This is a genomic window from Acinetobacter sp. ANC 3813 (genome assembly GCF_002135435.1).
In the GTDB taxonomy this organism is placed as follows: domain Bacteria; phylum Pseudomonadota; class Gammaproteobacteria; order Pseudomonadales; family Moraxellaceae; genus Acinetobacter.
Genome location: NZ_NEGK01000004.1, coordinates 288358 through 346028, shown reverse-complemented (window position 1 = coordinate 346028; position 57671 = coordinate 288358). Strand labels below are relative to the sequence as shown.

Annotated in this window: 54 protein-coding genes and 3 pseudogenes (2 of these 57 only partly in view); 41 read left to right on the top strand and 16 right to left on the bottom strand. The window is 41.9% G+C overall.

The window, feature by feature from the left end; all coding sequences use genetic code 11:
* The 3 genes from B9T34_RS08560 to B9T34_RS08550 form a co-directional block, all read right to left on the bottom strand.
* Positions 1 to 47, bottom strand: the 5' end (the start) of a protein-coding gene (locus B9T34_RS08560; RefSeq protein ID WP_086212733.1) for a VOC family protein. The gene continues 397 nt to the left of window position 1, outside the view; 47 of the gene's 444 nt are visible here — the first part of the coding sequence; the start codon lies at positions 45 to 47; its stop codon lies off the left edge, out of view.
* Positions 48 to 239: 192 nt separating this feature from the next.
* Positions 240 to 1415 carry a thiolase family protein gene (locus B9T34_RS08555; RefSeq protein ID WP_086212732.1) on the bottom strand — a complete coding sequence of 392 codons (1176 nt, stop codon included), beginning with the start codon at positions 1413 to 1415 and terminating at the stop codon, positions 240 to 242.
* A gap of 110 nt (positions 1416 to 1525) precedes the next feature.
* Entirely contained in the window at positions 1526 to 2047 is a 522-nt protein-coding gene (locus B9T34_RS08550) for a GspH/FimT family pseudopilin (RefSeq protein WP_086212731.1), read from the bottom strand.
* 375 nt (positions 2048 to 2422) lie between these two features.
* Between B9T34_RS08550 and omp38 the strand changes: the two genes are divergently transcribed.
* Positions 2423 to 3481, top strand: coding sequence for an outer membrane protein Omp38 (omp38, locus tag B9T34_RS08545; RefSeq protein WP_086212730.1), 1059 nt, complete (start codon positions 2423 to 2425; stop codon positions 3479 to 3481).
* A gap of 471 nt (positions 3482 to 3952) precedes the next feature.
* Here omp38 and B9T34_RS08540 read toward each other — a convergent pair whose 3' ends face one another.
* The 3 genes from B9T34_RS08540 to B9T34_RS08530 all read right to left on the bottom strand — a co-directional run bounded on the left by B9T34_RS08540 (position 3953) and on the right by B9T34_RS08530 (position 7891).
* Positions 3953 to 5419 carry an amino acid permease gene (locus tag B9T34_RS08540; protein ID WP_086212729.1) on the bottom strand — a complete coding sequence of 489 codons (1467 nt, stop codon included), beginning with the start codon at positions 5417 to 5419 and terminating at the stop codon, positions 3953 to 3955.
* Positions 5420 to 5428: 9 nt separating this feature from the next.
* Positions 5429 to 6454: a methyltransferase gene (locus B9T34_RS08535; protein ID WP_086212728.1), complete on the bottom strand. Its 1026-nt coding sequence runs from the start codon at positions 6452 to 6454 to the stop codon at positions 5429 to 5431.
* A gap of 66 nt (positions 6455 to 6520) precedes the next feature.
* Complete coding sequence (locus tag B9T34_RS08530) at positions 6521 to 7891, bottom strand: uracil-xanthine permease family protein (RefSeq protein ID WP_086212727.1); 1371 nt, start codon at positions 7889 to 7891, stop codon at positions 6521 to 6523.
* Between the two features lie 817 nt (positions 7892 to 8708).
* Between B9T34_RS08530 and typA the strand changes: the two genes are divergently transcribed.
* The 3 genes and pseudogenes from typA to B9T34_RS19015 all read left to right on the top strand — a co-directional run bounded on the left by typA (position 8709) and on the right by B9T34_RS19015 (position 11610).
* Entirely contained in the window at positions 8709 to 10547 is a 1839-nt protein-coding gene (gene typA / locus B9T34_RS08525; RefSeq protein WP_086212726.1) for a translational GTPase TypA, read from the top strand.
* Between the two features lie 202 nt (positions 10548 to 10749).
* Positions 10750 to 11181 carry a large conductance mechanosensitive channel protein MscL gene (gene mscL, locus B9T34_RS08520; protein WP_086212725.1) on the top strand — a complete coding sequence of 144 codons (432 nt, stop codon included), beginning with the start codon at positions 10750 to 10752 and terminating at the stop codon, positions 11179 to 11181.
* A 145-nt stretch (positions 11182 to 11326) separates the two neighbouring features.
* Positions 11327 to 11610, top strand: a pseudogene (locus B9T34_RS19015) (gamma-glutamylcyclotransferase family protein).
* Between the two features lie 77 nt (positions 11611 to 11687).
* Here the strand turns inward: B9T34_RS19015 and B9T34_RS08510 are convergent.
* Both B9T34_RS08510 and mutM read right to left on the bottom strand, forming a co-directional pair.
* Entirely contained in the window at positions 11688 to 11969 is a 282-nt protein-coding gene (locus B9T34_RS08510) for a peptidylprolyl isomerase (protein ID WP_067764891.1), read from the bottom strand.
* Positions 11966 to 12820, bottom strand: a complete 855-nt coding sequence (gene mutM, locus B9T34_RS08505) for a bifunctional DNA-formamidopyrimidine glycosylase/DNA-(apurinic or apyrimidinic site) lyase (RefSeq protein ID WP_086212724.1) — start codon at positions 12818 to 12820, stop codon at positions 11966 to 11968. The genes B9T34_RS08510 and mutM overlap by 4 nt, the downstream gene beginning before the upstream one ends.
* A gap of 378 nt (positions 12821 to 13198) precedes the next feature.
* Here mutM and B9T34_RS08500 point away from each other — a divergent pair, with 378 nt between their 5' ends.
* The 3 genes from B9T34_RS08500 to B9T34_RS08490 all read left to right on the top strand — a co-directional run bounded on the left by B9T34_RS08500 (position 13199) and on the right by B9T34_RS08490 (position 17006).
* Positions 13199 to 14467, top strand: coding sequence for a carbohydrate porin (locus tag B9T34_RS08500; protein WP_086212723.1), 1269 nt, complete (start codon positions 13199 to 13201; stop codon positions 14465 to 14467).
* Positions 14468 to 14843: 376 nt separating this feature from the next.
* On the top strand, positions 14844 to 15959 hold the full coding sequence (locus B9T34_RS08495; protein WP_086212722.1) for an NADH:flavin oxidoreductase/NADH oxidase: 1116 nt from the start codon (positions 14844 to 14846) through the stop codon (positions 15957 to 15959).
* A 90-nt stretch (positions 15960 to 16049) separates the two neighbouring features.
* The gene (locus B9T34_RS08490; RefSeq protein WP_086212721.1) at positions 16050 to 17006 is read left to right on the top strand and encodes an AEC family transporter; all 957 of its coding nucleotides are present in this window, start codon (positions 16050 to 16052) and stop codon (positions 17004 to 17006) included.
* 101 nt (positions 17007 to 17107) lie between these two features.
* On the opposite strand, the gene B9T34_RS08485 is transcribed toward B9T34_RS08490, so the two are convergent.
* Positions 17108 to 17917, bottom strand: a complete 810-nt coding sequence (locus B9T34_RS08485; RefSeq protein ID WP_086212720.1) for a tetratricopeptide repeat protein — start codon at positions 17915 to 17917, stop codon at positions 17108 to 17110.
* Between the two features lie 372 nt (positions 17918 to 18289).
* Between B9T34_RS08485 and B9T34_RS08480 the strand changes: the two genes are divergently transcribed.
* Complete coding sequence (locus B9T34_RS08480; RefSeq protein ID WP_086212719.1) at positions 18290 to 18535, top strand: hypothetical protein; 246 nt, start codon at positions 18290 to 18292, stop codon at positions 18533 to 18535.
* A gap of 52 nt (positions 18536 to 18587) precedes the next feature.
* On the opposite strand, the gene B9T34_RS08475 is transcribed toward B9T34_RS08480, so the two are convergent.
* The 3 genes from B9T34_RS08475 to B9T34_RS08465 form a co-directional block, all read right to left on the bottom strand.
* A complete protein-coding gene (locus B9T34_RS08475) occupies positions 18588 to 19322 on the bottom strand; it encodes a DsbC family protein (protein ID WP_086212718.1) in 735 nt (244 codons plus the stop codon).
* 137 nt (positions 19323 to 19459) lie between these two features.
* Positions 19460 to 20185, bottom strand: coding sequence for a YgfZ/GcvT domain-containing protein (locus B9T34_RS08470; protein ID WP_086212717.1), 726 nt, complete (start codon positions 20183 to 20185; stop codon positions 19460 to 19462).
* 132 nt (positions 20186 to 20317) lie between these two features.
* The gene (locus tag B9T34_RS08465; RefSeq protein WP_228147424.1) at positions 20318 to 22441 is read right to left on the bottom strand and encodes a multicopper oxidase family protein; all 2124 of its coding nucleotides are present in this window, start codon (positions 22439 to 22441) and stop codon (positions 20318 to 20320) included.
* Positions 22442 to 23112: 671 nt separating this feature from the next.
* Between B9T34_RS08465 and acnD the strand changes: the two genes are divergently transcribed.
* The 26 genes and pseudogenes from acnD (at position 23113) to B9T34_RS08340 (ending at position 43060) form a co-directional block, all read left to right on the top strand.
* On the top strand, positions 23113 to 25731 hold the full coding sequence (acnD, locus tag B9T34_RS08460) for a Fe/S-dependent 2-methylisocitrate dehydratase AcnD (protein WP_086212716.1): 2619 nt from the start codon (positions 23113 to 23115) through the stop codon (positions 25729 to 25731).
* A gap of 77 nt (positions 25732 to 25808) precedes the next feature.
* Entirely contained in the window at positions 25809 to 26294 is a 486-nt protein-coding gene (locus B9T34_RS08455) for a hypothetical protein (protein WP_086212715.1), read from the top strand.
* A 41-nt stretch (positions 26295 to 26335) separates the two neighbouring features.
* Positions 26336 to 26469, top strand: a pseudogene (locus B9T34_RS19225) (hypothetical protein); the annotation flags it as partial.
* A 131-nt stretch (positions 26470 to 26600) separates the two neighbouring features.
* Positions 26601 to 26822 (top strand): hypothetical protein, encoded by a 222-nt coding sequence (locus B9T34_RS19220; protein WP_086212714.1) that lies wholly within the window; start codon positions 26601 to 26603, stop codon positions 26820 to 26822.
* 30 nt (positions 26823 to 26852) lie between these two features.
* Positions 26853 to 27392 carry a hypothetical protein gene (locus tag B9T34_RS08445; RefSeq protein ID WP_086212713.1) on the top strand — a complete coding sequence of 180 codons (540 nt, stop codon included), beginning with the start codon at positions 26853 to 26855 and terminating at the stop codon, positions 27390 to 27392.
* Positions 27393 to 27620: 228 nt separating this feature from the next.
* Positions 27621 to 27764, top strand: a complete 144-nt coding sequence (locus B9T34_RS08440; RefSeq protein WP_086179435.1) for a zinc ribbon-containing protein — start codon at positions 27621 to 27623, stop codon at positions 27762 to 27764.
* 147 nt (positions 27765 to 27911) lie between these two features.
* The gene (locus B9T34_RS08435) at positions 27912 to 28490 is read left to right on the top strand and encodes a DUF4126 domain-containing protein (RefSeq protein WP_086212779.1); all 579 of its coding nucleotides are present in this window, start codon (positions 27912 to 27914) and stop codon (positions 28488 to 28490) included.
* A 253-nt stretch (positions 28491 to 28743) separates the two neighbouring features.
* Positions 28744 to 28950: a hypothetical protein gene (locus B9T34_RS08430; RefSeq protein ID WP_086212778.1), complete on the top strand. Its 207-nt coding sequence runs from the start codon at positions 28744 to 28746 to the stop codon at positions 28948 to 28950.
* Between the two features lie 203 nt (positions 28951 to 29153).
* Positions 29154 to 29891: a hypothetical protein gene (locus B9T34_RS08425; protein ID WP_086212712.1), complete on the top strand. Its 738-nt coding sequence runs from the start codon at positions 29154 to 29156 to the stop codon at positions 29889 to 29891.
* 80 nt (positions 29892 to 29971) lie between these two features.
* On the top strand, positions 29972 to 30214 hold the full coding sequence (locus B9T34_RS08420) for a DUF6868 family protein (RefSeq protein WP_086212711.1): 243 nt from the start codon (positions 29972 to 29974) through the stop codon (positions 30212 to 30214).
* A gap of 96 nt (positions 30215 to 30310) precedes the next feature.
* Positions 30311 to 31015 carry a DUF1003 domain-containing protein gene (locus B9T34_RS08415; RefSeq protein ID WP_086212710.1) on the top strand — a complete coding sequence of 235 codons (705 nt, stop codon included), beginning with the start codon at positions 30311 to 30313 and terminating at the stop codon, positions 31013 to 31015.
* A 723-nt stretch (positions 31016 to 31738) separates the two neighbouring features.
* On the top strand, positions 31739 to 32185 hold the full coding sequence (locus B9T34_RS08410) for a hypothetical protein (RefSeq protein ID WP_086212709.1): 447 nt from the start codon (positions 31739 to 31741) through the stop codon (positions 32183 to 32185).
* Positions 32186 to 32806: 621 nt separating this feature from the next.
* Entirely contained in the window at positions 32807 to 33472 is a 666-nt protein-coding gene (locus tag B9T34_RS08405; RefSeq protein WP_086212708.1) for a pseudouridine synthase, read from the top strand.
* Positions 33473 to 33914: 442 nt separating this feature from the next.
* A complete protein-coding gene (locus B9T34_RS08400) occupies positions 33915 to 34820 on the top strand; it encodes a hypothetical protein (RefSeq protein ID WP_086212707.1) in 906 nt (301 codons plus the stop codon).
* Positions 34821 to 35003: 183 nt separating this feature from the next.
* Positions 35004 to 36659: a tyrosinase family protein gene (locus B9T34_RS08395; RefSeq protein ID WP_086212706.1), complete on the top strand. Its 1656-nt coding sequence runs from the start codon at positions 35004 to 35006 to the stop codon at positions 36657 to 36659.
* A 126-nt stretch (positions 36660 to 36785) separates the two neighbouring features.
* On the top strand, positions 36786 to 37172 hold the full coding sequence (locus B9T34_RS08390) for a ribonuclease E inhibitor RraB (protein ID WP_086212705.1): 387 nt from the start codon (positions 36786 to 36788) through the stop codon (positions 37170 to 37172).
* Positions 37173 to 37392: 220 nt separating this feature from the next.
* Positions 37393 to 37839 (top strand): SRPBCC family protein, encoded by a 447-nt coding sequence (locus B9T34_RS08385; protein ID WP_086212704.1) that lies wholly within the window; start codon positions 37393 to 37395, stop codon positions 37837 to 37839.
* Between the two features lie 19 nt (positions 37840 to 37858).
* A complete protein-coding gene (locus B9T34_RS08380) occupies positions 37859 to 38209 on the top strand; it encodes a DUF488 domain-containing protein (RefSeq protein ID WP_086212703.1) in 351 nt (116 codons plus the stop codon).
* A gap of 186 nt (positions 38210 to 38395) precedes the next feature.
* Entirely contained in the window at positions 38396 to 38740 is a 345-nt protein-coding gene (locus tag B9T34_RS08375; protein WP_086212702.1) for a zinc ribbon domain-containing protein YjdM, read from the top strand.
* Positions 38741 to 38859: 119 nt separating this feature from the next.
* On the top strand, positions 38860 to 39225 hold the full coding sequence (locus B9T34_RS08370) for a 5-carboxymethyl-2-hydroxymuconate Delta-isomerase (RefSeq protein ID WP_086212701.1): 366 nt from the start codon (positions 38860 to 38862) through the stop codon (positions 39223 to 39225).
* A 234-nt stretch (positions 39226 to 39459) separates the two neighbouring features.
* Positions 39460 to 39795, top strand: coding sequence for a YegP family protein (locus B9T34_RS08365; RefSeq protein ID WP_086212700.1), 336 nt, complete (start codon positions 39460 to 39462; stop codon positions 39793 to 39795).
* Between the two features lie 189 nt (positions 39796 to 39984).
* Positions 39985 to 40587, top strand: a complete 603-nt coding sequence (locus B9T34_RS08360) for a DUF2939 domain-containing protein (RefSeq protein WP_228147423.1) — start codon at positions 39985 to 39987, stop codon at positions 40585 to 40587.
* A gap of 136 nt (positions 40588 to 40723) precedes the next feature.
* Positions 40724 to 41158 (top strand): nuclear transport factor 2 family protein, encoded by a 435-nt coding sequence (locus tag B9T34_RS08355; RefSeq protein WP_086212699.1) that lies wholly within the window; start codon positions 40724 to 40726, stop codon positions 41156 to 41158.
* A 21-nt stretch (positions 41159 to 41179) separates the two neighbouring features.
* A complete protein-coding gene (locus B9T34_RS08350; RefSeq protein ID WP_086212698.1) occupies positions 41180 to 41362 on the top strand; it encodes a hypothetical protein in 183 nt (60 codons plus the stop codon).
* Between the two features lie 104 nt (positions 41363 to 41466).
* Positions 41467 to 41871, top strand: coding sequence for an NUDIX hydrolase (locus tag B9T34_RS08345; RefSeq protein WP_086212697.1), 405 nt, complete (start codon positions 41467 to 41469; stop codon positions 41869 to 41871).
* A 118-nt stretch (positions 41872 to 41989) separates the two neighbouring features.
* Positions 41990 to 43060, top strand: coding sequence for a DUF1176 domain-containing protein (locus B9T34_RS08340; RefSeq protein ID WP_086212696.1), 1071 nt, complete (start codon positions 41990 to 41992; stop codon positions 43058 to 43060).
* 81 nt (positions 43061 to 43141) lie between these two features.
* Here the strand turns inward: B9T34_RS08340 and B9T34_RS08335 are convergent, their stop codons facing one another.
* Positions 43142 to 43909 carry a hydroxymethylpyrimidine/phosphomethylpyrimidine kinase gene (locus B9T34_RS08335; RefSeq protein ID WP_086212695.1) on the bottom strand — a complete coding sequence of 256 codons (768 nt, stop codon included), beginning with the start codon at positions 43907 to 43909 and terminating at the stop codon, positions 43142 to 43144.
* Between the two features lie 95 nt (positions 43910 to 44004).
* On the opposite strand from B9T34_RS08335, the gene B9T34_RS08330 reads away from it, so the two are divergent.
* The 7 genes and pseudogenes from B9T34_RS08330 to B9T34_RS08300 all read left to right on the top strand — a co-directional run bounded on the left by B9T34_RS08330 (position 44005) and on the right by B9T34_RS08300 (position 54714).
* The gene (locus B9T34_RS08330; protein WP_086212776.1) at positions 44005 to 44673 is read left to right on the top strand and encodes an HAD-IA family hydrolase; all 669 of its coding nucleotides are present in this window, start codon (positions 44005 to 44007) and stop codon (positions 44671 to 44673) included.
* Positions 44674 to 44864: 191 nt separating this feature from the next.
* Entirely contained in the window at positions 44865 to 46025 is a 1161-nt protein-coding gene (locus B9T34_RS08325) for a low temperature requirement protein A (RefSeq protein WP_171265153.1), read from the top strand.
* Between the two features lie 235 nt (positions 46026 to 46260).
* A complete protein-coding gene (locus B9T34_RS08320; RefSeq protein ID WP_171265152.1) occupies positions 46261 to 47568 on the top strand; it encodes a glycosyltransferase family 2 protein in 1308 nt (435 codons plus the stop codon).
* 217 nt (positions 47569 to 47785) lie between these two features.
* Positions 47786 to 48009, top strand: a pseudogene (locus B9T34_RS08315) (carbohydrate porin); the annotation flags it as partial.
* Positions 48010 to 48525: 516 nt separating this feature from the next.
* On the top strand, positions 48526 to 49806 hold the full coding sequence (locus B9T34_RS08310) for a carbohydrate porin (protein ID WP_086212692.1): 1281 nt from the start codon (positions 48526 to 48528) through the stop codon (positions 49804 to 49806).
* Positions 49807 to 49971: 165 nt separating this feature from the next.
* A complete protein-coding gene (locus B9T34_RS08305; protein WP_086212691.1) occupies positions 49972 to 52374 on the top strand; it encodes a glucose/quinate/shikimate family membrane-bound PQQ-dependent dehydrogenase in 2403 nt (800 codons plus the stop codon).
* Between the two features lie 231 nt (positions 52375 to 52605).
* The gene (locus B9T34_RS08300) at positions 52606 to 54714 is read left to right on the top strand and encodes a TonB-dependent receptor family protein (RefSeq protein WP_086212690.1); all 2109 of its coding nucleotides are present in this window, start codon (positions 52606 to 52608) and stop codon (positions 54712 to 54714) included.
* Positions 54715 to 54761: 47 nt separating this feature from the next.
* Here B9T34_RS08300 and B9T34_RS08295 read toward each other — a convergent pair whose 3' ends face one another.
* From B9T34_RS08295 to B9T34_RS08285, 3 genes are all read right to left on the bottom strand, one after another.
* Positions 54762 to 55832: a hypothetical protein gene (locus tag B9T34_RS08295; protein WP_086212689.1), complete on the bottom strand. Its 1071-nt coding sequence runs from the start codon at positions 55830 to 55832 to the stop codon at positions 54762 to 54764.
* Positions 55833 to 56076: 244 nt separating this feature from the next.
* Entirely contained in the window at positions 56077 to 57150 is a 1074-nt protein-coding gene (locus B9T34_RS08290; protein WP_086212688.1) for an AIR synthase related protein, read from the bottom strand.
* A protein-coding gene (locus B9T34_RS08285; protein ID WP_086212687.1) for a phosphotransferase crosses the window boundary here: on the bottom strand, positions 57135 to 57671 show its 3' portion. Its footprint extends 732 nt past the window's final position; only the last 537 of its 1269 coding nucleotides appear in the window; the start codon falls outside the window, past its right edge; its stop codon occupies positions 57135 to 57137. Before B9T34_RS08285 ends, B9T34_RS08290 begins: the two co-directional genes overlap by 16 nt.

The following is a 57671-nucleotide window of genomic DNA, read 5'->3' as shown; positions in this document are numbered from 1 at the left end:
GCGGCTTCAGTATCGCCTTTAAAGTTCAGATAATGATTCAGCTGCATAGCGAACATCCACTTTTGTTAGGTATAACTTTAAATATTAGGACGCTTTTCTTAACTTTAAATGATCAATCTATAAAGAAATGTAAGCAAAAAAATCCTCCCGATGAGGAGGATTTTAATATGCTTTTTTTTGATAAGAAGGGGGTAAAAAATCCCCCTAAATCTGCCTTTACTCAGGAAGGCTATAAAGCATTAAAGCACTTCAATTGCTACAGCAGTAGCTTCACCGCCGCCAATACAGAGCGCTGCAATGCCGCGCTTGCCGCCAGTGCGTTTAAGCGCGTGAATCAGTGTCAAAATAATACGCGAACCTGTAGAACCTACTGGGTGACCTAATGCACATGCGCCGCCATTGATATTGACTTTTTCAGCATCCAATTTGAACTCATCCATTGGGCACATAGTCACCATGGCAAAAGCTTCATTGATTTCCCAAAGATCAACATCGGAAGCAGCCCAGCCAGTTTGATTTAACACTTTTTGAATCGCGCCCACTGGAGCAATGGTAAATTCTGACGGATGCTGAGAGTTTGATGCATAAGCCACAATTTTCGCTAAAGGCGCTAAACCTTTGGCTGCAGCATTTTCGGCAGAAGTTAAAACCAATGCAGATGCGCCATCAGAAATCGAGCTGGCGTTGGCTGCGGTAATCGTACCGTCTTTGGCAAATGCAGGGCGTAAAGTTGGAATTTTGTCGATGTTGGCATTAAACGGCTGTTCATCTTTATCAACAATCACATTGCCTTTACGGCTTGAAACAGTGACGGGCACAATTTCATCAGCAAAATAGCCTTCAGTAATTGCAGTTTGCGCGCGTTTTAAAGAGCGGATTGCAAAGTTGTCCATTTGTTCACGGGTATAGCCTTTAGCAATTGCCATATCTTGTGCAAAAGAACCCATCAGGCGGCCAGTTTCTGCGTCTTCAAGGCCATCCAAGAACATGTGGTCTTTGACGTCGCCATGGCCCATACGGTAGCCAGCACGCGCTTTAGTCAGTACATAAGGCGCATTGGTCATAGACTCCATGCCGCCCGCAACTGCGATCTGCGCAGAACCCGCTTTAATCATATCTGCTGCTTGCATCACGGCTTTCATGCCTGAACCGCAAAGCTTGTTAATAGTGACGGCGCCTGTCGAATCAGGAAGGCCAGCCTGACGCATTGCTTGGCGGGCTGGGCCTTGCTTTAAACCGGCTGGCAGCACGCAGCCCATAATCACTTCTTCGACATCGGCTGGCTGCAAGCCTGAGCGTGAAATCGCTTCTTTAATCGCTGCTGCGCCAAGCTCAGGCGCGGTTAAGCCTGCAAGACTGCCTTGGAATCCGCCCATTGCGGTACGTGCGCCATTTACAATTACGATGTCGGTCATTGTCCTTTCTCCACAATTTTTTTAATTAAAAAATATCCTCGCCCGAGCAGTATATTGAAAAAAGCTCGGGAATAAAGCGTTGCTGAGGAATTGTTGAAGACTCAGGAGTTCTAACAGCTGCTGATATTTTCTAGACGGGTATGCCCCATACGGCTGAGATTGAGCTTCTGATGCGGCAGTCCTGTAGTAGAACAATAGTAAAACCCGCCATTTGAACCGTTTGGCAGACCTGAGATCGCAAGAAAAGTAATACTGGGGATATTGAGTGTGCCTTTCCAATTGAGCGTGCCATATTGTAAATCTAATGCTTCGCTATGCAGGATCTTCTCATCTTCATCTAGCGTACGGTTCTTATTAAAATCCGTGAAGACAATAAATCCGCTGTTCCACTGTGCAGGTTCACATTGTGTAAGAAGTTTACTGGGGCAAATGACAATATTGGTATGGTGCAGCAGCGCTAAATTTTTAGAGGCCTGATTGGCATTGATGAGTTTTGCTATGGTTGTTTTAATTTCTTGCTGAGCCATTTGCTGCTGAAAATAGGGCATAGCGATTGCTGCGATAATTGCAAAGATGGCAATGCTGACCAAAAGTTCAAATAGTGTGAAGCCATTTTTAGTTGGAAAAAACATAGTCGAAACCTATTGTTATATATTTTTTTATAAAAATTATGGTATTAGTAAATAGTTTTTATGCTTTATGATGTGAAGCAGTTAATTTTATTACTCAAATTTTGAGAAAACTGCTAAAATAAAGGCAAGTGACAATAGGCCATTCACAAAAATAAATTGAGTAAAAAATTACCGAATTACAACGGAAATTGTAAGTAATTTTGTCAATAATTTACTTGATTAGATTAATCAAGCACTTGGAAAAATAAAAAAGTGTTTGTATGATTCAGCGTGAATAGCTTAAAAAAAAAACTGGGGTATTAGAAAGCCTATCTCAGGATAGCCAAATTTAGGCTTAAGCTTGAACAACAATTTTTATCTCTGGAGGATAAATCCATGAAAATGAGTCGTATTGCTTTAGCAATGCTGGTAGCTGCTCCTCTTGCAGCTGCAAACGCTGGCGTAACTGTTACTCCATTAATGGTTGGTTACACTTTCCAAGATTCTGAGCACAACAACAGCCGCGGCAACTTGACTGATGGCGGTCAAGAGCTTCAAGACGATTTATTCGTTGGTGCAGCGCTTGGTGTTGAATTGACTCCATGGTTAGGTTTCGAAGCTGAATACAACCAAGTTAAAGGTGATTCAGACGCAAACCAAGGCGAATACAAACAAACTCAAATCAACGGTAACTTCTATGCTACTTCTGATTTGATCACTAAAAACTACGACAGCAAAATCAAGCCTTACGTATTGTTAGGTGCTGGTCACTACAAATATGACCTAGATTCTCTTGCAGGCCGTGATGTTGCTGGTGCAGCTCCACGTGGCTACAAAGAAGAAGGTACTTTGGGTAACGCAGGTCTTGGTGCTTTCTGGCGCTTAAACGATGCTTTATCTCTACGTACTGAAGCTCGTGCTACTTACAACATCGACGAAGATTTCTGGAACTACACAGCGCTTGCTGGTCTTAACGTAGTTCTTGGCGGTCACTTGAAGCCAGCTGCTCCTGTAGTTGAAGTTGCTCCTGTAGCTCCAGCTCCTGTAGCTCCAGCTCCACAAGAGTTGACTGAAGACCTTAACATGGAACTTCGCGTGTTCTTTGATACAAACAAATCAAACATCAAAGATCAATACAAGCCAGAAATTGCTAAAGTTGCTGAGAAGTTAGTTGAATATCCAAACGCTACTGCTCGCATCGAAGGTCACACAGACAACACTGGTCCACGTGCATTGAACGAACGTTTATCATTGGCTCGTGCTAACTCTGTTAAATCTTCACTTGTAAATGAATACAATGTTGATCCAGCTCGTTTGTCTACTCAAGGTTTCGCTTGGGATCAACCGATTGCTGACAACAACACTAAAGAAGGCCGTGCTATGAACCGTCGTGTATTCGCGACTATCTCTGGCAGCCGTACAGTAGTTGTTGAAGGTCAAGCAGCAGCTCAATAATTTATTATTGAACTGATGTAAAAAAGCAGCCGAAAGGCTGCTTTTTTTATGTCTGTATTTTAAATATTGTACCCAGAGTGCATATTCGTATTAAGCAGTGCCCATATCTACCAACACCTTTGATAGATTTATTGGGGGGAATACTTAGACTGTTGAAAAGGTGACGCTGTGCATTTTGCTTGAAATAGCCTTCTGCAAGGCTGAGGCAGCACATTTGCATTCGCTGTGGTCTTGCTTTGAAACTACATTGATTAGAGCGGAGCGCGCGTATAAAGCTGAGCGTGTTTTGAATATGCTAAAGCTAATTGAAACTTGGAATGAGGCAAAAGATAAATGAAAACAATAAAGATAAAGAATGGCTAAAAATATTTACCGAATAGCAGGGCTGTCTTATCGTTTTAGAAAGTTAAAAAAAACAGCCCAAAGGCTGTTTTTTAAGTACTAAGCAGCAATCAAAATTGCTGTTAAAGATTATTGTTCACGGTCTACATTCATTGGGCGGACATCCATCTCTTGGTAAGGCACCAATTTGGTTTTGAATTTCCATTTATAGCCCAGCCAAATGACCAGGAATAAGAAAATGCCGATGTAGGTTGATACAACCGCCAATACATCGCCTGCAAGCACTGCTTGATAGTTCTGTCCCAGCACAACAATGGCGCACAGGATGAAGGCGAACCAAGGCGCGAAAGGAAAGAATTTAGCACGGTAAGCAAGATCTTCCAATTTATTGCCTTGAGCGATATAGCCTTTGCGGAAACGGTAGTGAGACACAGCAATACCGAGCCAGACGATAAAGCCGCACATGCCTGACATATTCAGCAGCCAGTTAAAGACTTGTTCTTCACCAATAAATGTAGTCAAGAAGCATAGCGCTGCAATGGCTGTAGTGGCATACAGGGCATTCATTGGTACACCGCGGCCATCAAGTTTAGCGAAGGCTTTCGGCGCGCTGCCGTTTTTGGCCATATCAAACAGCATCCGTGTAGATGAATACATGCCTGAGTTGCCTGCAGATAAAATCGCAGTCAAAATTACGGCATTCATCACACCTGCAGCAAAGGCGAAACCTGCTTTTTCATACAAGAGTGTAAATGGAGAAAGCGTGATATTTTCGCTGGATGCCGCTTGCAAGAGACGCGGATCATCATACGCAATCAATGTGCCGATAATGAAAATACAGACCACGTAGAATAAAAGAATGCGCCAGAAAATCTGTTTAATCGCGATAGGGATGGTTTTTTGCGGATCTTTCGATTCACCAGCCGCCACACCGACCATTTCAGTCCCCTGAAAGGAGAATCCGGCAATCATCGCTACACCAATTAGTGCAGATAAACCGCCAACAAATGGCGCTTCGCCTTTGCTCCAGTTCGCAAAAACTTCGGTACCGGGTGTCATCATGATTTTGAAAATCATAAAGATACCAATCACAATGAAGATGATGATGGCCAAAACTTTGACGAGAGAGAAGAGGAATTCGCTTTCACCAAAACCTTTTACGGTTAAGGCATTGATGCCGAATACGACAGCAAGGAAGATCGCGCTCCAGTAGAAGCCGGGAATGTCTGGGAACCAGAACTTCATAATGAACTGTACAGCAACCAATTCAAAAGCAACGGTAATGGCCCAGTTGTACCAGTAGTTCCAGCCCAGCGCAAAACCGAATCCGCCTTCGACATACTTGGTGCCGTAGGTGAAGAATGCGCCCGAAGTCGGGTTGTGTGTTGCAAGTTCACCAAGGCTGGTCATGAGGAAGTAAATCATCACGCCAATCAAGCAATAGGCCAATAACGCGCCGCCAGGGCCTGCATTGGCAATCGTTGCGCCTGAAGCCAAAAAGAGGCCTGTACCGATAGAACCGCCGATTGCGATCATATTCAGATGGCGGGCACCGAGCTTACGCTGCAAGTGCTCCGGTTGAGTGGTTTCGCTCATCGTTGTTCCTTAAGATTTTTTTTGAGTGCTGGCGAAGAGCACTTTGAAGCCTTGCTGATCAGTTTTTGTTGTGTACCGACCAAAACTTTGCTCAATTAATACGGGATAATTTAAAAAACGGTTCGCAACAATCCATAGTTCACCGCCAGATTTTAAATGACGGCGTGAGGTCTTGCATAAATTTTCACTGGCATTGTAATCGGTATGTATGCCTTGATGGAATGGGGGATTGCTGACTATGGCATGCAAGAAAAGCGGCGCATCTTCAATGCCGCTGACTGCTTTAATCTCAAGCTGTTCTGGTAAAAGATTATTTTTCTCGAAAGTGAATTTTGTAGAGGCCAAAGCAAAGGCATCGACATCTAGAGCAAAAATACGGTTTTTGGGATTCAGCTTAGCCAAATAAGCGCTAATGACACCTGCACCGCAGCCAAAATCAGCAATCTTGCCTGAGGTCACTTGTGAAAGATAAGGCAGCAACACTGCAGTACCAACATCTAATTTATTTTGACTGAATACACCCGGCAGCGCGCAGATGCTTAACTCGCCATTTGGCGTATTCACTGTATATTCTTGAATCCAGCTTGAAACAGGTCTTTGTTCTGGAGACGTATTGCTGGTCAGCTGCCACATTTGGCAATGGCGCGCGCTGTCGAGTTTAATCGCGCTGCCATAGGGCTGCAGCTGTTTGGCCGCACGCTCTACACCGCCTTTTTTCTCGCCGACTAAAAAAACAGAAGAGCCTGCTTTTAAGCGGCTGAGAACGTTATGCAAAACATAGTTCAGCAGTTCCTTTGATTTTGGAACAAAAATGACCGCCTGCTCAAAGTCAGTTTCCGGCACATCAATGCCAAAATGAACCTGTGATTTTTGGTTTTGCAGATACAGGTATTCGTTATAATTCCACGTCCAAAACTGTGCATTGACCTGTGCAGACATTTGCGCTTGAAGATCATCACAAGGCGCATTAATGAAAAGCACTGAACCGTTTAGAAAATCCTGCTGCCGAAGAATAACTTCACTTCTAGGATCCATAATTTACTACTCCTAAGTAAAAACGAAGCCCAGACAACGCTGGGCACCGTACAGGCTGAAATGAAATTATTTTTTCGTTTCAGGCAGGATGATATTTAATAATAGAGCTGCGATACCGCCAGTTGCTACACCAGAACTGAAAATGTTGCGGAACAGTTCAGGCAGATGCTCAAGGATTTGCGGCACTTGTGCAACACCCAAGCCCAAGGCTAATGAAATCGCAATAATCAGCAGCGCACGGCGGTCTAAATGAATGCCAGATAAGATGTTAATGCCAGAAGCCGCTACAGCGCCAAACATCACCATAACAGCACCGCCAAGAACTGCTTGGGGTACAGCTTGAATGACACCCGCGACGGCAGGCAATAGGCCTAGAATCACCAAAAGCGCAGCAATCCAAATACCGACATAGCGGCTTGCGACACCGGTTAATTGAATCACGCCATTGTTTTGTGCAAACACGGAGCTTGGGAACGTATTGAATAAACCTGCAAGCAAAGAGTTTGCGCCATTCACCAATACGCCGCCTTTAATGCGCTTCATCCACTCAGGGCCGTCTACAGGCTGATTTGACAGTTTAGACGTGGCAGTAATATCGCCAATCGCTTCCAAAGAAGTCACAAGATAAATGAACGCCATTGGGATGAACAGGCTCCAAGAGAAGTCCAAGCCAAAATGCATAGGGGTTGGAATTTGCACCAGCGGCGCATCGCTCAAGCCAGAGAAATTTAAGTGTCCCATAAAGCCGGCAAGGGCATAGCCTACAACAAGCGCGATGAGAATCGCTGAGCTTTTAACCCAAGTAATGCGCACACGGTTTAAGAGAATAATTAATGCTAAAACGGTGCATGACATAATGAGGTTGTCAGCATTGGCAAAGGTTTTATCGCCCATAGCTTGATAACCGCCGCCCATGCTGATCAGGCCTTCTTTAATCAGCGTTAAGCCAATTAACAGCACAACAATGCCTGTCACTAAAGGGGTAATCAGTTTTTTAATCCACGGCAGAATGCGTGAAACACCCATTTCAATAAATGAACCGGCAATGACAACACCGAAAATTGCCGCCATGACGGATTCAACAGGTGTGCCTGCAGCGACCATTGCAGAACCAATACCAATAATTGGGCCAATAAAGTTAAAGCTGGTGCCTTGAACAATCAGCAGGCCTGCGCCGAATGGGCCGACCTTTTTGCATTGTAAAAAGGTTGCGATACCTGAAATAACTAAAGACATGGATAGAATCATGTTCGTATCTTCTTTCGATACGCCTAATGCTAAACAGATCAATAAGCCAGGGGTCACAATTGGAACGATGATGGCTAAAAGGTGCTGGAATGCGGCAAGGAAAGCAACAAGCGGTTTTGGACGGTCATTCAGTCCATAAACAAGATCGAGCTGGTCATTTTGGGTGGGAGTTTGATTTGAATCTGACATTTCAAGGCAAAGTAAGGCAAGGTGGCGCTATTCTAATCGCATTACACAGCTTTACAAAATTAATTAGCGCCGGACAGCGTGAAAAAGAGTTTGCCCTAGGTCAAATTTCACCTGAAAATATTGGATCGAATAGGATGGCCTGAGAAGAAATATCTATATATTGTATTGTTTTATATATTATAAAAAAGTTTTTTCAGCTTAATGGAGGATGCAGGTAAATCAATCAATATATGCACATTTTTTTATTTTTGAATAGTAAGGCACAGTACGCATAGAAATGTGCGGTGCAAATGAGATGTGTGTAGTTTCTAAGAAAATATGATATTTCCGTATTTTGGAGTGAATAAAGCGAACCCTTCTTTTCGGCATTAATTCAATAGCATGTACAGATAGCGCCGCTATTGAATGCAAATGTGAAGTTTCAGACAAAGCATCCTGCGGCGAGAGCATGTAAATGGCGAAGTTTGATTGATCATTAGATTAGTTGCGCCAGCTTTTAAGTTTAAGTAAAAAATTAATGTAAAAAAAGCACACAGATTTGTCGAAATCTAGATTCGTTTACTGCTAAAACATCAGAACTGAATTTGATGGAAAAAACTGGATATTAGGCCTTTAACGGCTGTTTTTTAGCAGAATCGTTCCAGCGGAAGCGTGACCGCTAATCTAAAAATTAAAAAAAATATGTATAAATAACAATAAAATAAGAGGTTTGCTGGCTGCTTAGAAAAAAACTTGTAACTGTCAATAAACTGTCACTATAAAAACTTAGGATTTTTCTGTATAATTTGCCCTCAAACTTTAGGCGTATCGAATTCACATGTCAGATATTAAAACTCTCCGTAACATTGCCATCATCGCGCACGTCGACCATGGTAAAACTACTCTTGTAGACAAACTTTTACAGCAATCAGGTGCTCTTGGCGATCGCGCAGGCGAGATCGAACGTGTGATGGATTCGGGCGCGATTGAAAGCGAACGTGGTATTACCATTCTTGCAAAAAACACTGCAATCAAATGGACAGATGCCCGCACGGATACAGAATACCGCATCAACATCGTGGACACCCCGGGACACGCCGACTTCGGTGGCGAAGTTGAACGTGTAATGTCTATGGTTGACTGCGTACTTCTTCTTGTCGATTCTCAAGAAGGTCCAATGCCGCAAACTCGTTTCGTAACGCAAAAAGCGTTCGCACGCGGTTTGAAGCCAATCGTAATTATCAACAAAGTCGACAAGCCAAGTGCGCGTCCTGATTGGGTAATTGACCAAGTATTTGACTTGTTTGATAACCTAGGCGGTACCGACGAACAGTTAGACTTCCCAATCGTTTACGCTTCAGGCCTTCGCGGTGTAGCTGGTCCTTCTCCAGAAGAACTTGCTGACGATATGACGCCATTGTTCCAAACAATCGTAGACATCGTTGAACCGCCAGCAGTTGACGTTGATGGTCCATTCCAAATGCAAGTGTCTTCACTTGACTATAACAGCTTCGTAGGTGTAATCGGTGTAGGCCGTATCCAGCGCGGTTCTGTTAAGTTGAACACACCTGTAACTGTGATCGACAAAGAAGGCAAAACACGTAACGGCCGTATCTTAAAAATCATGGGTTACCACGGTCTTGAACGTATTGATGTTGAATCTGCTCAAGCAGGCGATATCGTTTGCGTAACGGGTATCGATGCATTGCATATTTCTGACACAATTTGTGATCCGAAAGCAGTTGAAGCGCTTCCTCCTCTTTCTGTAGACGAACCTACAGTGACGATGACTTTCCAAGTAAACAACTCACCGTTTGCTGGTAAAGAAGGTAAATTCGTAACTTCACGTAATATCCGTGAACGTCTAGACCGCGAATTGATCCACAACGTAGCGCTTCGTGTTGAAGATACTGACAGTCCAGACCGTTTCAAAGTATCTGGCCGTGGTGAACTTCACCTTTCAGTTCTGATTGAAAACATGCGCCGCGAAGGCTTCGAAATGGGCGTATCACGTCCACAAGTAATCTTGAAAGAAGTTGACGGCGAAAAGCAAGAACCGTACGAAAACGTGACTTTTGACGTTGAAGAACAGCACCAAGGCGCTGTTATGGAACAAATGGGTCACCGTAAAGGCGAAATGACCAATATGGAAGTTGACGGCAAAGGCCGTATCCGTATTGAAGCAACTGTTCCTTCACGCGGCTTGATCGGTTTCCGTTCTGAATTCTTGACCATGACTTCTGGTACAGGGATCATGACTTCAAGCTTCTCACATTACGGTCCAATGAAACAAGGTACTGTTGCTAAGCGTCAAAACGGTGTGTTGATCTCTATGGTTCAAGGTACTTGCCTTGGCTATGCATTGTTCACACTTCAAGACCGCGGCCGTCTATTCGCTAAACCTCAGTTAGAAGTTTACGAAGGTATGATCATTGGTATTAACTCTCGTTCAGACGATATGACAGTTAACCCAACTAAAGCGAAACAGTTAACAAACGTACGTGCATCTGGTACTGACGAAGCGTTGACTCTTGTTCCTGCTGTAGAATACACGCTTGAACAAGCGCTTGAATTCATTGAAGATGATGAATTAGTTGAAGTAACACCGAAGTCAATCCGTATCCGTAAACGCTGGTTGACTGAAAATGAACGTAAACGTAACCGTTCTGGTAAATAATTTTTTAAAATGATGTTGCCCCATGCGGGCAGCGCCATTTCAAAATGCCATCAATTTATTGATGGCATTTTTTTGTTTAAAATTAGCAAACCAATATATAAAAGCAGAGAATTTCCGAGTAAATTACGTGGAAATGAAGCTATAAAATTAATGTATACTTCATCACATAAATAAAGCTTAAAAAAAAGTTTCTGGAGATGACATGAGTATTATTCAAGAATTTAAAGAATTTGCTGTAAAAGGCAATGTTATGGACTTGGCGGTCGGTGTCATCATCGGCGGCGCGTTCGGTAAGATTATTGATTCAATGGTTAAAGATATTGTAATGCCATTGATTTCATGGATTTTAGGCGGTGACGTTGATTATTCAAACTGGTTCACTGTACTTGGCGATAATCCAAATAACATTACAACGTTGAAAGCTGCGCAAGATGCTGGCCTGAATGTTTTAGCTTACGGTAACTTCCTAACGATTCTGATTAACTTCCTGCTATTGGCATGGGTGGTGTTCTGGTTAGTGAAACTGATGAACAAAATGCGCCGTAAACAAGAAGCAGAGCCAGCTCCAGAAGCAACACCAGAAGATATCGCTTTGCTGCGTGAAATTCGTGATGAATTAAAACGTAAAGGTTAATCCTTTAGCAGTGAAAACGGCACTTTTGAGTGCCGTTTTTATTGTCCGAAATAAAATAGTAAAACGATAAAAACGATAAATAGGACTAGAGATCCATGCAGAATCTCACTAAGATAGCTGCTGATTTTTTAAGCTGCAAAATAGCATGAATGATTTATTTGTCTATGGGACCTTGTGTCCAAACCGTGAAAATGCACATTGGTTGGAAAATATTGGCGGTACATAGCAGAAGGCGACAGTCAAAGGTGTCGTGCATACTTTAAATTGGGGGGCAGATAAAGGCTTACCTGCAATCGTATTAGATCAAGATGCACCTTTTGTTGAAGGCTATTGTTTTAGCACCGACAAACTGGCACAGCATTGGGCTGCTTTGAAGGCATGCAGTACCAGCGCGTACAGGTCATGATTCATTTGGAATCCGGTGAATAAAAAGCAGCATGGGTGTATGAAATGAAAAACGCAGCTTAGGGCTGCGTTTGAGTATTTGCTGCATTTGTATGGAAGTATCAATCCATCCGAAATTTAATTTCTAACAAATGCCAGCCAAACTGGCTTTTGATCGGGCCATGCAACTCACGTTCGGGCAGGGTAAATACCGCTTTATCAATTGGGCCAACCAACTGACCTTTTTTAATGTCGCCAAGCTCGCCGCCTTTTTTACCCGAAGGGCATGTCGAATGTTGCTTAGCAATTTTGGCAAAGTCAGCGCCGCCTTTGATTTTCTTTTTCAGCTGTTCGCACAGTTCTTTGTCTTTGACCAAGATGTGGCGGACAATTGCAGACTTCATGCTTTGCTTCCTTTGAGAGTTTTCTTGCTGGGCATTTTAACCTTTTTTAAAGGCTGGCATTCAGGGCAAAATACACTAGCGCGCTGACCTAACTTCAAATTTTCTAAAGTCGTTTCACAATTGATGCACATTTCACCAGCACGGCCATAGGCCAAGAGGGTTTGCTGAAAATAGCCGTTTTCGCCCATCGCATTGCTGTAATCACGTAAAGTTGAACCGCCTAAATCAATCGCCTGTTTTAAGATGCGTTTGATTTCAATAACCATTTTTTCAACTTGATCAAAACTCAAACTGGATGCTGGCTGCGCAGGATGAATGCCTAAATTAAATAAGCTTTCAGTTGCATAAATATTGCCGACACCCACCACAATATGATTGTCCATCATAGCGACTTTAATGGCTGTATTTTTAGTTTTAAACCTGCCAAATAGATATTCGGCATTGAATGCCTCGCTCAGCGGCTCAGGCCCTAAAGTATCAATCAGTTTGATCTGAGAATCTGCATCCAGCCACAAAATACAGCCAAAACGGCGCGGGTCGTGGTAGCGCAGTTCCATATCTTCAAACTGAATAATCAGATGATCATGCTTGCGCAATTCATCATGCGATTCGCACAGTCTGAAACTGCCAGACATGCCCAAGTGCCAAAGCATGGTGTTCTGTTCAAATTCCGCCAAAATATATTTAGAGCGCCGTGTCAGTTTCAGCAGCTTTTGTCCTGAAAGCTTTTGTATATCTGCTGGTATAGGCCAGCGCAGGCTCGGCTGACGAACTTCAACACGCAGCACTTTTTGATCTACTAAAGGCAGCAGGCTGGTTTTTGTGGTTTCGACTTCAGGTAATTCAGGCATGGGTTGAACAATCAGTGGCGGATGCGCTTAATATCGGGTTGAACTGGGTGGATTGCAAGTTTTTAATCTGTAGCAGTCTGCATTTGGCCCTAATTAGACAAAAGTATCAGGCAGACTGCGCCAATCCATAAATTTAAAAAGCCGATTGCTGGAGCTGTAATTCAGGCTAAAATTAGAATTAAGAATATGATAAGGCTCAAAATTATATTTATTTATGCCAAATAAAAGTTATTTAAAATGAAAGAATAATAACTAAAAGTTTAATAAATGATAAAAATAATGCAGATTTAAACTTTTAATAATTATGTAATTATTCATATATTAGGTTTCAATGTATTGAATTGAAAGCAGTTAAGTCATCATATTCAGGTTTTACCAATGAACAAGTTCAGTCTAGCTTTATTGCCAGCATTTTTAATGGCCGCCATGACCCAATCTCAAGCTGCAGAGCAGGCATTTGATACCAAAGGCCGGTATATGCTGGGTGATTGGAACGGCAAGCGCGGAGAATTGGCACAGCAAGGTGTTAAATTTGAAGCGAATATTGCAGCTGATGCGGCTTATTTAGCGGATGGCGGACGCGATTCAGGCCACTCAGCTACTGTGGCAAGCCAGCTTTGGCTCGGTACAGCGCTGGATATGGAAAAACTGGCGGGCTGGGATGGTGTAACAGTGCGTGCGGTGATGACTGCGCGTCAAGGTCAAAGCACAACTTTGGAAGATCTGCAGGATCCTTCCGCACCGCAAATGGCCAATACACAGGCCAATTTTGGACGCGGCAACCAAAAAACACGCTTGTCTGAATTGTCGATTGAAAAGAATTTTAAAGAACAGGGCATCAGTGTAAAAGCAGGACGTTTAGGCTTGGGTATGGACTTTAATGTCATGGCCTGCGACTTTGAAAGCACTGCATTTTGCGCCGCGCAAATGGGCAAATGGCAAGGCAATATCTGGATGAACACACCAGTATCGCAATGGGGCGGCCGAGTTAAATATCAGGCAGCGCCAGAATTGGCTGCACAAGTCGGAGTATATGAATTCAACCCTGAAAATGCTTTAGAGCGTCACGGCTGGAATTTAGATACAGACAATGCTGATGGCGTGACCATTCCAGCAGAACTGATCTGGACGCCGAAAACCTTTGTGAATGGCTTGCCGGGCAGTTACCGTGTAGGCGGTATGTATAACACTGCCGACGATGCAAAAAATCAAAAAGATGTAGCGAATCCAGCGGATGGCAAAAACCGGACCTTTGCCGGCTGGCTGGCTGTAGAGCAGCAGCTGACATCTACAGGCGAAGGCAAGCGCGGTTTACACAGCTTTGCCAACTTTACATGGCATGACCGCATAACCAATAAAGTTGATAATTCACAGCAAGTAGGTGTGAAATATATCGGTTTGGCTAACCGTCTGCCAAATGACATGCTTGGCCTCGCTGTGAACCGAGTACATGTGAATGAACGTTTTGCAGAAGGCAAAGATCAATTTAATGCCAGCGCAGAATACAATATTGAGTTGAATTACAGCCACAATCCAACCAAGTGGCTGATGATCCGTCCTAGCGTGCAGTACGTGGTTAATCCAGGCGCGACCAATAATGTGGACAATGCTTTGGTGCTGGGTCTGAGCTCAAAAGTGACTTTCTAAGGTTTTAAAGTAAAAAAAGCGATTTTAGGATAGATCATAAAATATTTATCTTGCATATTGAAAACAGGCTCTTTGGAGCCTGTTTTGCTTTTAAGGTTCAATCTATAAGCCGAAGTTATGATTTGGCTGATTGCTGTAATCTTGCTGTTTTAATCGCCTGTTTGGAGTGCTATTGTTTCTCAAGCCAAATGAAATTTTAAGATGTTCTCTTGCACAGAGGCAGCTTGCATAAGGATCTCAATTTAGGCTGAGTTTAAGTTAATACATTATTTATTAAATGATTATTCATCTGTAATAAGCGTGTTTGAGTTAAGGTTTTGTGGCGTATTCAAACGGTTTTTTGCAAGCAGTTCAGGCCATATAGGGAGTACTTCAGGTGTCGTTATTATTTCAGCCGATCCATTTTGGGTCACTGCAGCTTGGCAATAAAATTGTTATTGCCCCTATGTGCCAATATTCCGCCAATGAACAGGGCGAACTCAGCTATTGGCATGAGCAGCAATGGGCAAATTATGCCTTGTCAGGTGCAGGGCTGTGCATTGTAGAGGCGACTGCAGTTCAGCCTGAAGGCCGTATCAGTTATGCCGATTTGGGGCTGTGGAATGATTTGCAGCGTGCGCAAATTAAAGCGCTGCTGGCTAAAGTGAAGACGCTTTCTCCAATGCCTTTTGGCATACAGCTGGCGCATGCCGGCCGTAAAGCGTCCACGGATAAGCCTTGGGATGGACGCGGGCAACTGGCGCCTGATCATGCGCAAGGCTGGCAGACGGTATCAGCCAGTGATGTACCGTTTAATCCGCAGGATCATGCCCCGCACGCACTGGACAAAGCGGAAATTGAAAAGATTATTGCGGACTTTGCAATCTCTGCTAAACGCGCTGTAGATGCAGGATTTGAACTGATTGAACTGCATGCCGCGCATGGCTATCTGCTGCATCAATTTATGTCGCCATTGTCCAACCAGCGCAGTGATGAATATGGCGGCAGTTTTGAAAACCGCATTCGCCTCACGCTAGAAGTATTCCAAGCCATGAAAGATGCCGTGCCTGAGGGCTATCCTGTTGGGGTGCGCCTATCGGCAACTGATTGGATTGAGAGTGCTGAAAGTTGGAATGTGGAATCTACTGCAGGCCTATCCAAAGCCTTGGAGCAATTAGGTGCCGCCTATATTCATGTGTCTAGCGGCGGTTTGCATGTTGAGCAGAAAATTGATCTGCATGCAGGCTATCAAGTGCCTTTTGCTGCAGCTGTGAAGCAAGCTGTGGACATTCCCGTTATTGCTGTCGGTTTAATTACCGATGCGCTGCAAGCAGAAGGTGTACTGCAATATGAACAGGCCGATGCGATTGGACTGGCTCGGGCTATGCTGTATGACCCGCGCTGGCCGTGGCATGCTGCAGCTGAATTGGGAGAAACCGTTGCGATTGCCCCGCAGTATTTACGCTGTCAGCCGCATGGTTTGCGTGATTTGTTTAAACCTTTTCATACCTAAGCCGGGCAGGCGTGCTGCATTTTTTATTCAGTCATGCCTGTAGCTTAAGGAATTTAAAGTTGAACCCTACTGAAATTTAAGGATGATGCTGTGCTCACAACTGTGCTGTTACCCATTTGCTTTATTGTGTTTTTGGGATATTGGGCAGTTCGGCGCGGTTATGTCGCTTCTGCCCATATTCACCCGCTCAGTCAATTTGTGATGAAAGTGTCGTTGCCTGCTTTTTTGCTTCAGGCGCTAGCAGGCAAGAATCTAGCGGAAATTTGGCATCCAGCCTATTTTCTTGGTTACGGCGGCGGTTCTCTGCTGCTGTTTGCACTGACGTACTGGCTCTGCCGTAAAATGTTCAGTCAGCCTATGAGCCATGCCAGTGTTTTGGCGATGGGCGCGTCTATGTCCAATACCGGCTTTATTGGCACGGCAATTTTGACTTTACTGCTGGGGAGCCATTCTGCGGTTTATTTGTCCTTAACCTTAATTATTGAAAATCTGATTATTTTGACGCTGATGCTGGTTTTGGCAGAACGCGGGCTGCATCATCAGGCTGCGGGCGGCAAGGATATATCGTTGCAGGGCGGAGTGTTGATTGGCTTAGTGAAACGCCTGCTGCAAAATCCGGTCATTCTGGCCATTTTAGTGGGGATCAGCTGTGTGCTGCTGCAAATTAAACTGCCGCTTTGGCTGGCTCAAGTGCTGGAAATGCTGGGCAAAACGGCATCCCCATTGGCCTTGTTTGTTATTGGCGGCAGCTTGGTTGGCATGAAACTGAACAGCATGAATATGCAGGGCGCTGTATTGGTCGGGCTAAAAGTCATGGTCATGCCTTTGGTGATTTTTGGCCTGCTTTGGCTGCTGAAAGTCAGTCCTGAGATGCTGTTTGTCGGCACATTATTGGCGGTGCTGCCCATGCCTGTCGCTTTTGGCATTTTTGCACAGCACTATGGATTAAGTGAAAAAGCCTTGGCGCCGCTGGTGCTGAGCACGGCATTGGGCTTTATTGCTGTGGGGGTTTTACTTACACAATCTGCGCATTTTATTGCACATTGATGCCATTACCAAACATTGTATATTTTGAGCTTAGGCGCTTACACAGAACCCAATAAAAAAGCCAAACCTTAAGTTTGGCTTTTGAGTGTTTGAAGATTCAATTAGCTCTTTTTCGGTGCAGCTTTGGGACTCTTCGCTTGTTCAGCAATCATTTTATTGACTGTTGCCAAAGACTCTTTTGCTTGAGGCACATTTTCTTTGGCTAAAGCCGTAAAGATTTTTTGCGCTTCAGGCAGGTTTTGCGGAATGATGTTGCCATTGGTAAACATGTTGCCTACCGCCATTAATGCCGGAATATAGCCTTTTTTCGCTAATTCTTGAATGCTGCTTAAGCCTTGCTGAATGGGCTTCTCATCCTTGTTTTTAAAGCCTGTGCTGATGTCATACAGCGCTTTAGCATGAATGGCCTGATAGTTGCCTTTTTTCACTAAAGGATCAAGTTTGGCCAAACCAGCTTTATCGGATGCAGGTTTATTTTCAGAGAATAATAGTACTGCCAAGTCGACGCTGGCATCATCAAAGCCCTGAGCAGAGGCTTTTTCTAAATACTGTTTTGCTTTGGCTGTATCTGCTTTTAAGCCCATTGAGCCTGAAATGTAGTTTTTACCGAGCACATAGTTGGCAACTGGGTAACCTTTCGCTGCGGACTGTTCATACAATTCAAGGGCTTTCTTATCATTTTTCGCTGTGCCTTGGCCTGTTTGCGTTAAGTAGGCTAGGTTGTACAGCGCTTGCGGATTGCCTTGTTTTGCCAGTTTGTCTAAAGCTTGATAAGCGCCGGTCATATTGTTGGCTTTAACCATCGCTTCAATTTTGGCAAATTCAGGATCAATACCTGCAGCAGGCGCATCCGCTGCCATTGCAAATTGAGATGATAGTGCAATTAAACCCGCGCAAAGAATTTTTTTCATTTTTAAACCTTTCTAATACAGCAACATAAATCCATTTATGGGTTTGTGTAGTGCCTGTGTAAAACCGTATTTCTCATGATAGTTGGAATTATACGAAAGTAAATATGCCTTTTGTGAAATATTCCAAGCGGTGCATAGAGCAAGATATACGGCTGTCAAAAACGATGGATCTGCGTGAAATGGCTAGATTTCATGTTCCGAATTTATAGCCTGACTTCTTCGGCGTTTTGAAAGAAGGTTTGCATCAGGTTAACTGGAATTTAACTGCAAATAATGAGCTGATTATGAATTTTGACTTTTTATTGCAGGGTTGATTGCATTTTTTCTGAATTTTGTTTAAATCAGCGCTGAAATAAATGAAAGAGCAGATCAATGTTTATTAAAAGCATTAAGCGCAACTATGACAAAATTAACCAAGATGACAGCATCGCGCATGAAGACAAGATTGATGCTTTGCTTGTTGCGCTGGGCGGGTCATTTTTGGTGAGTAAAGATGACCGTGTGTACGTTTTTGAAAAAGATGGTCAGAGCGCTAAATTTGATGCCAAGCATGCGCGGGATTATTCATTTAAAGACTATTTGTGCAAGGACATGAATAAGCTATTTCATGGGTTTTGATATATTAAGATGTGTAAGGGGGGATTGTGAATTCGACGTTCCCCCTTTATTTTTAGTTTAATTGAACTTTTCGAGGGGCAATAAACTCTTCAAACTCTTCTTCAGTTTCAAGCCCCGCCATTCGCTGCCCTAGTGAATTAAAAATGGTTGGCGTAATCGAAATATTAAGTTTTTTCGTCAAATCCATATTTTGATCAATGGGATTACTGCAATCCGTAGATTGCTGTTTTGGTTTTTTATCATCAATTAAATAATCTTTCCACGCTTTTAAAGGATCTTTAGAGCACCAGATTTTTTTTGCCGTTGTTATTGCGGTTGGATGAAGGTGAGTTAATGCAAATGGAAAAGTGTAAATAGTCATATTATCCATTTCTTCGAAAAGAACTTGGGTTGCTTGGCAAGCAGGGCAGTCGGGATCTGCAAAAACATAAATTACATGTTTTCCATTTCCTTTTACTTCTTTAAAAGCTTGATTTAGCGGAAGTTGCTTTGGATTTATTGCATAGTGTTTTTGATAAATGTCATTTGTAATATTTAATTGATTATTAATGTTGAAAATTTTTCCTTTAATTAAATATTTGCCTTTATCATCCATCAAATATGTCCCTCGGGAATTTGATAAGGCATACACACCTTCAATTGGCGTTTTATCAATAAATTCAGGCTTTAATTCTCTAGGAAATTTTTGAGCAACTTGATTTATTTTTTCGAGATCTTCCGCAAAGCTTAGTGAGCTAGAAAAAAGTAGAGAACTCAGGATTGGCGCTAAAATAGTTAATTTTTTCATAATGCTTAGTTGTTGATGTTTTTATAAAAAAATACAGGTTTATTAATAATATGCAAGCTGTATTGAAAATATTTAGTCTTAAAAAAAGCCCCTGATCTTAGAGGCTCATTGATACAACATTATAAGTTTTTAAAGGCTTATTGCGGTCTAGCGACATCGCCATTCAATGCTTCTGGCAAATCTAAAACGGTTACATCCAGCTCAGCCAAAGCATCTGGACGGGCAACAACCAATGCCACATAGCCATTTGCAGTCGCAGCGCTATTCACCACTTGTACTTGAGCATGCAGCTGTTCGCCTTGAGCAGGCGCAGCGTCTGTACCTGAGATGGCATGCAGCCAAGCTTTCGGTTTAGCTTTAAACCATAAACGCGCAATCACTTCCTGACCCAGGTAACAGCCTTTGTCGTAATGAACACCTTCGCGCTGATGCAGGCGCATTTCCTGCGGCTGGAATACATGTTCAATGGCTTGATCAATATAAGCTTGACCCGATTGAATGGCTTGAACTTCCCAAGCGGCAACATCAGTTGGCTCTGCAACAAAAACTGTTTGACCGTCATTGAGTGTTGGATAAACTTGGCCGGCTTCTTCAAGCTTCATTTTAGAAAAAGCGCCAAATTTTTTAATGTGTTTCGCAAACTCTTCAGCTTGATCGGCAGTCGTCACAATCACAAAGCTTTCTGGGTTCAGTTTGCTTAGCCACAATCCAAAGTGTATACGGCCTTTTAAGTCGCAAATGGCGGTATAGCGCGTCTGATTTTCTTCAAGGCGCTCCACATGCAAAGTCACTTGCCCTTGCAGGAATTTTTGCGCATCTGCACCATTTAAAGTGAAAGATGTAAATGTCATCGACGTTGACATGACAAGCCTCTATATAAATTTTATCAATCTTGAATACGGATATTTTGAAGCAAGCGCGGCAGATAGGCAAACAAAAAGCCTATATCTCTATAGGCTTGCTGCTTGGTTTATTGAAATGGCAAGGCGTGCTGATTAATAGCTATGCGCTGATAAATCACTGGCAGCAGAAACATCACTGGCGCTCATGTCCATATCCATTGAGGCGTGATGGCTGGGCGGCTCAGAATTGCAGTCATATTTATCTCCGCAAATCCGCACGGTTTCCATCATGCCTTGATCTTCATGATCAAGAATATGGCAATGCAGCACAAAGTCGCCTTCAAATTTTTCATATTTGCTGCGCACAAAAATTTTATAGCCCTGCTTGATCAGCAGTGTATCTTTCCACACGCCTTTTAGGCCATGGTACTGCGAATCGATATTGCCGGCACTGTCTTTATCTGAGCTGCCAATGGCGCTGACATCCGTACCGTCGGCATTCAAAATTTTCACTATTTGAAAAGGGTTTACATGGATATGGAACGGATGATTCGCCAAATTGCTGCTGAGTTCCCATTCCTGTGTTTTGCCAATCGGCAGTTTGCGGACATAGGTATGATTGGTATGGTCTTCACCATGGTATGCGTCACCAAAGCCAATCAGTGTGCCATTGTCTTCATGGCGCAGGCCAAATTTGACGCTGCCGTCCGCATTAAACAGAATGTCAAAATTAGTGATTTGCTTAACCATGCCTTTTAGCTGATCTTCCACATCTGAAGTCATTAAGCTGGCATGTGCTGTAAAGGCAGAAAGATCGCCTTTTGCAACTTGCTGGACGATTTCAGGCGCCAGCCCAATGAGTTCGGCTTGGCTGGCTAAAAAGGCATAAGGCGTTTGTTCTGGGAGCTTTGTCGCCTGAACATTAACCCAGCCGAGCAGCTGTGTATTCAGGCTTTCACCGGATGCGCTGCGCAGCAATGAGTTGGATTGCGCGGTATTAATTTCATCTTCCAAATTCAGTTTGGCGTCATAGACACAATATTTATTCAGACTTGGAAAAGACAGCATCGCGTCAAAACGGTAGCCGGGCTGGAATATTTCAATGCCATTTTTTTGCACTTGGCCCATGGTGAGGCCATCTTGTGCAACTGTATAAAGCGGCAGGGTTTTTAATGCCTTAAATTGCGCTGCCATTGCTTTGCTTTGATATTTGCTGCAGGCTGCAACGGTTTGCTCGGCGGTAAATGCTTGCGAATCTGGAAGCTCTTTGATGGTCAGGCCAATAGTATCGCGGATGCCGCCATGAATCATGCGCCAGCGGTGATACTGGTTTTGATCGACTTTGATTTCGCCCTGCATTTTGCCGTTGATGCTGGTAAAGCGGTTTTCTGTGGCCCAGGACGTTGGAATATCCAATTTTGAATAATCTTCCAGCGCATAAATGCATGGCGAGTCCGCATTGGGTGTCAGTTTGGCATTGCAGTCTTCGCTGTATTGGATTTGCTGGAACAGCAGAATTTTTTCATGATCATATTTTCCGCTGCTTTGGTTTTTCCACAAAATATCAAAATCGCCGCTTTGCCTTAGCTTTCCATCCGCAATAGCGGGTTTGCGCTCTCCCTCAATAATCAAAGGGCCAGCCATGCCGCTGGACACTTGGATCGCTGTGGAGCCGTGGACATGCGAGTGATACCAAAAAGTGCCGGCAGGATGGTTCGGTTCAATCTTAAATTCGTAGTGAATATCTTCATTGGGTTTCAGCATTAAAAAGACATTATCACTGTTGCCTTGCGGGCTGACCCACAGTCCGTGCGTATGCAGATTGGTGGTATTGAAGCAGTGGCCTTGGTTGATATTGCTGATGTTTTCTGGACAGGTTTCTGCTGATTCTTCCGGAAGATAATTGACCAAGTGGATTTTTAAGCTTTCGCCTTGTTTGGCGCGGATTTGGGGCCCAACTAAAACATCGCTGACGCTGTTATCTGCATTTTTGCTGTTCCATAGTTCTGGCTTGGTCAAATAGCCGCGCAGATGCAGCGAGTCATTTTCTCCAGTTTCAGGATCAAACAATTGCTGGTTTTTGTAGGCAATAATTAATTCATGCTCACCTGCGGCATTGGCCTTGAGCCGCGGTGGATTCGAAATCACAGCAGGTGAATCAATGTCTTCTTCTTGGATCACAGGCGCTGCAGATTCTTGATTGCTGTCACCGCATGCATATAAGGCTAAACAGCCCAGCAAACCGGCTGAGCCAATCATGTTTTTAAATTTATTCATGATTTCCTCCAAAATAAAATGACGCAGTGACAGCCGTTTTAGTTGTATTGAAGTAGGCTGTTTTTGAGGTTTAAAGCTTATGACTTGATTTCAGAGGGAGTATGCAAGCGTATTCCATGCAGGCTGTTTTGATGCCTTAAACCTTTTTCCATTCAATTATTGTCATTGCGTTTTTCTGATGAATTTTTTGTTCAGCTTATTATTGAAAAGTTTTAAAAACAGAAGATATCCCCAAAAGGGGAGACAATTTAAGCAAGATGTTTCAATTTTTTACTTTAAATGAGTATTGCACCTCCTTTTTATCCGCTGGAGGATCTGGCATGTGAAACACGCAATGACGGTCAGTAGTGTGCGGAGTTATCAAAGCCAGCAGCAGCACGCTTTTGAGCGCCTTGGCTAAAGTGGTGAAGCAAATGAGAGCGTGTTTCAAATGTCTTAGACTAAAGAATTAGCTGGATTTAGCTCGATTTTCTAAAAAAATGCAGATTTAGAGCAAATATACCAAAGTTAATGTAACAAATTATTTCTAAAACCTGTATTTTTATACCTAAGTTTATGAAATATAAAAGATTTGGGAAATGGCTTTTCGGCAGTGTACTATGCCAGCAATCACAGTGTGAACGTCTACAAAAACACATAGTTAAAAAAACGATTCAAAAGGCAGGTACGCAATGAACAACAACTACCGCAAACCGCTGCAAGGCACCCAGCTAGAATATTTTGACGTGCGCCAAGCCGTAGAAGATATTCAGCCAGGCGCTTATGCAAAGCTTCCTTACACTTCAAAAGTCTTAGCCGAGCAATTGGTCCGCCGTTGTGATCCCGCAATTTTAGAACAGTCTTTAAAAGAACTGATTTTCCGTAAACAAGACCACGATTTTCCTTGGTATCCAGCGCGTGTGGTGTGCCATGACATCTTAGGTCAAACCGCATTGGTAGACCTTGCAGGCTTGCGTGATGCCATTGCAGAACAAGGCGGCGATCCATCTAAAGTGAACCCTGTTGTGCCGACGCAGCTGATTGTCGACCATTCATTGGCTGTTGAATTTGGCGGTTTTGACCCAGATGCCTTTGAAAAAAACCGTGCGATTGAAGACCGCCGTAACGAAGACCGTTTCCACTTCATTGAATGGACCAAAACAGCCTTTGAAAATGTGGATGTAATCCCTGCGGGCAACGGCATCATGCATCAAATTAACTTGGAGAAAATGTCTCCAGTGATTCAAAACCGCGGCGGCTTGGCTTATCCAGACACTTGCGTAGGCACAGACTCACATACCCCGCATACCGATGCACTAGGCGTGATTTCAATTGGTGTGGGCGGTTTAGAGGCTGAAAACGTGATGCTGGGCCGTGCCTCTTGGATGCGTCTGCCTGACATCATTGGTGTAGAATTTGTCGGTCAGCGTCAAGCAGGCATTACCGCAACTGATATCGTTTTAGCTTTAACTGAGTTCTTGCGTAAAGAACGTGTAGTTGGCGCATACCTAGAATTCTTTGGTGAAGGTGCAGACAGCATGTCTGTAGGCGACCGCGCGACGATTTCCAACATGACCCCTGAATATGGCGCAACGGCGGCTATGTTCTACATCGACCAAAACACCATTGATTACCTGACGCTGACAGGCCGTGAAGCGGATCAAGTGAAATTGGTTGAAAAATATGCCAAAGAAATTGGTCTTTGGGCATCGGATATGACACAAGCGGAATATCCGCGTGTACTTCGTTTCGATCTTTCTACCGTAACGCGTAACATTGCAGGGCCATCAAACCCGCATGCACGTGTATCGACTGCAGATTTAAAAGCCAAAGGCATTGCAGGCAACTTAGACGCGGCGCATGCGCAAGAAGCGGAAGGTTTAATTCCAGATGGCGCTGTGATTATCGCTGCCATTACCTCTTGTACAAACACGTCTAACCCACGTAATACGGTGGCTGCAGGCTTACTTGCTCGTAAAGCCAATGAACTTGGCTTAGTGCGTAAACCGTGGGTGAAATCATCTTTTGCACCGGGTTCGAAAGCAGCGGCTTTATACCTAGAAGAAGCAGGCGTTTTAACGGATTTGGAAAAATTGGGCTTTGGTATCGTAGCGTATGCATGTACCACGTGTAACGGGATGTCAGGTGCATTAGATCCAGTCATTCAAAAAGAAATTATCGAGCGTGACTTGTACGCAACTGCGGTACTTTCGGGTAACCGTAACTTTGACGGACGTATCCATCCATACGCAAAACAAGCGTTCTTGGCATCGCCTCCTTTGGTTGTGGCATACGCGATTGCAGGTACGATTCGTTTTGACATCGAAGCTGATTCATTGGGCAATGACAAAGACGGTAATCCAATTTACCTGAAAGACATTTGGCCGTCGGATGAAGAAATTGATGCATTGGTCAAAGTGGCTGTGAAGCCTGAACAATTCAAAAAGATTTATATTCCAATGTTTGATTTGGGAGTTAATGCGAAATCTGAAAGCCCGTTATATGACTGGCGTCCGCAAAGTACTTATATCCGCCGTCCGCCGTACTGGGAAGGGGCTTTGGCTGCACCGCGCACTTTAGCCAATATGCGTCCGCTGGCGATCTTGGGCGACAACATCACTACGGATCATTTATCGCCTTCGAATGCGATTGTGTTAGACAGTGCTTCAGGTGAATACTTGAAGAAAATGGGCGTGCCTGAGGAAGACTTTAACTCTTATGCAACGCACCGTGGTGACCACTTAACTACGCAGCGAGCGACATTTGCCAACCCTAAACTGTTCAATGAAATGGTGGTACGTTCTGACGGTACGATCAAGCAGGGTTCAAAAGCGCGTGTAGAGCCTGAGGGCGAAGTGATGCGTATGTGGGAAGCGATTGAAACTTACATGAACCGTAAGCAGCCGCTGATCATTATTGCGGGTAAAGACTATGGTCAAGGTTCAAGCCGTGACTGGGCCGCAAAAGGTGTGCGCCTTGCAGGTGTAGAAGTGATTGTGGCGGAAGGTTTTGAACGTATTCACCGTACTAACTTGGTGGGTATGGGCGTGTTACCGCTTGAGTTTAAAGCAGGAACTGACCGTAAAACCTTAAAGCTGGATGGTACTGAGCTGTATAGCGTGATTGGCAATATTGCACCGCGTTCGACTTTAACTTTGGTGGTTGAGCGTTCAACGGCCGATGGTAAAAATGAGATCCTTGAGATTCCTGTAACTTGCCGTTTAGATACTGAAGAAGAAGTGCATGTGTATGAAGCGGGTGGTGTGTTGCAGCGCTTTGCACAGGACTTTTTGGAAGGGAATGTAGCTTGATGGTTTAAGCTAACAGTAGTTGATATTGTTAAAAAAAGACCCTACATTTATGTGGGGTTTTTTATATAGAGATACTAATGGAACAACATACAATAATTTTAAACTGGGAAGGGCCTTTTACTTTAGATGAAGTCCTAGAAAATAAGCAGAAGTCTAATGGTCTATATATTATTACAGGTAAAGGGAAATACGAAAGAGATTTAGATATTCAATATTGTGGAATTACAGAAGGTAGTTTCCATAATAGGCTTAAAAATCATCATAAAGCACCATTAGTTACACGTGATCAAGAAATTTGGCTAGGAAAAACTGAATATCCAGTTGAAGCGACTAGAACTTTTTTAGAAAAGGCAGAGTCCATAATTGTTTATTTTTGGCAACCAAATCTAAATGAGAGAAAAAAAGTTTATCCACCTACACCTATTACACTTGTTAATAAATGGTATAAAAAAGATGGAACGCCGCGATTACGACAGCATTCGATTATGAAAAATTTAGATGATGTTTTATGTTGGGATGGTGAAATGTGGAGAACAGGGAACCTGAGTATTTACGATAATTAAATTTAGTAAAGTTCATTGGTGAACTGAGCATTAAGTTGTTTGATGGTAAGAATGAAATTATTAAAATGCCTGTGACTTGCCGTGTGGATACGGAAGAAGAAGTGCATATTTATGAAGCGGGCTGTGTGTTACAACGTTTTTTGCACAGGACTTTTTAGAAGGGAATGTGGCTTGACGTAATTCTTTAAATCCATCCCTTGCGATGCAGTGTATTTCACCTTTGAAAAGAGGTAGGATTAAAGTTATTGATTTTGTTTAAAAACGCTCTAAATTTAATTGGGGCGTTTTTTATTTAAAGAGTAAATTATGGAAATTTATAAAGATATTAATAATGACTCTCATGTAACGCATTACGAGGTTGGAGATATTTACATTAGAGTCAAATTTAATGGAACAGCTAAAATTTATACTTACAGTTATTATGGAAAGGCGGGAAAGTTTCATGTGGATAGAATGAAGATTTTAGCTAGATCAGGAGATGGGTTAAATTCTTATATTAATCGAAATGTTAAGTTCTCATATGATTGATTAAGCTTGTAGAAATAATTTGGGGTGCACTTGAAGAAAAAAATATCTGTATTAATTTCTGTCATATTCATAATTTTCTTTTTTATTTTGGTGTTATACGGATTTTACATACTTGGTAATTGGTTAAAGGGTATTAATGCTAGTGTAAGTGCTGCTTTGATTACAGCATCATTAGGTCTTATGGGGTTATGGTATGCCCAGTGGCATTCTAAAAGTCGAGATATTGCAGAGAGCCATCGAAGTAGTAAAATTGAAGTTTACAACCTGTTTTTTGAAATAGTTGAAGCTTTTCAATATAGTAATGCTGAAGCAGATAACTTATCCATTGATCTAAAGAAAAAGTTTCAGGCTTTAAATAGAGGATTAATTCTATGGGCTTCGCCTGAAGTAATAAAAGCGTATTTAAATTTTAGGAATGTTACGCAAAATGATTCAGGATCTAAGAATATTTTATTAGCTGTTGATAAGGTCTATCAGGCTATTAGAAAAGATCTATCTAATAGTAATTTGACTTTAGAAAAAGGTGATTTAATTAGATTAAATTTAAAAGATCCAAATGAACTAGTATGAAATCTTTATCCTAAGTCTTTGTATTTTCATCTACTAATCTTTCCTTACAAAAAGGTTTTTTGAAGAGTTTTATTTAGAGTTGCTCTGAGAGTAGATATACATGCAAAATTTCCACTCGAAATTATTTATTGCAATTATGCCATTATCAATTGTCGAAATGACCAATAGACAATCATCACGATAGGGGTATACTGGTTTTACCGTTTCTAAAACACATGGAGAACAAAAATGGTTACTGCTGGCTCTAAACCCGGAACAGGCTTCTATTTTTGTGTCAAATGCGGACACCGCACCTACTTAGAAATTGGTACTGATCGTTTACCACCGTGTACCAAATGCCAAGGCAATCAATTTAACAATAAGAATGCCTAAGCTGCAAAAAACAAACAGCTACCCGCTGCTTTGAACGAAAGCCCTGTCACACGATAGGGCTTTTTATTGCCTGCTAAGCATGCTGTAATTAAAATAAATCATCCGTTCGTAAAATAACAACACGCCACAAGGCAGGGAGCAAGCATGATCGAAACCATCTTAGGGCTATGCATTGGTATTGGGCTGAGTGCCGCTTGCGGGTTCCGCGTCTTTGTTCCGTTATTTGTCATGAGCATTGCCTCACTAACAGGCTGGTTCGAACCCATGAAAGGCTTTGAATGGCTGGCCATGCCGTCAGTCTGCATAGCATTGGCAGTTGCCACCTTATGTGAAGTTGCGGCTTATTACATCCCTTGGGTAGATAATGCCCTAGACACCATTGCCACACCCGCATCCATGATTGCAGGAACGTTGGCTACCATGGCGGTCAGCAGCGGAGAAATGTCGCAATTTGCCAGTTGGGCTGCAGCCATTATTGTGGGCGGCGGTACAGCTGGCGTGGTGCAAATGAATACGGTTGCAGCACGTGCAGTTTCTACAGGCACCACAGGCGGCATAGCCAATCCACTGCTGTCTACAGGAGAGCTGATCAGCGCGGTTGTACTTTCAGTACTGTCCTTTGTTGTTCCTGTGCTGGTGGTGATTGTCGTCTTTCTTGCCATTATTTTTATTGTGCGCTGGATACGCCGTAAGCGCGCAGAAAATCTGGATCATTCGACTGTTTAAAATTAGAAGTTAAAATAGATCTGCTTTCCCCCGAAGTATTTATATATCCAAAGCCAAAACAGCTGAAAGTGCTTGATACAGGCTTTCAGCTTAAGATCTTTTCATATGCATCCTCAGAATTATGCTGTTATTTAACCCATTAAATATTGATTGATTTTTAGTCTATAAAGGCATAATTTTATTATGGGATTAAATCCATAATTTTTGTATGGTTTTATTCGTGGCTGAACTTATCATTCTGGGGGAATGTTGCATGATTAAATTTATTATAGACGAACAAGCCTTAGCAAACGGCGCGCATACCATTCACAATGCTTCTAAAGGCTGTGAAGATTTGCCAAAGACAGAAGACCAGCGCTTTTTAGGGTATTTTGAAAGCCATAAACTGGTAAAAAAATGGGCTGTGATGCATTGGCCCACAGAAAAAATACAAGTATGCGAAAAATGCTGTGAAAGCTAAAACACCATTTTGCAGTATATGAGTGAAATAAAATGTGAAAAACTCTGCCTTGGGGCGGAGTTTTTTTGCAAAGAGCACTTTGATCAAGACGTTCAAAGCTTAATAGGCATTTGCAGTATCAGCCGCTAAACTTTAAGACCGAAATATATAAAAATATATAAAATGGCGCGCAGCACATAGCGAGAATAATCAGGAGAAGAAAAATGTCTGCTCAAAGTACAATAAAAATTGGCGTGTTTATAGCCAGCCTTTTGAGCGCAATTGTGCTGAATCCTTCGGTCTATGCTGTGCAAAGCGCATCCGCAGAGCCTTTAAGCCCTGAGCAACTTCAGCTGCAAAAAGATCAAAAAACATATCATGCCTATATTCCACCCAAATATGTACTCTTTGAAGTGCTAAAAGGTGATTTAAACAAAGACGGCCAAGCCGATGTGGTCTTAATTGTGAAAAATACAGATCCGAACATGTGGCTAGAGAATCAATTTGGTGAAAGAGTTGACCGCAACCGCCGCGGCATTATAGTGCTGCTCAATGAGCATGGAAAATACCAAAAGGTCGTGCAAAATCTTTCCGCTTTTTCTTCTGAAAATGAAGACGGCGGTGTGTACTTTGCGCCTGAACTTGCACCGTCCATTGAAAAAGGCGTGCTGAAAATTCATTATGCGCATGGGCGCTATGGCTATTGGCGCTACACCTTTCGCTTGGAAGGCCGCGATATGCGCTTAATTGGCTATGATGACTCTGATAATCATGGCCCTTATATACACAGCCAAACCAGTATCAATTTTCTAAGCCAGAAAAAGCTGCTGCGGGAGAACCTCAATCAACACTATGAAGATGATGAGACGCGCTTTAAAGAAACATGGAGCCGTGTAAATGCTGCTCCCATTTATCTTTCAAAAATTAAAGATTTTAGTGAGCTGGACCGCTTAGAATTTTGATTAAAGCGGGAAACAAAAAAATTATTCAAAGACCATTAACAGGCATAAAATAGAACAAAGATCCTCAATGGAGATCTGTAATGAATATGATTCATTTGACTGATTTCTTACTGTATAGCCTAGTGATTAACTATCTGATTTTAATCATTTGGTTTGTGCTTTTTGTTTTTGCCAAAGATTGGATGAAACGCGTGCATGGGCAATGGTTTAAGCTGAGTGATCAGCAGTTTGACGCGATCCATTATGGCGGTATGGCGCTGTATAAAATTGGCATTTTGCTTTTTAATTTGACGCCGTATATTGCGCTGCACTATTTGCAATAAGTATTTGCATGAGGCAAAAAGCAGAAGCTGCTTGCATTGAAATCAGGCTAAACAGTATGCTCAAAAGAATATCAAGTTCAATTGAGCGGGGCAGGAATGAACGGAAAAATACAATGCCATGCATGTTTGGTCTGCAAGAAGAATTTTCCATTAAAAAACCTAGTACCCATGGGTACGGTGCGTAAAGTCATTACCGAAGAAATTGCCCAAGACCACCCAGATTGGACAGTGCAGGATTACATCTGCCAGTCAGATTTGACCAAGTACCGCATGCAGTATGTACAGTCCATTCTCAGCTCTGAGCAGGGCGAAGTCTCCAATTTAGAATATGAAGTGCTGAACAGTATGCAGCAGCACGATCTGATCAGTAAAAACGTGGAAAATCGGCTGGATCAGAATTGGAGTTTTGGGGAGCGTCTGGCGGATAAAATCGCGACTTTTGGCGGCAGCTGGGCATTCCTCATCTGTTTTGGCATATTTTTGGCGGTGTGGATTTTAGTCAATACCGTTGTCATGGTGAAGCATCCTGCCGACCCATATCCCTTTATTTTGCTGAACTTGATGCTGTCTTGCCTTGCCGCCATGCAAGCCCCGATTATTATGATGAGCCAGAACCGTCAGGAAGCCAAAGACCGCATGCGCTCGGAAAACGACTATAAAGTGAATTTAAAGGCTGAATTGGAAATTCGCAATCTGCATGAAAAAATTGACCATCTGCTGATGCATCAATGGGACAGATTGGCCAAAATTCAGGAAATTCAGCTGGATTTGCTGTCTGAAATGAGCAAAAAGAAAGAATAGCGGCTAGCGAAAGCAGCAATGTGTATTGGAATTAACACAATTTTGGAGAAAATATTCCTTTTAAAAGGACTTTTAGTGCAATAAAAATAGTGAAAAAACCTTTAAAAGGGAAAAAATACTTTAATTTTTGAACCACGCGAAAAATATTCCTAAATTTTCAGAAAATTGATCAATCTTCGGGAATTAATCCCTGAGGGCATTGGCTACTATAAGTCCCAAGGGTGTGACAGAGATCGAAAAGAGCAGCATGCTGTGCGGGCGCAAAACGCGAGAGCAGTACTTACCCAAAAGGTCTCGATTCGGCTTAGGACGCTATAGATCACAAGTTTATAGGCTATAAGATCATGACTTACAAAGTCAGGATAGTTGAAGTAAACGGTTACGTTTTCTCTTACACCGCCCTAAAAAATGTCTCAATGTGCATATCATTATTCTTACAGCAGTATATTCCACCGCTTCCATTTCAAAAAACGCATCAAATTATTCAGTTTAAAACCCCTTTCAATCCAGACAGCTCATGTGTAAATGGCTTCTGCTGGATATGTTTTGCAATTTGTATGATTAAATTTATTTATTTCAAATTTTCATCGTTTTATGCGGCTTATGTCGCTAATTTGTGTTTTTGCATGTGATGAATAGCTGAGAATCATTTAAAAACAAAATGATAGGCTTTAAAAAACTATTGCTAAAATTTATGCAGAACTACAATTAGGCACAATAACAATGACCATATTTGATTTGGATATACGTAATCCGCATCACCATTCAGATGATGAAGCAGAGTCTTTTGAAGATATGTCTGCCGAAGAAATCATGCAAAAATTTAATGCCATGAATTGGAAGCAGCTGCAAATTTTGATGATGCAAATGCGCGGCGGAAAAGCGGTATTTACGGTGACCAATAATGAAGAAAATTTGGCTGTGCAAATCAGTCTGGTCGAAATGCCGGATTCAGATGCGCTGACGTTTAATTTTGAAAGCGATATTGGTGTAGAAGTAGAGCAGAAAAATTTATTTGGCTTGCTGAAATACCATAGAACAATTGATGCCTCACTGCGCCATCTGAATTTAACCGAAACCCGCGATGTGCTGGACGCTTTTACGCATTTTGAGCTGGATAAAATACGCAAGCTGTATCAGCAAAAAGAAGGGCTGCCTCTTGCCAATTAGCTGCTGCTGTTTGGATATTTAAACCCGTTGAAGAACACTGTATTTTCTATTTGATAATGAATAATATTCTTTAAAAGTTTTTAAATATGCATTAATAGAATCATTAATCCGACTTTAATGAAAATATTTTTCATTTATTTTTTATATCTGGGAATTATTTTCATAGAGAGGCGAAATTGCGTATTTTCAGGGAAACAATCCCGCAGGCATTTAACTACTATAGAACTCAAGGGCGATACAGAGATCGAAAAGAGCAGCATGCTGTGCGGGCGCAAAACGCGAGAGCAGTACTTACCCAAAAGGTCTCGATTCGGCTTAGGACGCTATAGATCACAAGTTTATAGGCTATAAGATCAGGACTTACAAAGTCAGGATAGTTGAAGTAAACCAATCGTTTTCTCTACGCCGCCCTCGAAAATATCCGATGCTTTATTATAAAAACAGCTTTTTCAGCACAATCCATTTCATATTTATATTCACTTTTCTTTTTTTATATTGGGCAGTACGCCTAGCAATCTGGAATATTTATTTCTTCGCATCAATTACACCCTGAACCAGAATATTGACAGCGCTTAGGCCAGTTGCTATGTTGCGCAAAATTTTGTTCCCACTGTTCCCGCCATGCCTTTAGACGACAATTTTGTATACATGCCTCCGCAAGAACCGCTTGAGATTGTTTATGAAGATGATGATTTGGTGGTGATTGATAAGCCTGCAGGACTGCTGTCTGTACCGGGGCGCTTGCCGGAGCATCATGACAGCGCGTATTTGCGTGTTGTGGCGCAGTTTCCGAATGCCAAAATTACCCACCGTTTAGATATGGCGACATCCGGTATTTTAATGTTTGCGAAGCACCGCGATGCTGAGGTTGCAGTCAGTAAAATGTTTCAGGCGCGCACAGTACGCAAAAACTATATTGCCTTGGTGCAGGGGCAGCTAATGGGTGAAGGCAGTGTCAATGAGCCTTTGATTACCGATTGGGAAAACCGCCCGCGCCAAATCGTGCATTATGAATTGGGCAAGCCAGCGCAAACCTTGTATCAAGCTATAAATTATGATGCAGCGCAGGATATCAGCCGGATGCTTCTCACGCCGATTACGGGCCGTTCGCACCAATTAAGAGTGCATATGATGCATATAGGCCACCCGATTACTGGCGATAAAATCTATCATCCTTATGCGGCGCAAAGTCCATTAAAGCGTATGGCGCTGCATGCCAGTTATTTAGCATTTACCCAGCCTTTGAGCGGAAAAGCTGTAGAAATTAATGGCAAGGTGCCATTTTAATTCTCAGTGCATTTCAATGGCTGGGCTTTCAAACCAAACGGAATTAAGTTGCTGTTTTTTTATGATGTTATATTAATTAAAATCGAAAATTTTACGGATAATAATGAAATACCCCGCACTTTCTCCGTGCTTTTAAAGCAGGCATAATGAAAAGAATAGATGGATTATTAAAATGAAAAATTAAGTAACATCAAATATTTACCACTTAATATTGTTTATCAAAATATTTCAGTATTTAATTATTTTTTAGAAAAACTGCATAAAAATTGACTAAAAAGAGCAGCTTGTGCAAGAAATATCACAAAATTCCGCTGATCAGCTTCTTCTGTCGCTATATTGAATCCTTTTTCAGGATGGATTATTTCTAATGAATCAGGACATTAAAATGATACAGAAATAGATATTGATGCCGGCAGGGAGGCACTTCAATTTAGGAGCTGCAATGTCAAATCCTCTAATTATTTTGGCGCTTGCGCTGCTGGTGGGGCTTTTGTTTACATGCTTTAAGCTGAAGCAGAGTTTGCGTCTGCAAAAAGATCTGCAGATGAATTTAGCGCATGCCCGCAATGAATTAAATCTGCAAGATGGGCAAAGCCATGAAATACAGTATGAAGTGACTCAGCTGAGGATTCAGATCAGCAGTCTGAAAGTTGCTGTAAATCAGCTGCAGCAATATCAGGATGTTTTAGATATTGAACAGTATGTGAAAACAAGACGCTTGCAGGCTGACAGTTTTATTGAAATGACTAAAATAAATGCAGAAATTATGCTGAATGAGCTCAAGGATCAAATTGCGCAGGTACAGGCATTTTTGACGGTGCATCAGCAGAATATGCACAGCCAGATCGAGCAAAAAGCGCAAGAAGAATTAAAGTCTTATTTTACTCAGGTACAGGCGCTGCAGGAGCGGGACGATATTCTGCAGGCGCTGGAGCGCAAAATTCACGGCTACCAGCAGCGCTATTTTTTCCCGCTGCAGCAGCTTCAGGGGCAGCTGATTGAAGGCTATAGTTCATCGGATGCCGCGCAGCATCTGCTGCAAGTCTATGCAAAAATTCAGGATGCGATCCAAGCAGAGCAAATTGCCAATTGCCATTATCTGGATGAAAACCGCAGACAGGCGGCAATTGCTTTGGTCACAATGGTGTTTAATGCAAAAGCTGAACTGTATTTAAAGCTGCTGAATCGTGAAAATTTAGGGCAGCTGCTGCAGGCGCTTAAGGATGATTATTTGCTGATTAATTTGCATGGCAATCACTTCAGCAATGCGCAATTGAATGAATCCTACTTAAACCTCAGGCTGGAAGAGCTGAAATTTATGGCGCTTTTGCACCTGGAAGCGGCTTAATAGTGTTCGGCTGTTATTTTGATCGGGTAATTAAAATATAAATAAAACAGTTGAAATATTATCTAGATAATTATTAATGGGGGTTCTTAAAGTGAGCTAAATAACTACTTTGAGGTATGGTCTCAATAAACTTCTATGAGAATAATAAAATTTTTAAAATTATATTTTAATGGGTGAATAATTATGAAAAAAGTATTGAGTTTGAGTGTGATTTCTCTATTGGGTTTTTATTTACCACTCCATACGACGCATGCTGCGCAAGTACCAAGTCTAAAAACTTTTTCACAAGATCCTAAAAATGTCGACGCGCTATATAAAGCATTTGAAGAAATGCGTAAAGCAGGTTCGGCTGATCCCACTTCGTTGACATATAGAACCAGTCTGGAATATTGGGCGAATATTCATGGTTATTACGGGAATGGTCCGAGAGCAAATAGCAAATTAAAAGAGACAAAAAAGCAAGTTGTTGATGACTGTTTAAATAATGCAGGTGCAACCTCAGAAGAGCGTAAGCTTTGTACTGATTTTGAACGCGCTTATGATTCAATCAAGGAGCAGACACCGCCAGATGCAGTTGCGCAGAAAGTTTGGGCCACTTGCCCGCACAGTCATAATTTTGTAGATGAATATGGCGAGACTATTCGGGTAATAGACGCGAATTTTTTGCCATGGCATCGCCTGTATTTACATTATTTTGAACGCACTTTACGGAAGGCATCACAAAATTCTGAATTACAGTTGCCATATTGGAAATATGATGACAGTTTAACTCAGCAAGGAATTCTATTGCCTGAAATATTCAGAATGTCTGGAAAATCAACTTATGATGCGTATCGAACCAGCAATTTAAATAAGGGCCGCAATTTTATTTTGCCAGAAGCAATTTCTGCTCGTGAAGCTATGAATTTTGACAATTTTTATAGTTTTTCAAAAATGCTGGAGGGGCAGCCTCATGGAGCAATGCATTGTGCAGTTGGAATGAACTGTAATGCGCCTCATATGGGGCAAGTTCCTGCAGCTGGTAATGATCCAATCTTCTATTTGCATCACCGCAATATTGACCGTATTTGGCAGGCTTGGATGGTCAAAAAAGCTGCGGGTAAAACGATTGATGTTGAATGGGCTAAAAAAGAACTTACGCAGCTTGATCCATTACTTCAAGCCACTAAAACAAAACTAATTCCTTTAGATTTTGATCAAAAATATATTTTTGTTGATGAAAATGGCCAAGAAGTCGTACGAACCCTGGCGGATGCATTTAAGCCTGAATTCATGCCGGACTATCAAGAGCTGGATGTTTATACTGGGGCTGAGCCCAAATTGATGGCTTCAAACTTAAATAGTCCATTGGGCAACCATGCAGCCTTACATTTAGATCGAATCAACATTCTTGGAAATAAAAAGTCAACAGTAGCCTTTGTAGACGAAACAGGGAAGTTGCAGCTTCAAAATGCTAAGCCAGCCCAGAGCTATTTGCTTATTCAAAATATTGAATTAATCAATAGCCCTCAGATGACCTATGCCGTATATATGGTGAATAAAAAAGATTTAAGTAAAAAGAGTTATTTAACAACATTTTCATTCTTTGGCGCAGGTGATAGTCATGGTCATGATGAGTTCGTTGCACATGGGCATACAGCGGTGAGAAAGAATGTAATGCTGAATGATATTAGCCTGATGGTTTCAGATAACCTTACGGAAATTGGCGCTAAGCATATTAATGATTTTGAATTAATTTTTGAGCCGACAGATCTTACTGCGCATCCTTCAGGAGCACAGACTGAAAATTCAGGCATCAAGATAGGTCAAATTTCATTAATATCGCAAGCAGTGGAATAGCCTCTTAAATTTTGAAGAGGTGCTGCTGAGCAGCACCTCTTTTATTTAAAATAGCGATCATATTTTTGAAATCTAGGTTTGATATCGTGTATAAATAACCAGCAGTATAATAAAAAGGATATCTATATGACACGTGACTATCAGCAATTCCCTGATGATGATAACGGTAATGTTTTGTGGCAAATGCTTGAGGACGGTGATGATCTGACCGAAGCGCACGAAATTGAATATTCAATTGCCTTTCAGCATGAAGAAAAAGCCGATCAATGTGCAATTTACCTGCTGAAAGAAGAGCAGAAAATCAGCCTGTTTGAAGATGAAGAATCTGGTGAGTGGATCATTACCATTTATGTGTATATGGAACCTGAATATGCCGATATCGTCGATTTAGAAGAGTGGTTTACCAAAATAGCGGGGCAATTTTCGGGTGAATATGACGGCTGGGGCTGTATGGCCTATGTCTATGATGATGAGCCTGAAGATGATGACGATTTAGAGGCAAAGCCTGCCTAATCGGTCTCATCGCTTGAAGTAAAATGAATAAAGCCTTGCTCATAAAAGAACAGAGTCTTGCATATATGTGTAAGGCTCTGGTTGCGGCCTATTTGAAAATTGCAGATTAAAATAGGCAAGCAATTCGCCTACAGAAAATATCTAGACGGCTGCAGGGCAGGCAGATAAATTTATAACAATAAAGCATGGCGTCATGGACTTGATGATCGTGGAGAAGAATATGAAAAATACAGTACAGCTGCACCGCATTTTCAGCGCCCCGCCAGAGCGGGTATTCCGTGCCTTTACCGACCCAGACGCTTTAGTCAAATGGATGCCGCCGCATGGCTTTAGCGCGCATGTAGAATATGCAGATGTGTGCACAGGCGGCAGTTACCGCATGCACTTTACCAATTTCTCCACAGGCACCAAGCATGCCTTTCATGGCAAGTACCATCAGGTGATTCAAAATCAGCTGCTGCGCTATAGCGATAAGTTTGATGCGCCTGAGTTGGCAGGCGAAATTGAAGTTACTATTGAGTTTAAGGAAGTCAGTGTCGGTACAGACGTTAAAATTACGCAGACAGGCCTGCCTGATGTGATACCGCCGGATGCCTGCTATTTGGGCTGGCAAGAATCACTGCAGCTGCTGTCTTTTTTAGTGAACCCTGCAATTCCAGACGACTAAATCCGTTGATGCTGCACAGATGAATATTCAGATTAAGCGCATATATGAACCTGCAGATGCGGCAGATGGCCAGCGGATTTTAGTTGACCGTCTGTGGCCGCGAGGCATTAAAAAACAAGATGCAGAGCTGGATGGCTGGCCCAAAGCCCTGACGCCATCGAATGAACTGCGCAAGTGGTATCACGCAGACCCTGAACAGCGCTGGGGCGAATTCCAGCTGCGTTATCAGGACGAACTTGCCGAACAGCAGGAGGCGGTACAAGCGCTGAAGCGCCTTGCGCAGCAGGGCAAAGTGACCTTGCTGACGGCATCAAAGCAGCAAGGTCACAGCCATGCTGATGTACTGAAAGGCATTTTAGAGCAAGCTTGAGCAGGCTGCCGAGTTAAGCATAAGATTGGCCGTTATCTTCGCGCTGAAAAGAATTGATGATTAAAAAAACACGCTAAAACCTTAGAAAATTTATGTGATTTAAGCCGCTGAAAAATAAAAATGTTATAGTGCAGTCTTTGAGCTGCTAGCCGCTCTTTTTTTTGTTTTTTCTTTTTTGAGGTGCTTATGTCTTTACCGCAATGTCCAAAATGCCAATCAGAATATACTTACGAAGATGGTGATTTGCTGATCTGCCCAGAATGTTCTTATGAATGGAAAGAAGGCGAAGAATCAGAAGGCGATGCGCAAAGCATCATTAAAGATGCCAACGGCAATGTGCTGGCAGATGGCGATACTGTGACAGTCATTAAAGATTTGAAAATTAAAGGTTCATCTTCTGTGGTTAAAGTGGGCACAAAGGTGAAAAATATCCGCCTTTTGAATGATGCTGCAGACGGTCATGATATTGACTGCAAGATTGATGGTATAGGCCCGATGAAATTAAAATCTGAGTATGTGAAAAAAGCCTAAATACAATTAGGCGGCGCATGTATGGATTGCGCTTGATCTGCGCTGTGTGATGAAAATCATTCAGCGTGTTTTTATAAGACAAGGCATAATAGCCAAAAGTCTTTAAACAGTAGAGAAACATGCCGCATATCCATTTGGAATATTCCGACAACTTGCCGTCTTTTGAAGCAAAGAAAGTATTGAAAGCTTTGAATCTTGCTTTTTTTGAGTCGGGTCACGTGAGTGATTTGTCAGATATTAAAAGCCGCGCAGTGCGTCAAGACAGCTATGTGATTGGTTCGGGCGAAGGCAGCAGTGAGGCTTATTTGCATGCCAAGGTCTCATTGCTGACGGGCAGAAGCCTTGCAGTACAGCAGGAAATTTCTGAACTGCTGCTGAATGTGCTGCAGCAGCAGGTACCTCCTGTAGCAGGTTTGCAGATTCAAATATGTGTAGAAATGCTGGAAATGAATAAAGAGACTTACAGCAAGCAGATCGTAAAATAAATACAACAAAAGGGCGGCGCAATGCGCCGTCCTTTTTTATGGATTATTTAACATTAACTATAAGAAAAATAAATAATTTTATGGTTTGGAATTGGTGATTTTTATACGATTCAATCCAGTAAAAAAAGATTGTTTTCTTGTATAAATTTAAATTATATTCATAGAAATAGAATAATTTTTAGGCAACATGATTCTATCGAATACAAACTTTATAATGAAAAAAAGAGGTGTGAGATGGCGGGGTGGTATGAAATTAGTCAGGCAAGTGATGGTCAGTTCCGATTTGTGCTGAAAGCAGGCAACGGTGAAATTATTTTAACCAGCGAACTCTATAAAGCCAAAGCTTCTGCACATAATGGGATTGAATCCGTACAGAAGAATAGCCCAGAGGATAGCCGTTATGAACGTCTGGAAGCGAAAAACGGTAAACCCTATTTTAATTTGAAGGCGGTGAATCATCAGATCATTGGCACCAGCCAGTTTTATGGCAGTGAGCAGTCGCGTGATAAAGGCATTGAATCTGTAAAAAATAATGGCGGCAGTGAAACCATCAAGGATTTAACAGCTTAGTGCATTTGTAGACTTGAATATTTTGAGTTGAAACTTGAGAGCAATGCCCTAGCGCCATTGCTCTAAGTTCATCGTGTTACTTTTAATAGTAAGTCGCTCAAGAACGGAAAAAAGCATGTCTTCAACATGCTTTTTTTAATTGCGCAGAAAGTAATCGCGGTATGCATTGATTGATGGAAAATTCAGATCATGGCAAAGATGAAAAAGCTAAAAATTTTGATCACAGCATCAATAGTGCTGTTTTTGGTCTTGTTTTTTGCGTCGCCGTATTGGGTGCTGCATCAAATAAATTTAGCCTATCTGCGTAATGATGCTGCAGCGCTTGCACAATATATTGATTTTGAAAAAGTTAGATCCAGTTTAAAACCGCAGATTCAGGACAGAATAAATCGTGCAACGCATTTAGAGCATTTGCCAGCAATTATGCAGCAGTGGGGTGGCCAGTTAAGCCATGCTTTAAGTGAGCAGGCAGTGAGTGCTGCTGTCAATGAACAGAGCATTTTTTTATTGCTGCAAGGCAAGGATTTGAAAACAGCTTTGGAGCGAAGCGCAGCAGCGCAGTCAATACGGCCATTTGTTTCGGGAGCACAGGCTGGTACGGCTTCTGCTGCGGGTTTAACGGAAAATGAAATTCAGCCTAAGGAGGTTATCAAAGTAAAGACGCAAGCGCATTATATTGGCTGGAACCGCTTTGAAGTCGCAGTGCCAAATGATGCAGGATTGATTACACGTTTTGAAATGCGCCGTGAACAGTTCAGCTGGCGAATAGTTTTAATAAAATTGCCAAATTGATCACACAATTTAAAAAAATTAAGTTAATCTTAAGTCAAGGTGGTGATGATTTAGTGATCAGTCACAATCCTGTAAAAACAAGGATGGGGGCTATAAGGCCAAAGACGTAACTCTTTAAAATATTGAGAGGGACAGGATGAAAATAACAGGGGATTTATCTGCGGGACAAGAGATCATGACGGTCTTAGAGCGTTGGGATCAAGCGATTTGCAGTTTAGATATGCATGAAATCGTAGAGTATTGTGCGGCGGATGTTAGTTTATTTGATGTCACGATGGAGCTGTGCGGCATTAGTGCTTATCAGCAGATTTGGAATATTTATAAGGATTATTTTAGAAAGGGGCTTAAGGTTTTTCGCGATAGAATTAATATATATGCAGAGCATGATATCGCGTTTGTATACTGTTTTTCTAAGATTGATGTTGAAAGCGGGATACCGACACCAGGCATTTCATGGTGCCGAACGACCATCTGTTTTAAAAAGAAAAAAGACAAATGGAAAATTATCCATCAGCATATTTCTCTACCCATCTCAGCAGAGTCGGTTAAGCGTATAGAATGGGAAATATAGCGACACGGTTTTGAGCAGCGAATGCCAGTGATTTATGCAGCTCAAAGTATTGATTATACGGTACATGTGTTTGCTGAAATTCAGCAGGCACATGGCAACAAACCTTTCATTAATTTTAATGTACCTGCCTATACTGCATCGCTGCGTTATCTTACAGCCATTTTAAAGTGCACATCTCATGGTGCAGATTTTTCCAAAGATTGAAATTAGCGCTGCTTAACATTGCCATTTTACTTAAGGTCTATACAGCTAGGCGGAATAGCTTAGAAGCTGTTAGCTAGTTTTAGTTTTTAGGCAGAGTATTCAAGATGAGTTTTCATGATTTTTACCGGATGAGTTCACATGCGGTAATTAGTAATGCACAGCAGCAAGTCTTACTGCTAAAAGCGAATTATGCCGACTTTGCTTGGGGCTTGCCGGGCGGCGGTTTAGATCAGGGCGAGACCATTCATCAAGCATTGTTTCGGGAATGTCTGGAAGAATTAGGCTGTGCGGTGCAGATTCAGTATTTATCTGGCGCCTATTTTCATCTGGCTGTAAATTCGTATGCGTTTATTTTTAGATGCGCTTTAGCGGATGATGCGCATATTGCGCTAAGTGAAGAACACTCAGAATTCCGCTGGTTTGATTTGGATGAACTCAGTGCAGTTCAGCGTATACGGGTGGAAGATTGCCTGCAATTTGATGGTAAGGTGCAAAGCAGAAGTTTTTAAGTACTCACTTGACTAGGAAGAACTATCTTTGACAGCAGCCTTAATGTTATTTATTGCACTTTGATTCTAGGCTAGGGTTGAGTAATCTAAGAAAAAAGCACAATGGGGAGGTGCAGTGATGATTATACGCCGGCAGAACCTAAAACTGCGCCTTGCTCTCAGCCTTGCCATATTCTTTTCGGGCAGCCTAGTTTCGCAAAGTCATGCAGAGATGGCGGGGGGACTTCATTTTTTACATAAAGATTGGGAATTGGCCTGCGACAATTCTGGCGCTTGCCGCGCTGCGGGCTATCAGACGGATGCGCAAATTGACAGACCGATTTCTATATTGCTGCAACGCGCTGCAGGTGTGCAATCTGCAGTGGCCGCGCGGGTAAAAATAGATCCTGATCAATTGCCTGTAAAAAAAATTATTCAAGTCACATTGCTTGGGCGCAGTTATGGCGCTGTGGCACTAAATGAACGTACAGGTGAAGGGAAGCTGACTGCAGTGCAAACTCAGGCATTGCTGCAAGCGGTACAGCAAGCTGAGCCAATCACCTGGAAGGCGGAACAGGGTTCATGGTCTGTATCGGCTGCAGGTTCCAGTGCTGTTTTATTGAAAATGGATGAATACCAGCGCAGGCTCAATACGGCAAGTGCGATTGTCCGTAAAGGCAAGCAGCCGAATGATGGCATTTTAAAGGTGCATCAGCTGCCGTTGATTCAAATGAAAGGCTACAGTCGCGGCATTGCAAAACGGTTCAATATGGAGAGTGCCCAAGCCAAACGGCTGCGCGTATTGCTGCAAAAAACAGCCACAAAAGACAATTGCGCCTCGCTTTTTGATGCCAATGCTTCGGCCAATGATCAAATCACCGTTTATCCGCTTAATAGGAAAATGGCAGTTGTTGAAGCGCCGTGCTGGCGCGCTGCGTATAACGAGGGTTATGGCTATTGGGTAATGAATAGCGCGTTGACAGAAATACGTCAGTTTGTCACAGCTTCAGGCTCCAGCTTCAGCGAAGGGCAGATTTTTTCGATGCAAAAAGGGCGTGGAATTGCCGATTGCACCACACAAGAAGAATGGGCATGGAATGGCCGCCTTTTTGTACGCAGTTACAAGGCGGTACAGGCGCAGTGCAAAGGCTTTGCTCGCGGGGCTTGGGAAATGCCATTATATATTGCGCGGGTACAGACTGCTTCATAAGGGGTATCGTCTTAAGAAATGCATTGAAGATAAAAGCGCTGCATAGAACGCTTTTATTGAAAAAACTAACAATGACATATTTTAGAAACGTTTCGGAATTTTCTGCCCATTTGGTACCGGAGTTTCAGCATTTTTCAGCACGCCAAACAGCCAAGTTTCAGCATGATGCACAGCCATTTTAATCGAGTCGCCCAAGGCTATGCGGCCTGCGGTATAGCTGGCTAAAGAACAGCCTGAACCATGGTATTCACCTTCTAGGCGCGGACATTGGGTTTCTGAAATCAGTTCACCCTGAATATATAAACTGTTGCGGATAAAATCTGGGGTATCTTCATGACCGCCTTTGACTAAAACAGCATGCGCGCCCATGTCAAAAAGCTTTTGTGTCGCCAGTTGAATATCTTCTTCACCCGTCAATGCGCGAAGTTCTACCGTATTGGGCGTGATTAAAGACGCCAAGGGAATCAGTTTTGCAAAGGCTTTAACCAGCGTGGCTTGATCCCCTAGAGAGCCGCCGCTATTGGCGACCAGGACAGGGTCCAATACATAAGAATAATCAGGGTGATCTCTTAAAAAAGAGGCCACTGCTGCGATATTATCTGTTGTGCCCAGCATGCCTGACTTGACGCATCGAATCGGCAGGTCTTTGACCACGGCTTCCGCTTGCGCCAACAGCAAATCTTTATCCGTTGCGCTAAAACCAAAAACCTGCTGAGAGTTTTGAATGGTTAATGCTGTGCAGGCAATGGCAGCATGTGCGCCGCTTTGGCCAATGGCTTCAATATCGGCTTGCAGGCCAGCGCCGCCAGAGGGGTCTAAGCCAGAAAAGCACAGTACAGTTGGTCGCACAATGGAGTCCTTCTTATGCAAAATTTGAGTTAGTATAGGCAAGTTTCTAGCAACACTCGAGTGCATTTTGCAGAGTGATGAATAAGGTGCGGCGCGTGATTAAAAATATTTTGATTGATTTGGACGGAACGCTTACAGATCCGAAAGTGGGTATTACAGGATCAGCGCGTTATGGCTTAGCAAAGATTGGGCATGCCGTTGATGAAAATACAAATCTTGATTGGATCATTGGTCCGCCGCTGAAAGCGTCTTTGGCTAAAATTTTAAATGTTGCGCTGGACGATGAACTGGCTGAACAGGCTTTGCTGGGTTACCGCGAACGCTTTTCAGTGACAGGATTATTTGAAAACGAAGTCTACCCGCAAGTTGCAGAAACTTTGGCCGCCTTAAAGCAGCAGGGGTATAAGCTTTTTGTGGCAACTGCAAAACCGACAGTTTATGCCCAACAGATTTTAGAGCATTTTGCATTGGCGCCGTTTTTTTGCAAAATTTACGGCAGTGAATTGTCGGGTGAACGCACCAATAAAGGCGAATTAATTGCCTATATCTTGGAGCAGGAGCAATTGATCGCTGCTGAATGCCTGATGGTCGGCGACCGTGAGTATGATATTTTAGGCGCGCGCCGCAATGGCATGGACAGCATTGCAGTTACGTATGGCTATGGCTCTGCAGAAGAGTTAGCGCATGCACAACCAAAAGCTCAGATTCAATCTTTTGCAGATTTGCTGCAGGTCATTCCAGCGTTATGCAGTAAAACTGCTTAAGGTTCTGTAGTATTGTTTTGGATAAATAGAGCGCCATTACGGTTATATTTTAATTTTTTGGATACAGAAATTAGCCATGTTTCAGCATCCACGCGCATTTAATTTTGTAAGCTTTGCTTGTGTCGAATAGCTGAATTTGAAAAAATTTGCTGTACTAAATAAAAAATAAGACTGCATACATGACAAATCCAATGATATCTCTCAGTTCTTGGCTCAAACCGCTCTCCCCGCGGGATCCGCACGAAAAACATCGCGTTGCGACTTCACTTGAATTGCTATTTGATTTGATCTTCGTTGTTGCTATCGCCACAGCGGGACAGCAGCTGCATCATGCCCTTGTCGAAAATCATTTATCTCATGGCTTAATGCTGTATGGCATGGTGTTTTTTGCCCTATGGTGGGCATGGATGAATTTCAGCTGGTTTGCTTCAGCCTATGATAATGATGATGCGCTGTACCGAATTTTAACTTTTGTGCAAATTGTTGGTTCATTGGTGATTGCCGCGGGAATACCCCGCGCATTTCAGCAGCAAGATTTTGACGTGATCATTATTGGCTATGCCATTATGCGCCTGAGTTTAGTCACGCAATGGTTCCGCGTAGCCAAGCACGATGTGCAGCGGCGCAAAACTGCACTGCGCTATGCCTTTGGCATTATTATCGTGCAATTGGGCTGGCTGGGGTTTCATTTTTCACCGATTCATTTTACAGGCTATCTATTTCTCTTATTGGCGGCAGCAGAGCTGTGCGTGCCGATATTTGCAGAAGCGGCAAGCCGGACGCCGTGGCATGCGCATCATATTTCAGAACGTTATGCACTGCTGACAATTATTGTATTGGGCGAGTCGATTGTCGGCTGTTCTTTGGCGATGGCAGATGCGCTACAGAATCAGCGTTTTAGTACAGAACTGATATTTTTAATGATTGGCGGCCTGCTGATGATGTTTACCATTTGGTGGGCATATTTTGACAGCGAAATTGCAGAACGCTTAAACAGCCGTAAAATGGCTTTTGCTTGGGGGTATGGACATTTCTTTGTTTTTATCAGCATTGCGGCGCTTGGCGCTGCGCTGGCGGCAGCTGTCGATGTGGTATCGCATGAAGCGCTGATCAGCTCTGAGCGTGAAAGCTATTTTGTGGCAATCAGTTTGATGGTCTACACCACAAGCCTGTATGTGCTGCATGAGGCGCATCATCAAAGCGGCTTTAAAAAATGGCTTTATCCGCTAACGGTCGTGATTGTGCTGTGCATTCCGCAATTCATTGGACCAGCAGGCTATGCCATTTTTGCGATGGCAGTGGTGTATGTATTGCGCTTGATTCTGAGCAAGCGCTTTTTAACTGCGGCTTAACTCAAAAATCCCGCTCATTCAGCGGGATTCTTTTATTATTGGGCGGTTCATGCTGGCTTCCTTGAAGAGGCTTTAAAAGTGGTGATTTTGATCATTCTCTATTAATTAAGTTCATGATACCTTTGAGTTCTTAATCGCATTCATTATAAATATTTATATTTCTTGCTTCATTTTAATGGCATTGATTCGTTGAGGGTAATGCCATTTTTATAAAAAATGAATAGGTGCACATAAAGTGAAAAAAAACGACATTGCAATATCAACTACGGTAAGAGCAGATGAAAGCATCATTCTTCAATTCATAGAGTATCATCTGGCAATTGGAATTGATCACATCTATATTTTTTTAGATGACCCGCTTTATAACAGTCCTTTGAGTGAATATAGCGATCATCTGCAAGTATCATTTATACAATGTGATAAACAGTATTGGTCATTTGAAAATAGCATAAGATTTGATGATACGCCTACGAGCGAGAAACCTTTAGGCATAGAGCAAAGGCAGTTTAGCAATTATGCATATGCTCGAGAAATGACCGAATGCGAGTGGGTTGCAAATATAGATATTGATGAGTTTATTTATTCGCCATATATATTAAAGACGATCTTAAAAATATTGCCGGTGAACGTGTTTTCGGTACGTATGCTTTCAAAAGAAGCTGTTTATACGCAGATTATTGATAAGTCAGATATTTTTAATACGCGCCATTTTAAAATAAACAGTAAGAAGAATGATAAGTCGGCTTTGCGGTTTTATCCTAAAGCATTGAATGCGAATGGGGGCTTCTGGGGGCATAAACTGGGAAAAATTTTAGCCCGTTCTAAAGAACCAGTACGCTATATTTTGAATCACAATGTTGCGCCCTTGAATGATGAGCTGCTCGTTGCGGTTGAATTGGATTGCTTATCTCTTCTGCATTTTGAAGGGATGTCTGAAGCATATTTTATTGAAAAGCAATTAAGGCGGATCACTAATGATGTTGTAGTACAACGTTTGGCAAAAAATGAATTTACACGGCTCAATTATTTTAAGGAGCAATATGAGCTGGCTGGAGTAAATGGATTGGCTGAGCTGTATCGCGTAATGCATGTATTTGAGCATGAAAGATTGATACAGGCATTAAATTTAGGGTTTGTGCAGGAAATTAATTTTAGAGCTGCGCCTGTGCCTTATAATTTAACTTTGGAAGATTTTCATAGCCATCAGCTTAAATATTCAGACTCAAAAGAGAAGGCGATTTCTGCTGGTAAGGGATACCCTATTTTAATATTGCCTTTGAAAGTGAATGAATCAGGTAAATGTATTTTATTTTTCTGCAATGAACAGGGTGAGCTTTTTACCTTAGCAAGTGATGGCGTGAGCTTGCGTGCAAATTCATCCAGCCTAGCTAAACTGTTTGATCTGGAACGTTACCATGCTGATGGATTTTTTTATGTTAAGAATAAAGATAAATTACTAATTTCATTTGAGAATGGAACGCTTAGGCTTAACAGTGAGAATCTGGGAGATTGGGAGTTATTTGAACTCAAAGAAGTTGGATAAAATATTAATTTTATTCGGATACTCTCTTTAAAATAAAAAGCCCTCACGAGAGGGCTTCTGAAAATACGTCATGTGGCACATAAGCTGCCATTATTAAAGAATCAATTTTATTTGGATTAGGGCATGCAATTTTTCATATTGCTACGCGATTGTTAAATCCAGATAAACTTTTAAATAAATATTTCTACAATGCAAGTTAATCATGCTCTAGGGATTTGCCCTTTGCGGTTCTCAAGTGGGCAACTGGGTAGGCGACCAATGCTATAAGTGGCCTGTCAGTCAGTGGGCTGCCCGCGTGAAATACAATATTCGTCCAGATTTATTTGCCCAAGTCGGGGTGTATGAATATAACTCTGAAAATTTAGAACGCGCAAAGGCTGGAATTTAAGAACAGATGGTTCACATGGCGCCATTATTCCAGTAGAAGTTGTTTGGTCGCCGTAAACTGGTGCGGCCAAACTGCTAGATGAATACTTCAAAGCGGCTTTAAAAAATGGCTTTATCCGCTAACGGTCGTGATTGTGCTGTGCATTCCGCAATTCATTGGACCAGCAGGCTATGCCATTTTTGCGATGGCAGTGGTGTATGCCTTGCGCTTGATTTTAACGAAAAGCTTGATTGCAAAGCCGAAAGCTCAGTACTGATTGACCATAGTACCAAAATACTCAGCAATAAAAGTCCTGCCTCGGCAGGACTTTTTACATAAACAGAATTGAATTGAATTGAATTGAATTGGAGGATAAATGGAGTGATTAAGATTTTATTTATCTTTTTATTTTTATTGCTTTTAAATTTAGTTTTTAAAAATTAATGTCTTATGTATGGGTTTCGAAAAATATTAAAACGGTAATTTTACAAAAAAAGTCAAAATTAATACTTTTTAAATATTAATTACATTAAGAAAATATAAAGGGTGTACCATAAATACACATAAATTGTGATTTAGGCCATATTTTAATGAATATTCATCCATTAAATCAGGCTGTATATGCAACTTTAGTGGCTTTTTTATTCTCTAATTCAGTTGTTTATGCGGCAGATGCATTTAGTTCAGAAGGCCAATGGATGCTTGGTGATTGGAATGGTCAACGGATTGAGCTTCAGAACAAAGGCTATGATTTCAGTTTTGGTTATACCGGTGAAATGGCGACTTTGCTTGATGCAAAAAAATCAGCGAGTCATGGCACTGAATATGCCGATCAATTTGCCTTGGGCGCTCATCTAGACTTGGAAAAAATCGCAGGCTGGGAAAATACCGAAGCGCAAATTACCGTGACACAGCGTAATGGACACAATCTTTCGAATACGTCTGAAGCATTGAATGGTCATTTGAGTTCTGCTCAAGAAGTCTGGGGTCGCGGTCAAACATGGCGTCTGACAGACTTTTGGATTAAAAAACAATTCTTAGATCAAAAGCTAGATGTGAAAGTAGGCCGTTTTGGTGAAGGTGAAGATTTCAATAGTTTTGACTGTGATTTTCAAAACCTTGCACTTTGCGGTTCTCAAGTGGGCAACTGGGTAGGCGACCAATGGTACAACTGGCCTGTCAGTCAGTGGGCTGCCCGAGTGAAATACAATATTCGTCCAGATTTATTTGCCCAAGTTGGGGTGTATGAATACAACCCTGAAAATTTAGAACGCGGCAAAGGCTGGAATTTAAGTACAGATGGTTCACATGGCGCCATTATTCCTGCAGAAGTTGTTTGGTCACCCAAAGTCGGTGCGGCTAAATTAGCAGGTGAATACCGCGCGGGCTACTACTACAGCACAGCAGATGCGGATGTCATTAACAGTCCTGTGAATGAAAAAGAACATCATCAAGGCGGCTGGATGGTTGCCAAGCAGCAGCTGACTGCTCATAAAGATGATGCATCGCGCGGTTTAAGCGGTTTTGTCAATGTGACAGTGCATGATTCAGACACCAATAATGTCAGCAATATGCAAAATGTCGGCTTGGTGTACAAAGGCGCATTTGATGCTCGTCCGAAGGATGAAATAGCCTTTGGTGTAGGCCGAATCAGCATCAATGATAATGTGAATGACGCCAGAATTGCCAACAACACTGTTGATGCCCGCGGTCTGCAAAGCGAAGAATACGACGCAGAAATTTATTACGGCTTTCATGCCGCAAATTGGTTGACGATTCGTCCGAATGTGCAATATGTACGCCATGTTGGCGCATATAAAAATGGTGAAAATGCTTGGATTGGCGGCATTAAATTCAATACCGCATTTTAAGTGAATGTTCTTAGTTGCAAATGCACTATTGATTCTTAAAACACTTTGATGCATTGATGATTTATGCAAGTTGATGGCATCACTGCATTTGGAACTAAGAATAACAAGGCGCCTATGGATTCCCCATCCACAGGCTTTTTATAGAATCTTTTATAGGTGTTCAATATGAATACTTCGACATCAGGTTCAGTTCTTAAAACGATTTTAGCGGCAGTTGCCGCAATTTTTGGTTTAGGTCTACTGATTGGAGGGATTTATCTTGCAGTGCTTGGTGGGTCTTGGTACTACATCATTGCAGGTATTCTCTTTATCGTAACTGCAGTTCTACTACAAAAGCTAAAAAGTTCTGCACTTATCGTCTACGCCGTACTCGTTCTGGGTACAGTTGTATGGGGGCTTTGGGAAGTTGGTTCGGACTTCTTTGCACTCGCGCCGCGTTTAGATATTTTAGGTGTTTTTGGTTTGCTGCTGCTGATTCCAGCAGTAACCCGCGGTTTTGATCCATCTAAAACCGCAAAAATGGTTTTGGGCGGTTCATTGCTTATTACTATTTTAGTGATGATCTATTCCATTTTTAACGACCCGCAAGAAATTCGCGGTGAGTTGAAAAGCCAGCAGCCTGAGCAGCATGCCGCAATTCCGGGTGTGGCTGATGAAGATTGGCCTGCCTATGGCCGTACACAATCAGGTTTGCGTTATTCGCCTTTAAAACAAATTAACTCAGATAACGTGAAAGACCTCAAAGTAGCGTGGGAATATCATACTGGCGAATTCAAAACTGAAAATGACTCAGGTGAAACCACCAACCAAGTCACCCCGATTAAAGTGGGCGATAACATGTACATCTGTACAACCCACCAAAAATTGACAGCGCTGGACCCTGCCACAGGTAAAGCAAAATGGACTTTTGATCCGAAGTTAGTCGCAGACAATACATTCCAGCATTTAACCTGCCGCGGTGTGTCTTACTTTGATGCAAATAATACAGTTGGTTTTGAAACGAGCTTAGCTGCCAAAAAAACCACATCTGCTGAATGTCCACAGAAAGTGATTCTTCCTGTAAATGATGGCCGTCTGGTTGCGGTGAATGCGACTACAGGCAAACCATGTTCTGACTTTGGTCATAACGGTGAAGTCGATCTGCAAAAAGATATGCCATTCCCTTACCCAGGCGGTTATGTACCAACATCTCCGCCAGTGATTACAGGGACAACCATTATTATTGCGGGTTCAACTACAGATAACTTCTCTACAGAAGAACCATCTGGCGTGATCCGCGGTTATGATGTGAATACCGGTGAGCTGCTTTGGGTATTTGATACAGGCGCGGAAGATCCAAACAAAATTCCAGCACCGGGTCAAAAATATGTTCAAAACTCACCAAATGCGTGGGCGCCTTTAGCATACGATGCAAAACTTGATATTGTTTACATTCCAACAGGTGTAGGTACTCCAGATATCTGGGGCGGTAACCGTACAAAGTTACATGAGCGTTATGCAAACTCAATGCTTGCCTTGAATGCTACTACAGGTAAATTGATTTGGAACTTCCAAACCACACATCATGATTTGTGGGATATGGATGTACCGTCGCAGCCGTCTCTAGCTGATATTAAAGACAAAGATGGCAATATTGTTCCAGCAATCTATGTGTTGACCAAAACAGGCAATGCCTTTGTACTTGACCGCCGCAACGGTAAAGCGATTGTGCCAATTACAGAAAAACCTGTTCCACAATCTGTGAAACGCGGCCCGCAAACCAAAGGTGAGTTCTATTCTAAAACGCAGCCATTCTCTGACTTTGATATGGCGCCTAAAGACAAGCTGACTGACAAACAAATGTGGGGTGCCACTATGTTTGACCAATTGGTGTGCCGTGTTGCGTTCCATAAATTGAACTACGATGGCATTTATACACCGCCATCTGAAAATGGTACCTTGGTCTTCCCAGGTAATTTGGGTGTGTTCGAATGGGGCGGTATGTCGGTCAACCCTGACCGTCAAATCGCTGTAATGAATCCTATTGGATTGCCATTTGTAACCAAATTAATCCCTCAAGATCCAAACCGTAAACAAACTGCCAAAGGCGCGGGTACAGAAGCAGGTGTGCAGCCGATGTATGGCGTGCCTTACGGTGTTGAAATCAGCGCGTTCTTATCGCCATTTGGTCTGCCATGTAAACAGCCTTCTTGGGGCTTCGTGGCGGGTGTAGATTTGAATACGCATGAAACTGTGTGGAAACGCCGTATTGGTACCATTCGTGACAGTATGCCGGGTATTCCATTGCCGCCATTTAAAATGGGTGTGCCAATGCTGGGCGGTTCGATCTCAACTGCGGGTAACGTGATGTTTGTAGGTGGTACACAAGATAACTATATCCGTGCCATTAATGTGACTAACGGTGATGAGCTTTGGAAAGGCCGTCTTCCTGCAGGCGGTCAAGCAACGCCAATGACTTATGAAATAAACGGTAAGCAATACGTTGTGATCATGGCCGGAGGTCATGGATCATTTGGCACCAAAATGGGTGATTCACTGGTTGCCTATGCATTGCCGGATCAAAAATAATAAAGTCGATGACTGAAATTAAAAAAGCCTGATTCGTCAGGCTTTTTTTATCCAGATGTCTAAAGAGCATTGAAAACGATTGATGCATAGAAGTGATGTTGATTTGTTGCCTAAAAACCATATCACGCAATATGACATTAGAATGTTCAGAAAATACAGATTTCAAAAATAGATGATGTGCCTATGCAGCACAATTTTTATTGAGTGACTTAAATATAAGGTTTGTCATTTATGTATGATCAGCAAAATTTTCCATTTTTAAAGACGACGCTAGCGTGTTTGATCGCATGTATTGGACAAAGTGTTTATGCGGAAACTGACACTAAGAATGTTCAAACACTAGATACGATTATTATAGAAGCAACCCGAATTGATCGTGATGTCATGGCGACCCCTGCATCTGTCTATTACATCCAGCAAGAGCCGCAAAAAGGCATGAACGTTAACCTGTCCGAAGCCTTAAAAGGCGTGCCGGGTTTACAGCTGAATAACCGTGAAAATTATGCGCAAGATTTGCAAATTTCCATGCGTGGTTTTGGCGCTCGTTCAAGTTTTGGTGTACGCGGTGTGCGTTTATATGTCGATGGCATTCCTGCGACTATGCCTGATGGCCAAGGTCAAACGTCTAATATTGATTTAAATAGTCTCGATCATATTGAAGTATTAGGTGGTGGACTGTCTTCGCTGTATGGCAACTCATCAGGCGGAACTATTTTGACCACCAGCCGTGAAGGGCAAGGGCCAGATTCCATCACTTTGGGTTATTCAGGCGGCAGTGAAAATAAAGGTCAGGCCAGTGTGGTGTTGCAAGGTGGCGCAAAAAATGCCAATGAACCGAGCTATATATTAAGTTCATCTTATTTTGATACCGATGGTTTTCGAGATCATAGCGCGGCCAATAAAGTATTAAGCAATGCGAAACTGACTTGGGACTTAGACGACGGGTCTAAAATTAATTGGATTAATAATTACGTAAAAATTGATGCAGATGATCCGGGTGGTTTAACGCGGGATCAATGGAAAGAAAATCCGAAGCAGGTTGCTGGCAATGTGTTGCTTTACAATGCGCGTAAAGAAATTGAACAGCTACAAACAGGTTTAACGTGGAATAAGCCTTTAAATGATCAGCATGAAATTTACGCCATGGCCTATGCCGGTCAGCGTTCTGTAACGCAATATCAATCCATTCCTAAAACAGCACAGGGCGGTGCGAACCATGCTGGTGGCGTGATTGATTTTGACCGTAATTTTTATGGTACAGATCTGCGCTGGACAGGCAAAGAGCTTATGCCGAATTTAAAACTTATTGCGGGTGTTGCAATAGACGCAATGACCGAAGAACGCCGTGGCTATGAAAACTTTGCTGGAACTGTATTGGGTGTAAAAGGCGATTTACGACGCAATGAAGACAATACGCTTTGGAATATTGACCCTTATGCCCAAGCCTCTTATGCCTTAACTGACGCCGTGAATGTAGATGCAGGTTTGCGTTATAGCAATGTGCATTTTAAAACCGAGGATCATTTTTTAAGTAATGGTGATAATTCGGGTAAAACGGATTATCAAAAACTGTTGCCATCGTTGGCTTTGAGTTGGCAGATTGTGCCTGAGCTCATGACTTATGTCAGCTATGCGCAAGGTTTTGAAACACCTACATTTACAGAAATGGCTTATCCAGCAGTCACAACAAATACGCCTTTTAGTTTAAAAGCGGCCGAAAGTGAAACCTATGAGCTGGGTTTAAAATCTGATAATGCACTGGGTAAATTCACCGCTGCTGCGTTTTATACCCTGACTAAAGATGACATTGTGCCGCTTAAAAATGAAGGCGGTAAGGCAACCTTTCGTAATGCCGACCAAACTTTAAGACAAGGTGTTGAATTGTCATGGCAAAAAGATTTATGGCGTGATTTGACTGCTCAGGCCAGCTATAGCTATATAGATGCAATCTTCGATAAAGACACGGTAGATATTGCAGGCATTAGTCCAATTCCAAATGGCAACTATATTCCGGGGATTGCTAAAAATCAGGCATTTTTGGCTTTAGGGTGGAAACCTGAAACTGGTTTGCGCGCAGGTATAGATGTGCGTTATAGCGATAAAATCTATGTGGATGATATTAACTCGGATACAGCACCGAGTTATGTGGTTGCTGCTGCAAATATTGGCTACAAATGGGTAATGAAGGACTGGGCATTTAATACCTTTGCACGTGTAGATAATTTATTTGATAAAGATTATTCGGGTTCTGTGATTGTGAATGAAAGCAATAAGCGCTTTTTTGAGCCTGCGGAAGCGCGAAATTGGAGTGCGGGCTTGAGTGTGACGAAGAGTTTTTAATAGAAATATCATTGTTGCAGCTTTTATTTTTATTTATGTTGAAAAGATCATTCGATGGCTAACTGCGGAGAGTCATCGATATTCGATTCAGGGGGATTACGAAAATAATCAATATGTAAAAGCATTGGCCCCAAATAGAAGGGTAAGAGTACCAAGAATAGATAAATAAAAATGGTATTTTTCTGCTCTTGATAGGTATTGATCATCGCACTTTTTGGGATAGATAGATTAGTACTGCTAAGTGATAGCAAAAGTACATGGTGAGTCGTATATTGATTTATATTTTTTGCATAACCAATGCGGACAGGTTTTCCTGAAAGTGAACTGAGACGATCACAGGAGTCGTAAGTATCTATGAAATCGCAGTAAATCGTGAAAATATCCCCTTGTACAGTATGTAGTTCGGTATCTGTCCACGACCTGCGACTTTTACCTGAACCGACGGATTTATATTCATTATGGATGATCCCTTCAACAAAGTTTTCCCGAATAGATAAGAGTTCTTGGCTTTGAAACTTTAGTGTTTCTGGGTATTTATGTAATTCATAGAGTGTTAATTGAAAGAATAATAATGTAAAAACAAAACTATGACAGATCAATCCAGTATGGGTTAATTTATTATCTTGTATAAAGATGATCATAAAAATGATTGCAATGATAAGTAGATAACAAATGTGAAATTTTAAGCCTATAAAACGATTTGAATTACACACCCACAATGCAATACAGGAGTAATACATACTACAACTATAAAAGATGAGTTTTTGGCGTTTATTGAGAACTTGAATACGTTTAATTTTGTCTTTTAAAGAAGTTTCCTTTTTGTCACATTTTTCTGTACTAGAACTTTCAACTTCTATCAGTTTGTTATGGTCTTGATCGATTTGTTGTACATACGAGACTAGCTGATTTTTATCAGAAGAAAGGGCAGTAACTTTTTTACTATCTGCTTGATGGTGGAAATAGATCGAAGCATTTTTATATAAAGTTGTGTCTTCAATTAAAATGGTGTCAGCATCAAAAATATAATGCTGTTTTTCAGATTGAATGATGCCTGAACGATTATTTCCAGAATAATAGTGAATAATGCCTTGCTGAATCAGCGGAGCTTCTGTCATATTTTATTTTAAGTTTTTGATTTTAATGAATTCTAACATTATTTATTGAAATAAAAAATCCCGCTACATGAGCGGGATTTTTCGCATAAAGATTGAACGTCATGCGACACATCCTCTGTCATTATCGAATATATAAATTCAGAAACTTATAAATCCTTGCGACACATAATGACATTGGAATGCGACACAACCTATGACATTCTATGAGAAAAGCGACACATCTAGTGTCATTTTTAGAAAAAGGCTATTGATTAATCATGCTTTCATCAATGAAAATTGGTATATCCATAAACTTACTGATCATATCTTCTATTGAATTAATGGAATTATATCCACCAGAAAAGTTCTGATTGAGGCTGTTTTTGTTAAGTATACGATTATTCTCAGTCTTAACTTGGCCTATACCAGATTGTGTGTAACCTAGTTTAGTAAGAGTGAAGTTATTTAACTTACTTTCAAATATCTCAATGTATTCATTTGGCACAAGGCAAGCTAGTTGCCAATCACCAAAGCTATAAAAAATATTCTCTAAATTGATATTCTTATTTAAAACAAATTCTGTAGTATTGGGGTCAAGGTCCCATTTGATATCATCATAGACAGTTATATCTAAATCATTTAAGTGAGCGAGCTGGAATAGAGCATTAGCTGCACCATCTGAACAATCCATACATGCAACTTCAAAGTTCAAAGAACCAATCATTTGTCCTGCTTTTGTTTGTGGCACTGGAAAACATAGAGCCTCATTTAGCTCATTTTGTATCGTGGTAGGTAGATTATCCCAACCATAGTGATTTCCAATCACTGATGACCAAAAGCGACCAGATTGCCCTACTAAATAGAAGGTACAATTTTTTTGCTTTATATGGCGAGTAACTTTCTGTTCAGAAGCTGCTCCTATGATCGTCCCTGTTGCTCCAAATTTAGCAGTACTCTTAACATTGCCACCTAATAATTTTGCATCTGCTTTTTGTAAAGCGGCCATTAATCCTGATTGATATCTTTTAAGGAATTCAACAGGAGTATTATCAGGAATTTCTAGGGACACCAACATTCCTATCGGAGTCCCCCCCGATGCAGCTATATCAGATAAGTTTATAATGGCTGTATAGCAGCCCCATACTTCGGGAGTTGCCTTATTAAACCAGTTAGCCATAGGGGTGGGGCAAGGATCAATAGACCAAAGCATGTTGCCATTAGCTTGAAAGTGAGCGCAATCATCATTTATTTCTTTTGTATTTGAACTAACATCAGGAATAAATATTTTCTTTAATAATTGAATTTCACCCAAATCTGAGACAGTTAAGGATGCTTCCATATAGCTGCTCCTGTCTTATCTAATCCTATTAGCGTCCATACTGGTTGCATTTCAGAAAATTCACTTAATCCTAATGTAACCAAGAATAGGCTAGCATAGTAGTTTCTTTCAGCTGAAGGGATAGGTGTATGTATATGCCCACAACTAAATTCATTTAGAATTCTACCAGCTTCTCTACGAACCTCTATTAAACATAGATAAACTCTTTCTAAAGCTGTGCTTTGATATGGCTTAAGTTCTGCTAATTCTGGGATTTTAGAAAGTAGATATTCATAATTGGGCAAGATAAAACAATTCTCACAAAGAAATATTTCAAATTTTTCGTAAACAGTTAATGGTAAATGCAAAGGCTCACTTCTTTTTCTGCTTTTCATATTTAAAAGCAACTCTGAAAGTAGCATATATTTTAGAGTAATCTCTAATAGCACGAAATCTTTAGCTGGATGTCCATAATCTGACCAGCCGAAATCAATTAATTCTGTTTGATTAGGGTTTTTTGTATTAACCATGAGATTTCTTGC

Excerpts from the sequence above, each read along its gene's own strand:
- B9T34_RS08455 (WP_086212715.1), top strand. The coding sequence starts at position 25,809 with ATGGAACAACATACAATAATTTTAAACTGGGAAGGGCCTTTTACTTTA.
- B9T34_RS08355 (WP_086212699.1), top strand. The coding sequence starts at position 40,724 with ATGAAAATAACAGGGGATTTATCTGCGGGACAAGAGATCATGACGGTC.
- B9T34_RS08305 (WP_086212691.1), top strand. The coding sequence starts at position 49,972 with ATGAATACTTCGACATCAGGTTCAGTTCTTAAAACGATTTTAGCGGCA.
- B9T34_RS08350 (WP_086212698.1), top strand. The coding sequence starts at position 41,180 with ATGCCAGTGATTTATGCAGCTCAAAGTATTGATTATACGGTACATGTG.
- B9T34_RS08345 (WP_086212697.1), top strand. The coding sequence starts at position 41,467 with ATGAGTTTTCATGATTTTTACCGGATGAGTTCACATGCGGTAATTAGT.
- B9T34_RS08485 (WP_086212720.1), bottom strand. The coding sequence starts at position 17,917 with ATGAAAAAAATTCTTTGCGCGGGTTTAATTGCACTATCATCTCAATTT.
- B9T34_RS08415 (WP_086212710.1), top strand. The coding sequence starts at position 30,311 with ATGAACGGAAAAATACAATGCCATGCATGTTTGGTCTGCAAGAAGAAT.
- B9T34_RS08340 (WP_086212696.1), top strand. The coding sequence starts at position 41,990 with ATGATTATACGCCGGCAGAACCTAAAACTGCGCCTTGCTCTCAGCCTT.
- B9T34_RS08530 (WP_086212727.1), bottom strand. The coding sequence starts at position 7,891 with ATGTCAGATTCAAATCAAACTCCCACCCAAAATGACCAGCTCGATCTT.
- B9T34_RS08360 (WP_228147423.1), top strand. The coding sequence starts at position 39,985 with ATGGCAAAGATGAAAAAGCTAAAAATTTTGATCACAGCATCAATAGTG.
- B9T34_RS08470 (WP_086212717.1), bottom strand. The coding sequence starts at position 20,185 with ATGTCAACGTCGATGACATTTACATCTTTCACTTTAAATGGTGCAGAT.
- B9T34_RS08535 (WP_086212728.1), bottom strand. The coding sequence starts at position 6,454 with ATGGATCCTAGAAGTGAAGTTATTCTTCGGCAGCAGGATTTTCTAAAC.
- B9T34_RS08390 (WP_086212705.1), top strand. The coding sequence starts at position 36,786 with ATGACACGTGACTATCAGCAATTCCCTGATGATGATAACGGTAATGTT.
- B9T34_RS08400 (WP_086212707.1), top strand. The coding sequence starts at position 33,915 with ATGTCAAATCCTCTAATTATTTTGGCGCTTGCGCTGCTGGTGGGGCTT.
- B9T34_RS08395 (WP_086212706.1), top strand. The coding sequence starts at position 35,004 with ATGAAAAAAGTATTGAGTTTGAGTGTGATTTCTCTATTGGGTTTTTAT.
- B9T34_RS08510 (WP_067764891.1), bottom strand. The coding sequence starts at position 11,969 with ATGAAGTCTGCAATTGTCCGCCACATCTTGGTCAAAGACAAAGAACTG.
- B9T34_RS08365 (WP_086212700.1), top strand. The coding sequence starts at position 39,460 with ATGGCGGGGTGGTATGAAATTAGTCAGGCAAGTGATGGTCAGTTCCGA.
- B9T34_RS08380 (WP_086212703.1), top strand. The coding sequence starts at position 37,859 with ATGAATATTCAGATTAAGCGCATATATGAACCTGCAGATGCGGCAGAT.
- B9T34_RS08420 (WP_086212711.1), top strand. The coding sequence starts at position 29,972 with ATGAATATGATTCATTTGACTGATTTCTTACTGTATAGCCTAGTGATT.
- mutM (WP_086212724.1), bottom strand. The coding sequence starts at position 12,820 with ATGCCTGAATTACCTGAAGTCGAAACCACAAAAACCAGCCTGCTGCCT.
- B9T34_RS08370 (WP_086212701.1), top strand. The coding sequence starts at position 38,860 with ATGCCGCATATCCATTTGGAATATTCCGACAACTTGCCGTCTTTTGAA.
- B9T34_RS08290 (WP_086212688.1), bottom strand. The coding sequence starts at position 57,150 with ATGGAAGCATCCTTAACTGTCTCAGATTTGGGTGAAATTCAATTATTA.
- mscL (WP_086212725.1), top strand. The coding sequence starts at position 10,750 with ATGAGTATTATTCAAGAATTTAAAGAATTTGCTGTAAAAGGCAATGTT.
- B9T34_RS08555 (WP_086212732.1), bottom strand. The coding sequence starts at position 1,415 with ATGACCGACATCGTAATTGTAAATGGCGCACGTACCGCAATGGGCGGA.
- acnD (WP_086212716.1), top strand. The coding sequence starts at position 23,113 with ATGAACAACAACTACCGCAAACCGCTGCAAGGCACCCAGCTAGAATAT.
- B9T34_RS08440 (WP_086179435.1), top strand. The coding sequence starts at position 27,621 with ATGGTTACTGCTGGCTCTAAACCCGGAACAGGCTTCTATTTTTGTGTC.
- B9T34_RS08325 (WP_171265153.1), top strand. The coding sequence starts at position 44,865 with ATGATATCTCTCAGTTCTTGGCTCAAACCGCTCTCCCCGCGGGATCCG.
- B9T34_RS19220 (WP_086212714.1), top strand. The coding sequence starts at position 26,601 with ATGGAAATTTATAAAGATATTAATAATGACTCTCATGTAACGCATTAC.
- omp38 (WP_086212730.1), top strand. The coding sequence starts at position 2,423 with ATGAAAATGAGTCGTATTGCTTTAGCAATGCTGGTAGCTGCTCCTCTT.
- B9T34_RS08385 (WP_086212704.1), top strand. The coding sequence starts at position 37,393 with ATGAAAAATACAGTACAGCTGCACCGCATTTTCAGCGCCCCGCCAGAG.
- B9T34_RS08500 (WP_086212723.1), top strand. The coding sequence starts at position 13,199 with ATGAACAAGTTCAGTCTAGCTTTATTGCCAGCATTTTTAATGGCCGCC.
- typA (WP_086212726.1), top strand. The coding sequence starts at position 8,709 with ATGTCAGATATTAAAACTCTCCGTAACATTGCCATCATCGCGCACGTC.
- B9T34_RS08310 (WP_086212692.1), top strand. The coding sequence starts at position 48,526 with ATGAATATTCATCCATTAAATCAGGCTGTATATGCAACTTTAGTGGCT.
- B9T34_RS08300 (WP_086212690.1), top strand. The coding sequence starts at position 52,606 with ATGTATGATCAGCAAAATTTTCCATTTTTAAAGACGACGCTAGCGTGT.
- B9T34_RS08405 (WP_086212708.1), top strand. The coding sequence starts at position 32,807 with ATGCCTTTAGACGACAATTTTGTATACATGCCTCCGCAAGAACCGCTT.
- B9T34_RS08475 (WP_086212718.1), bottom strand. The coding sequence starts at position 19,322 with ATGAAAAAATTAACTATTTTAGCGCCAATCCTGAGTTCTCTACTTTTT.
- B9T34_RS08540 (WP_086212729.1), bottom strand. The coding sequence starts at position 5,419 with ATGAGCGAAACCACTCAACCGGAGCACTTGCAGCGTAAGCTCGGTGCC.
- B9T34_RS08430 (WP_086212778.1), top strand. The coding sequence starts at position 28,744 with ATGATTAAATTTATTATAGACGAACAAGCCTTAGCAAACGGCGCGCAT.
- B9T34_RS08480 (WP_086212719.1), top strand. The coding sequence starts at position 18,290 with ATGTTTATTAAAAGCATTAAGCGCAACTATGACAAAATTAACCAAGAT.
- B9T34_RS08550 (WP_086212731.1), bottom strand. The coding sequence starts at position 2,047 with ATGTTTTTTCCAACTAAAAATGGCTTCACACTATTTGAACTTTTGGTC.
- B9T34_RS08425 (WP_086212712.1), top strand. The coding sequence starts at position 29,154 with ATGTCTGCTCAAAGTACAATAAAAATTGGCGTGTTTATAGCCAGCCTT.
- B9T34_RS08410 (WP_086212709.1), top strand. The coding sequence starts at position 31,739 with ATGACCATATTTGATTTGGATATACGTAATCCGCATCACCATTCAGAT.
- B9T34_RS08375 (WP_086212702.1), top strand. The coding sequence starts at position 38,396 with ATGTCTTTACCGCAATGTCCAAAATGCCAATCAGAATATACTTACGAA.
- B9T34_RS08295 (WP_086212689.1), bottom strand. The coding sequence starts at position 55,832 with ATGACAGAAGCTCCGCTGATTCAGCAAGGCATTATTCACTATTATTCT.
- B9T34_RS08465 (WP_228147424.1), bottom strand. The coding sequence starts at position 22,441 with ATGAATAAATTTAAAAACATGATTGGCTCAGCCGGTTTGCTGGGCTGT.